The organism is Corallococcus sp. AS-1-6, assembly GCF_020037015.1.
In the GTDB taxonomy this organism is placed as follows: Bacteria; Myxococcota; Myxococcia; order Myxococcales; family Myxococcaceae; genus Corallococcus.
The window spans coordinates 114,777-171,808 of record NZ_JAIQDE010000018.1 but is presented as its reverse complement, the minus strand read 5'-3'; the positions used below and the strand labels follow the sequence as shown (position 1 = coordinate 171,808).

Annotated in this window: 47 protein-coding genes (2 of these 47 cut by a window edge); 15 read left to right on the top strand and 32 right to left on the bottom strand. The window is 71.1% G+C overall.

Features of this window, described 5'->3' with window-relative positions; translation table 11 throughout:
• The 18 genes from K8612_RS24205 to sppA all read right to left on the bottom strand — a co-directional run.
• Positions 1–282: the beginning of a class I SAM-dependent RNA methyltransferase gene (locus K8612_RS24205; RefSeq protein WP_223764027.1), read on the bottom strand. The gene continues 1,014 nt to the left of window position 1, outside the view; 282 of the gene's 1,296 nt are visible here — the first part of the coding sequence; its start codon is at positions 280–282; its stop codon lies beyond the left edge, outside the window.
• A gap of 39 nt (positions 283–321) precedes the next feature.
• On the bottom strand, positions 322–714 hold the full coding sequence (locus K8612_RS24200; RefSeq protein ID WP_120621468.1) for a TIGR02266 family protein: 393 nt from the start codon (positions 712–714) through the stop codon (positions 322–324).
• 87 nt (positions 715–801) lie between these two features.
• Positions 802–1,464 carry a CoA transferase subunit B gene (locus K8612_RS24195; RefSeq protein ID WP_223764026.1) on the bottom strand — a complete coding sequence of 221 codons (663 nt, stop codon included), beginning with the start codon at positions 1,462–1,464 and terminating at the stop codon, positions 802–804.
• A gap of 3 nt (positions 1,465–1,467) precedes the next feature.
• The gene (locus K8612_RS24190) at positions 1,468–2,169 is read right to left on the bottom strand and encodes a CoA transferase subunit A (RefSeq protein ID WP_120552348.1); all 702 of its coding nucleotides are present in this window, start codon (positions 2,167–2,169) and stop codon (positions 1,468–1,470) included.
• 16 nt (positions 2,170–2,185) lie between these two features.
• A complete protein-coding gene (locus K8612_RS24185) occupies positions 2,186–3,367 on the bottom strand; it encodes a thiolase family protein (RefSeq protein WP_223743097.1) in 1,182 nt (393 codons plus the stop codon).
• A 148-nt stretch (positions 3,368–3,515) separates the two neighbouring features.
• Entirely contained in the window at positions 3,516–5,222 is a 1,707-nt protein-coding gene (locus tag K8612_RS24180) for a 30S ribosomal protein S1 (protein ID WP_014397002.1), read from the bottom strand.
• A gap of 271 nt (positions 5,223–5,493) precedes the next feature.
• Complete coding sequence (locus K8612_RS24175; RefSeq protein ID WP_223743096.1) at positions 5,494–6,639, bottom strand: acyl-CoA dehydrogenase family protein; 1,146 nt, start codon at positions 6,637–6,639, stop codon at positions 5,494–5,496.
• Between the two features lie 16 nt (positions 6,640–6,655).
• Positions 6,656–7,120, bottom strand: a complete 465-nt coding sequence (locus K8612_RS24170; protein ID WP_223743095.1) for an AgmX/PglI C-terminal domain-containing protein — start codon at positions 7,118–7,120, stop codon at positions 6,656–6,658.
• A gap of 10 nt (positions 7,121–7,130) precedes the next feature.
• On the bottom strand, positions 7,131–8,273 hold the full coding sequence (locus K8612_RS24165; RefSeq protein ID WP_223743094.1) for an acyl-CoA dehydrogenase: 1,143 nt from the start codon (positions 8,271–8,273) through the stop codon (positions 7,131–7,133).
• Positions 8,274–8,308: 35 nt separating this feature from the next.
• Positions 8,309–8,923, bottom strand: a complete 615-nt coding sequence (locus tag K8612_RS24160; protein ID WP_223764025.1) for a hypothetical protein — start codon at positions 8,921–8,923, stop codon at positions 8,309–8,311.
• A gap of 1 nt (position 8,924) precedes the next feature.
• Positions 8,925–9,701 carry an enoyl-CoA hydratase-related protein gene (locus K8612_RS24155; RefSeq protein ID WP_223743092.1) on the bottom strand — a complete coding sequence of 259 codons (777 nt, stop codon included), beginning with the start codon at positions 9,699–9,701 and terminating at the stop codon, positions 8,925–8,927.
• A 24-nt stretch (positions 9,702–9,725) separates the two neighbouring features.
• Positions 9,726–10,574, bottom strand: coding sequence for a 3-hydroxyacyl-CoA dehydrogenase family protein (locus tag K8612_RS24150; protein ID WP_223743091.1), 849 nt, complete (start codon positions 10,572–10,574; stop codon positions 9,726–9,728).
• A 59-nt stretch (positions 10,575–10,633) separates the two neighbouring features.
• Positions 10,634–11,065 (bottom strand): hypothetical protein, encoded by a 432-nt coding sequence (locus K8612_RS24145; RefSeq protein ID WP_223764024.1) that lies wholly within the window; start codon positions 11,063–11,065, stop codon positions 10,634–10,636.
• A 4-nt stretch (positions 11,066–11,069) separates the two neighbouring features.
• Complete coding sequence (locus K8612_RS24140; RefSeq protein ID WP_223764023.1) at positions 11,070–11,582, bottom strand: hypothetical protein; 513 nt, start codon at positions 11,580–11,582, stop codon at positions 11,070–11,072.
• A 24-nt stretch (positions 11,583–11,606) separates the two neighbouring features.
• A complete protein-coding gene (gene apbC, locus K8612_RS24135; RefSeq protein WP_223743088.1) occupies positions 11,607–12,689 on the bottom strand; it encodes an iron-sulfur cluster carrier protein ApbC in 1,083 nt (360 codons plus the stop codon).
• A 154-nt stretch (positions 12,690–12,843) separates the two neighbouring features.
• Positions 12,844–13,446, bottom strand: coding sequence for a hypothetical protein (locus tag K8612_RS24130; RefSeq protein ID WP_223764022.1), 603 nt, complete (start codon positions 13,444–13,446; stop codon positions 12,844–12,846).
• Positions 13,447–13,529: 83 nt separating this feature from the next.
• Positions 13,530–14,276, bottom strand: coding sequence for a zf-TFIIB domain-containing protein (locus K8612_RS24125; RefSeq protein WP_223764021.1), 747 nt, complete (start codon positions 14,274–14,276; stop codon positions 13,530–13,532).
• 46 nt (positions 14,277–14,322) lie between these two features.
• Positions 14,323–16,014 carry a signal peptide peptidase SppA gene (gene sppA / locus K8612_RS24120; RefSeq protein WP_223764020.1) on the bottom strand — a complete coding sequence of 564 codons (1,692 nt, stop codon included), beginning with the start codon at positions 16,012–16,014 and terminating at the stop codon, positions 14,323–14,325.
• A 79-nt stretch (positions 16,015–16,093) separates the two neighbouring features.
• On the opposite strand from sppA, the gene K8612_RS24115 reads away from it, so the two are divergent.
• The gene (locus tag K8612_RS24115; protein ID WP_223764019.1) at positions 16,094–16,447 is read left to right on the top strand and encodes a hypothetical protein; all 354 of its coding nucleotides are present in this window, start codon (positions 16,094–16,096) and stop codon (positions 16,445–16,447) included.
• Between the two features lie 20 nt (positions 16,448–16,467).
• Here the strand turns inward: K8612_RS24115 and K8612_RS24110 are convergent, their stop codons facing one another.
• Both K8612_RS24110 and K8612_RS24105 read right to left on the bottom strand, forming a co-directional pair.
• A complete protein-coding gene (locus K8612_RS24110) occupies positions 16,468–17,544 on the bottom strand; it encodes an RNA 3'-terminal phosphate cyclase (protein WP_223743083.1) in 1,077 nt (358 codons plus the stop codon).
• A 102-nt stretch (positions 17,545–17,646) separates the two neighbouring features.
• Positions 17,647–19,581, bottom strand: coding sequence for a CocE/NonD family hydrolase (locus K8612_RS24105; protein ID WP_223764018.1), 1,935 nt, complete (start codon positions 19,579–19,581; stop codon positions 17,647–17,649).
• Positions 19,582–19,879: 298 nt separating this feature from the next.
• Here K8612_RS24105 and K8612_RS24100 point away from each other — a divergent pair, with 298 nt between their 5' ends.
• Positions 19,880–21,463: an ADYC domain-containing protein gene (locus K8612_RS24100; protein WP_223764017.1), complete on the top strand. Its 1,584-nt coding sequence runs from the start codon at positions 19,880–19,882 to the stop codon at positions 21,461–21,463.
• On the opposite strand, the gene K8612_RS24095 is transcribed toward K8612_RS24100, so the two are convergent.
• Complete coding sequence (locus tag K8612_RS24095; RefSeq protein ID WP_223764016.1) at positions 21,464–24,103, bottom strand: bifunctional serine/threonine-protein kinase/formylglycine-generating enzyme family protein; 2,640 nt, start codon at positions 24,101–24,103, stop codon at positions 21,464–21,466. It abuts the gene before it with no gap.
• Complete coding sequence (locus K8612_RS24090; protein ID WP_223764015.1) at positions 24,100–25,896, bottom strand: sigma 54-interacting transcriptional regulator; 1,797 nt, start codon at positions 25,894–25,896, stop codon at positions 24,100–24,102. The genes K8612_RS24095 and K8612_RS24090 overlap by 4 nt, the downstream gene beginning before the upstream one ends.
• Positions 25,897–26,008: 112 nt before the next feature.
• Between K8612_RS24090 and K8612_RS24085 the strand changes: the two genes are divergently transcribed.
• Complete coding sequence (locus K8612_RS24085; RefSeq protein ID WP_014396984.1) at positions 26,009–26,503, top strand: peroxiredoxin; 495 nt, start codon at positions 26,009–26,011, stop codon at positions 26,501–26,503.
• 113 nt (positions 26,504–26,616) lie between these two features.
• Positions 26,617–28,056 carry a hypothetical protein gene (locus tag K8612_RS24080; protein ID WP_223764014.1) on the top strand — a complete coding sequence of 480 codons (1,440 nt, stop codon included), beginning with the start codon at positions 26,617–26,619 and terminating at the stop codon, positions 28,054–28,056.
• Between the two features lie 26 nt (positions 28,057–28,082).
• Here the strand turns inward: K8612_RS24080 and K8612_RS24075 are convergent, their stop codons facing one another.
• Positions 28,083–28,427 carry a hypothetical protein gene (locus K8612_RS24075; protein ID WP_223764013.1) on the bottom strand — a complete coding sequence of 115 codons (345 nt, stop codon included), beginning with the start codon at positions 28,425–28,427 and terminating at the stop codon, positions 28,083–28,085.
• A gap of 187 nt (positions 28,428–28,614) precedes the next feature.
• Positions 28,615–30,915, bottom strand: a complete 2,301-nt coding sequence (locus K8612_RS24070) for a S8 family serine peptidase (RefSeq protein ID WP_223764012.1) — start codon at positions 30,913–30,915, stop codon at positions 28,615–28,617.
• 235 nt (positions 30,916–31,150) lie between these two features.
• Here K8612_RS24070 and K8612_RS24065 point away from each other — a divergent pair, with 235 nt between their 5' ends.
• From K8612_RS24065 to K8612_RS24050, 4 genes are all read left to right on the top strand, one after another.
• Positions 31,151–32,536 (top strand): hypothetical protein, encoded by a 1,386-nt coding sequence (locus tag K8612_RS24065; RefSeq protein WP_223764011.1) that lies wholly within the window; start codon positions 31,151–31,153, stop codon positions 32,534–32,536.
• Between the two features lie 69 nt (positions 32,537–32,605).
• Entirely contained in the window at positions 32,606–33,418 is an 813-nt protein-coding gene (locus tag K8612_RS24060; protein WP_223764010.1) for an STM4013/SEN3800 family hydrolase, read from the top strand.
• Positions 33,415–34,728: an STM4012 family radical SAM protein gene (locus tag K8612_RS24055; RefSeq protein WP_223764009.1), complete on the top strand. Its 1,314-nt coding sequence runs from the start codon at positions 33,415–33,417 to the stop codon at positions 34,726–34,728. The genes K8612_RS24060 and K8612_RS24055 overlap by 4 nt, the downstream gene beginning before the upstream one ends.
• A complete protein-coding gene (locus K8612_RS24050; protein WP_223764008.1) occupies positions 34,725–35,624 on the top strand; it encodes an STM4011 family radical SAM protein in 900 nt (299 codons plus the stop codon). The genes K8612_RS24055 and K8612_RS24050 overlap by 4 nt, the downstream gene beginning before the upstream one ends.
• Here K8612_RS24050 and K8612_RS24045 read toward each other — a convergent pair.
• From K8612_RS24045 to K8612_RS24035, 3 genes are all read right to left on the bottom strand, one after another.
• Positions 35,591–36,715, bottom strand: a complete 1,125-nt coding sequence (locus tag K8612_RS24045) for an STM4014 family protein (protein ID WP_223764007.1) — start codon at positions 36,713–36,715, stop codon at positions 35,591–35,593. The two genes, K8612_RS24050 and K8612_RS24045, sit on opposite strands and share 34 nt — an antisense overlap.
• Before the next feature lie 9 nt (positions 36,716–36,724).
• Positions 36,725–38,071, bottom strand: a complete 1,347-nt coding sequence (locus tag K8612_RS24040) for a WGR domain-containing protein (RefSeq protein WP_223764006.1) — start codon at positions 38,069–38,071, stop codon at positions 36,725–36,727.
• A gap of 62 nt (positions 38,072–38,133) precedes the next feature.
• Positions 38,134–39,450: an OmpA family protein gene (locus tag K8612_RS24035; protein WP_223764005.1), complete on the bottom strand. Its 1,317-nt coding sequence runs from the start codon at positions 39,448–39,450 to the stop codon at positions 38,134–38,136.
• Between the two features lie 179 nt (positions 39,451–39,629).
• Here K8612_RS24035 and K8612_RS24030 point away from each other — a divergent pair, with 179 nt between their 5' ends.
• The 3 genes from K8612_RS24030 to K8612_RS24020 all read left to right on the top strand — a co-directional run bounded on the left by K8612_RS24030 (position 39,630) and on the right by K8612_RS24020 (position 41,692).
• Positions 39,630–40,379: a biotin/lipoyl-containing protein gene (locus K8612_RS24030; RefSeq protein ID WP_223764004.1), complete on the top strand. Its 750-nt coding sequence runs from the start codon at positions 39,630–39,632 to the stop codon at positions 40,377–40,379.
• Positions 40,380–40,476: 97 nt separating this feature from the next.
• The gene (locus tag K8612_RS24025; protein WP_223764003.1) at positions 40,477–41,091 is read left to right on the top strand and encodes a hypothetical protein; all 615 of its coding nucleotides are present in this window, start codon (positions 40,477–40,479) and stop codon (positions 41,089–41,091) included.
• A gap of 34 nt (positions 41,092–41,125) precedes the next feature.
• A complete protein-coding gene (locus K8612_RS24020; protein WP_223764002.1) occupies positions 41,126–41,692 on the top strand; it encodes a hypothetical protein in 567 nt (188 codons plus the stop codon).
• Here the strand turns inward: K8612_RS24020 and K8612_RS24015 are convergent.
• Positions 41,680–43,242, bottom strand: coding sequence for a ribonuclease H-like domain-containing protein (locus K8612_RS24015; protein ID WP_223764001.1), 1,563 nt, complete (start codon positions 43,240–43,242; stop codon positions 41,680–41,682). The genes K8612_RS24020 and K8612_RS24015 overlap by 13 nt on opposite strands.
• Positions 43,243–43,258: 16 nt before the next feature.
• On the bottom strand, positions 43,259–45,679 hold the full coding sequence (locus tag K8612_RS24010) for a DEAD/DEAH box helicase (RefSeq protein ID WP_223764000.1): 2,421 nt from the start codon (positions 45,677–45,679) through the stop codon (positions 43,259–43,261).
• Positions 45,680–45,863: 184 nt separating this feature from the next.
• Here K8612_RS24010 and K8612_RS24005 point away from each other — a divergent pair, with 184 nt between their 5' ends.
• A complete protein-coding gene (locus K8612_RS24005; RefSeq protein WP_223763999.1) occupies positions 45,864–47,111 on the top strand; it encodes an SLC13 family permease in 1,248 nt (415 codons plus the stop codon).
• Here K8612_RS24005 and K8612_RS24000 read toward each other — a convergent pair.
• Positions 47,108–47,947 carry a hypothetical protein gene (locus tag K8612_RS24000; RefSeq protein ID WP_223743066.1) on the bottom strand — a complete coding sequence of 280 codons (840 nt, stop codon included), beginning with the start codon at positions 47,945–47,947 and terminating at the stop codon, positions 47,108–47,110. The two genes, K8612_RS24005 and K8612_RS24000, sit on opposite strands and share 4 nt — an antisense overlap.
• 91 nt (positions 47,948–48,038) lie before the next feature.
• On the opposite strand from K8612_RS24000, the gene K8612_RS23995 reads away from it, so the two are divergent.
• The 3 genes from K8612_RS23995 to K8612_RS23985 are packed head-to-tail and all read left to right on the top strand — an operon-like array spanning position 48,039 to position 52,844.
• Positions 48,039–48,791 carry a general secretion pathway protein GspE gene (locus K8612_RS23995; protein ID WP_223763998.1) on the top strand — a complete coding sequence of 251 codons (753 nt, stop codon included), beginning with the start codon at positions 48,039–48,041 and terminating at the stop codon, positions 48,789–48,791.
• A 7-nt stretch (positions 48,792–48,798) separates the two neighbouring features.
• A complete protein-coding gene (locus K8612_RS23990) occupies positions 48,799–50,724 on the top strand; it encodes a hypothetical protein (protein ID WP_223763997.1) in 1,926 nt (641 codons plus the stop codon).
• The gene (locus K8612_RS23985) at positions 50,721–52,844 is read left to right on the top strand and encodes a hypothetical protein (RefSeq protein ID WP_223763996.1); all 2,124 of its coding nucleotides are present in this window, start codon (positions 50,721–50,723) and stop codon (positions 52,842–52,844) included. Before K8612_RS23990 ends, K8612_RS23985 begins: the two co-directional genes overlap by 4 nt.
• 6 nt (positions 52,845–52,850) lie before the next feature.
• Here the strand turns inward: K8612_RS23985 and K8612_RS23980 are convergent, their stop codons facing one another.
• Positions 52,851–53,363, bottom strand: coding sequence for a hypothetical protein (locus K8612_RS23980; RefSeq protein ID WP_223763995.1), 513 nt, complete (start codon positions 53,361–53,363; stop codon positions 52,851–52,853).
• On the bottom strand, positions 53,360–57,032 hold the 3' portion of the coding sequence (locus K8612_RS23975; RefSeq protein ID WP_223763994.1) for a type VI secretion IcmF C-terminal domain-containing protein. 146 nt of this gene lie beyond the right edge of the window; 3,673 of the gene's 3,819 nt are visible here — the last part of the coding sequence; the start codon falls outside the window, past its right edge — the gene reads right to left on this strand; the stop codon is at positions 53,360–53,362. Before K8612_RS23975 ends, K8612_RS23980 begins: the two co-directional genes overlap by 4 nt.

Sequence of the window (57,032 nt, the reverse complement as noted above, 5' to 3'; positions counted from 1 at the left end):
CGCGGACCGCTGCGCCGGGACGGACAGCTCCAGCCAGTCGCAGCCGCCGCACGCGTCGGACAGGACGCAGCGCGACGGCACGCGCTCCGCTCCGTCCGTCAGCACCTGGCCCAGCAGGCCGCGCAGGACCTTGCCCTGGGCCTCCAGGCGGACGCGCACGGTGTCGCCGGGGAAGGCGCCGGGCACGAAGACGGTGCGGCCCTCCCACTGGGCCACGCCTTCGCCCAACTGGCCCAGCCGCTCAATCGTCAGTTCAATGGGGGATTCGGGCAGCGTCGTCATCGCAGGCGCACTCGCGGGGGCCGCCTGGGCGGGGCCGCCCTACTTCCGGGTCGCGCTGCCACGCTCGTCCGCCGGCAGGGCTTCCCGCAGGCGCTCCACGAACGCTTCGATGCGCGACCGCTTCTCGTCGTCAACGTCCAGGAACTCCACCGCCATCCCCGGGACCTCGGACCCCGGCGTCCCCTGGGGAGTCGTGCGGGTCACCTTCCCGGACAGGTCCACCGGGAAGCTGGCCCCCGGCAGCGACACCAACAGGCGCACCACCGTGCCCACGGGCAGCGGCTGCGGCGTGTTGATGTAGAGCCCGCCGCGCGACAGGTTCACCGCCCAGTCCGTCACGAAGCCCGCCACCGTGCGGTACGCCACGGGCAGCTCATGGTCGATGCGGTGCGCGCGAGGCGCGGGGACGGGCTTCTCCGAAGTGTCGGACATGCGGTGCTCCGTTCTCCGGGAGACGGTGGCTTCCGTCTCGTCTCCAGAACTGGAGGGAGAGACGGAAGCGCACCCTAGCACCCAACGTCAGGCCTGGAACTTCATCTCGCGCAGGTCGGGCGCGATCTTCAGCTTCGGCTCGGTGAGCTGCTGCACCCGTTCCACCGTCAGTCCGGGTGCCAGCTCGCGCAGGACCAGGCCCTCCGGCGTCACGTCGATGAAGGCGTGGTCCGTGACGATGTGGTGCACGCACTTGAGGCCGGTCAGCGGCAGCGAGCACTTCTTCAAGATCTTGGGCTGCCCGTCCTTGTTGGCGTGCTCCATGGCCACGTAGATGCGCTTCGCACCCACGGCCAGGTCCATGGCGCCGCCCATGCCCTTCACCATCTTGCCGGGGATCATCCAGTTGGCCAGGTCACCCGCTTCGCTGACCTCCATGGCGCCCAGCACGGCCAGGTCGATGTGGCCGCCGCGGATCATCCCGAAGGACAGCGCGGAGTCGAAGAAGGCGGAGCCCTTCACCACCGTCACCGTCTCCTTGCCCGCGTTGATGAGGTCCGGGTCCTCGCTCCCCTCCTCCGGGTACGGCCCGATGCCGAGCAGGCCGTTCTCCGACTGGAGCACCACCTCCACCCCGTGCGGGATAAAGTTGGGCACGAGCGTGGGGATGCCGATGCCCAGGTTCACGTAGAAGCCGTCCTTCAGCTCCTGGGCGATGCGCTGCGCGATCTGTTCACGAGTCAGGGGCATGGCTCAGGACGCCTTCTTGCGGACGGTCCGCCGCTCGATCCACTTCTGGAGGTTCTGCGCCTGCACGATGCGGTGCACGAAGATGCTCGGGATGTGCACCTGATCCGGGTCGATCTCCCCCGGCTGCACGATGTGCTCCGCCTGCACGATGGTGACCTTGGCGGCCATGCACATCATGGGCGTGAAGTTCCGCGCCGTCTTGTGGAACACCAGGTTGCCCCAGGTGTCCGCCTTCCAGGCGTGGACGATGGCGAAGTCCGCCTTCAGCGGCGTCTCCAGGACGTGGAGGCGCCCGTCGATCATCCGCGTCTCCTTGCCCTCCGCCACCTGGGTGCCCGCGCCCGTCGGCGTGAAGAACCCGCCGATGCCGCAGCCCCCGGCGCGGATGCGCTCCGCGAGCGTGCCCTGGGGGTTCAGCTCCACCTCCAGCTCCCCGGAGAGGAACTGCCGCTCGAACTCCTTGTTCTCCCCCACGTAGCTGGCGACCATCTTCTTCACCTGCTTGTTCTGCAGGAGGATGCCCAGCCCCAGCTCCGTGGTGCCGCAGTTGTTGGAGATGATGGTGAGGCCCTTCACGTTCTTCTTGTGCAGGGCCGTGATGAGGTTCTCGGGGTTGCCGCACAGCCCGAACCCACCACTCATGAGGGTGATGTTGTCCGGGATGTCGGCGACCGCCTCATCCGCGCTCGCGTAGACCTTGTTCATGCGGGCGGTGTCCTCTTCAGCGCTCGACCATCAGCGCGATGCCTTCGCCGCCGCCGATGCAGAGCGACGCCACGCCGCGCTTCTTGTCCTGGTCCTTCATCGTCTGGAGCAGCGTGACGAGCACGCGGGCGCCGGACGCGCCAATGGGGTGGCCCAGCACCACCGCGCCGCCGCGCACGTTCACCTTGGACGGGTCCAGGCCGAGGATCTTGTTGTTGGCGATGGACACCACGGAGAAGGCCTCGTTGATCTCCCAGAGGTCCACGTCCTTGGCCGTCACGTTCTGCTTCTTGAGCAGCGTGTTGATGGCGTCCGCCGGCGCGATGGTGAACTCCACCGGCTTGCGGGCGGCCTGCGCGTAGCCCTTCACGCGGCCCAGGATGGTGCGGCCTTCGGCCTTCGCCTTCTCCTCGCTCATCAGCACCAGCGCCGCGGCGCCGTCGTTGATGGAGGACGCGTTGGCGGCCGTCACGGTGCCGTCCTTCTTGAACACCGGCTTCAGGCCCGGGATCTTGTCCGGCTTGGCGTTCTTGGGGCCCTCGTCCTCGGAGACGGTGGTGAACTCATCCGGCTTCTTGCCCGGAATCTGGACGGGGACGATCTCCGCGGCGAACAGGCCCTCCTTCTGGGCCTGGATGGCGCGGCGCGTGGACTCCAGCGCGAACTCGTCCTGCTGCGCGCGGCTGATGCCCTGCGTGGTGGCGCACTCCTCGGCGCAGATGCCCATGTGGACGTTGCCGTACACGTCCCAGAGGCCGTCGTTGATCATCGCGTCCTTGAACTCCACGTTCCCCATGCGGGCGCCGCCGCGCATGGTGTGGCTGAGGTAGGGCGCGTTGGACATGGACTCCATGCCGCCCGCGACGATGACGTCCGCGTCACCCAGGGCGATGGACTGCGCCGCCGCGATGACCGTCTTCAGGCCGGAGCCACAGACCTTGTTCAGCGTGACGGCCGGGACGGAGTCCGGGAGGCCGGCGAACAGGGCCGCCTGACGCGCGGGGGCCTGGCCCACGCCCGCCTGGAGGACGCAGCCCATGATGACCTCCTGCACGGCCTCCGGCTTCACGCCCGCGCGCTCCAGCGCCGCCTTGATGGCGATGGCGCCCAACTGCGGAGCGGTGAGCTTGGACAGCGCTCCCTGGAAGGAGCCGATGGGGGTACGGGCCGCGCCCACGATGACGACTTCACGAGCCATGGAATTGCCTCCTGGAGAGGGAACCGTCTGTAAAAGAGAAAAGCGCCGGAAAGGCACTTATCACGGGCGCTTTCCGCTGAATCAAATGGAAACGGCCGGGCTCCCCCTGGGGAACCCGGCCGCTATTCACGTCAGGACGTTGGGCTGATTACTTCTTCAGCTTGGAGGCCATGACGTCGCCCAGGCGGGCCTTGGAACCCTCGGCCTGCTTGCGCAGGTACTCGCGGTAGTCCTCGCCCTCGCCGATGAGCGCCTTGATGGACAGCGCCACCTTGCGGTCCGGGGTGTTGATGTCGATGAGCTTGACCTCGACCTCCTGGCCCTCCTGCACCACGTCGCGGGGGTTCTCCACACGCTCTTCCTTCAGCTCGGAGACGTGGACGAGGCCCTCGATGCCCGGCTCGATCTCCACGAACGCGCCGAAGTCGGTGACCTTGGTGACCTTGCCCTTCACGCGGCTGCCCACCGGCAGGCGCTCGGACAGCGTCTCCCAGGGGTCCGGCTGGAGCTGCTTGATGCCCAGGCTGAAGCGCTCGTTCTCGACGTCGATGTTGAGGACCACCGCCTCGACCTCGTCGCCCTTCTTGAACATCTCGCCCGGGTGCTTGATGCGCTGGGTCCAGGAGATGTCGGACACGTGCACCAGGCCGTCCACGCCCTCCTCGACGCCGACGAACACGCCGAAGTCGGTGACGTTGCGGATCTGGCCCTTGATGACGGAGCCGATCGGGTACTTGTCCTCGAGCAGCGTCCAGGGGTTCTGCTCGATCTGCTTCATGCCCAGCGCGATGCGCTTGGCCTTCGGATCGATGTCGAGGACGACGGCCTCCACCGTCTGGCCGACCTCCAGGATCTTGGACGGGTGCTTGAGGCGCTTGGTCCAGGACATCTCGGACACGTGCACCAGGCCCTCCACGCCCTGCTCGATCTCGATGAACGCGCCGTAGTCCGTGATGGACACGACCTTGCCGGCGACGCGGGTGCCGACGGGGTACTTCTCGTCGGCGCGGTGCCACGGGTCCTCCTGGATCTGCTTGAGGCCCAGGCTGACGCGCTCCTGCGCGGGGTCGAACTTGAGGACGACGACGCGCACTTCGTCACCGACGTTGAACATCTCGCTGGGGTGACCGATGCGGCCCCAGGACATGTCGGTGATGTGGAGCAGACCGTCGATGCCGCCGAGGTCGATGAAGGCGCCGTAGTCCGTGAGGTTCTTGACCACGCCCTTGAGGACCGCACCCTCCTTGAGGTTCTTGAGGGTCTCCTTCTTCATCTCCTCGCGCTGCTTCTCCAGCAGCACGCGGCGAGAGAGGACGATGTTGCCGCGCTTCTTGTTGAACTTGATGACCTTGAACTCGAATTCCTTCGAGATGTACTGGTCAAGGTTGCGCACAGGGCGGATGTCGACCTGGGAGCCAGGGAGGAACGCCTTCACGCCGATGTCGACGGAGAGGCCGCCCTTCACGCGTCCGACGATGGTGCCCTTGACGATCTCATCACGCTCGCACGCGGCGGAGATCTCGTCCCAGATGCGCATCTTGTCGGCCTTCTCCTTGGAGAGGACGACCATGCCGGTGTCGTTCTCGCGGCTCTCCAGGAGGACCTCGACGGGGTCACCGGACTTGACGGTGACTTCCCCGCGGGGATTGGTGAACTCGGAGATCGGGACCTGGCCCTCGGACTTGTAGCCGATGTCCACGATCGCGAAATCCTTCGTCACCTGCACGACCGTGCCCTTGACGATCTCGCCTTCCTTCAGGATTCCGTCGCCGCCACGCTCCTTGAGCGAGGCCTCGAACATCGCCGCGAAGTCTTCGTCACCGCCGTCGATCTGCTGGTTCACGTTCTGCTGCATGAAGTGGAAGTCCTTGGAACGGTACAACTGCCCCCTGTTTGAATGGGTGCGCGGCCGCCTGCGGGGAGCGACGGGAAACCGCGGGTGTCCCCTGGATGGGAACGCAAGGCTGGTTGGAAGCCGCGCACCCTAGACACCGGAGTTTCCGGGAGTCAAGTGGGGCGCCGCGCCAGGTGGTGATCCGTGTTCTATGAACGCCCGGCCGGGTCCGCATCTGTCCTACCCGGCCGGTGCCCCCTGCCCGCTCGCCCCGTGTGGGACAAGCGGAGCGCTACCCCTCGCGCCGGAATGTTTCCCGGGCGATGACCATCCGCTGCACCTCGCTGGTGCCCTCGTAGATGGTCTGCACGCGCGCGTCCCGGAAGTAACGCTCGACCGGGAACTCGTCGATGTAACCGTAGCCGCCGTGAAGCTGCACGGCCTTGTCCGCGACCTTGTTGCTCATCTCGCTGGCGAAGAGCTTCGCCATGGAGGCCTCGCGGGTGAACGGCTGGCCGGCCTCCTTGAGGGCGGCGGCGCGCAGGGTGAGCAGCTCGGCGGCGTCAAGCTGGGTGCGCATGTCCGCCATCATGAAGCGCGGGGCCTGCAGGTCCGCCACGGCCTGACCGAAGGCCTTGCGGTCCTTCGTGTAGGAGACGGTCGCCTCCAGCGCGGCGCGGCCGGTGCCGCACGCCTGCGCCGCGATGCCGATGCGCCCGCCGTCCAGCGCCATCATGGCCAGGCGGAACCCGTCGCCCTCCTTGCCCAGGAGGTTCGCCGCGGGCACTTCGCAGTCCTCGAAGGTGAGCCCCACGGTGTTGGACGCGCGCAGGCCCATCTTGTCCTCGTGCTTGCCCACGTGGAGGCCCCTGGCGCCGCCCTCCACGATGAAGCAGGACAGGCCCTTGTTGCCCGCCTGGCCCGTGCGGGCCCACACGACGATGACGCCCGCGTAGGCGCCGGAGGTGATCCACTGCTTGCTGCCGTTGAGCACGTACGTGTCGCCGCGCTTCACGGCGGTGGTGCGCATGGCGCCCGGGTCGGAGCCCGCGTGCGGCTCGCTCAGGGCGAACGCGCCGACGATGGCCTCACCGGAGGTGATGCGCGTGACGTACTTCTCCCGCTGCGCGTCGGTGCCCACCGCGTGGATGAGCTCCGCGCACATGTTGGTGACGGCCATGGCCACGGACACGGAGGCGTCCGCGGCGGCCATCTCCATCATGGCCAGCGCGTAGGACACCACGCCGGCCTCCGCGCCGCCGTACTTCCCCGGCAGGTTCACGCCCAGCAGGCCGACTTCCGCCAGGGCCTTGAAGACTTCCGGGTCGAAGCGCTCCTCGCGGTCCGCGGCGCGGGCGTGCGGAGCCACGCGCTCGCGGGCGAACTTGCGAGCGGTGTCACGGATGAGCGTCTGGGTCTCGGTGAGGTCGAAGTTCACGGGCGCGGGTGTCCTGCTACTCGATGGCCTTGAGGTTGAACGGGTACTCGATGGGGTGGTCGCGGCCGTCCGGGGGCTTGGGGAAGTCCATGGACGACAGCACCGCCACCACGCAGTCGTTGAGGCCCGCGTCCTTCAGCGTGCTGCCGTGCTTGTCGATCTTCGCGCTGCGCACGGTGCCTTCGGCGGTGATGGTGAAGGTGGTGCGCAGGAGGCCCTCCACCTTCTTGTCCTTCTCCACCATGTGGTCCTCGTAGCACTCCTGGATGCGAGGCATGTGGTGGGCCATCACCTGGCGGATGGAGTCCGGGGTGAAGGGCAGCCGGCTCACGTCCAGCCCGTCGTCCTTCTTGGGCGCGGGCGTCGCCGGAGCCGTCGCCGGAGCGGGCGTGGCCTTCTTCTTCGACGAGCCCTGGGCGAGCGCCAGCGGAGAGGCCAGGCCCAGGGACAGGAACAGCACGGGGAGGAGCGCGCGCTTCATGACCGGGTGACTACTCCTTCAGCAGGTTGGCGGAGATGACGATGCGCTGGATCTCGCTCGTCCCCTCGTAGATTTCGGTGATGCGCGCGTCGCGCACGTGGCGCTCGGCGTCCATCTCCTTGCTGTAGCCCATGCCGCCGTGGATCTGCAGGGCCTTGTTGGCCACGCGGCTGGCCATCTCGCTGGCGTAGAGCTTGGCCATGGCGCTCTCCGGGCTGTGGCGCACGCCCTTGTCCTTCATCAGCGCCGCGCGCCACACGAGCAGGCGGGCCGCGTCGATCTCCATGGCCATGTCGGCGATCATGAACTGGATGGCCTGGTGGTCGCGGATGGGCTTGCCGAACGTCTTGCGCTCACCGGAGTAGCGGACGGCCTCCTCGAAGGCGGCGCGCGCGATGCCCAGCGCCTGGGACGCGATGCCGATGCGGCCGCCGTCCAGGGTGGACATGGCGACCTTGAAGCCCTCGCCCTCCTTGCCCAGGCGGTACTTCTCCGGGACGCGCATGTCCTCGAAGAACATGGAGCAGGACCAGGCGGCGCTGATGCCCATCTTCTTGTCGGGCTCCGCGCGGGTGAATCCCGGCGTGTCGGTGGGCACGAGGAACGCGGTGATGCCCTTGTTGCCCGCTTCCTTGTTCGTCATCGTGATGAGGACGATGGCGTCGGCCTTGGGGCCGTTGGTGATCCAGTTCTTGGAGCCGTTGATGATGTACTCGTCGCCGCGCTTCACGGCGATGGTCTTCTGGGCGGCGGCGTCGCTGCCGGCCTCCGGCTCCGTCAGGCCGAAGCAGCCGATCTTCTGGCCGCTGGCGAAGGGCTTGAGGAACTGCTCCTTCTGCTCGGGGGTGCCGAACTTGGACACCGGGTCGCAGTAGAGCGAGTTGTTCACGCTCATGATCACGCCGGTGGAGGCGCAGCCGCGCGAAATCTCCTCCATGGCGATGGCGTAGCAGACGTTGTCCAGGCCCGCGCCGCCCCACTCCTCCGGCACCGCGATGCCCAGCAGGGACAGCTCCGCCAGCTTCTTCACCGCGTCCGTGGGCCACGCGTGCTGTTCGTCCCACTTGCGGGCGTTGGGGATGAGTTCCTTGGCGGCGAACTCGCGGCACAGCCGCTGGATCTCGCGCTGGATGTCGGTCAGCTCGAAGTTCATGGTGGACCTCCCATAGTACGGGGTCCGCCCGGGGGCTACTCCGAAGACGCCCCTCCCACCCCGGGAGCAGGAATCCGGGTCCCAAAGAACATCGCCAGCGGCACCGTCACGTCGAAGGACACGTCCGTGCGAGCCCCCGCGTCCGTCCAGGCCCTGCGCACCACCACCGACACCGTCCAGGGTTGGGTGTCCCGGTGCCGCTCAATCAAGTCGTAGGTGAGCCCCACCCCGGCCACCCCGCCCTTCCCGTCCCCGCCCCACACGCCCGCCCCCTCGGCCAGCACGCCGAAGCGGGACGCGTCCGGGAAGGCGTACACGCGCCCTCCGGCGAGCAGGCGGAAGGTGGCCGGCCTCAGCCGGAGCTGGGGCTCCACGAAGGGCGACAGGATGAGCGTGGGCCCCGGAACGTCCAGGGGCGGCGTGGCCCACGGGTGGATGGGCCAGGAGAGCACCCAGCGGGCGCCGTCGCCCCACTCCCGGCGCAGGTCCGGGATGGCGGGCTCCAGGAAGCACAGCGTGTAGAGACACAGCGTGCGCTTCCAGGACACCAGGGCCGGGGCGCGGGGCTCCTGTCCGGAGACCTCCTCCGCCCGGGCCGGCGGCGCGGCCAGGAAGCACAGCAGGCTCCCGGCCGCGACCGCGTGCTTCACGTCACTTGCCCTGGAAGTTGGCCGGACGCTTGCCCAGGAACGCGGCCATGCCCTCGCGCTGATCCTCCGAACCGAAGAGGACGGCGAAGCCCTGGCGCTCCAGCTCGTTGGCGGCGCGCAGGTCCTGGTCCGCGCCGTACTCCACCACGCGCTTGGCCTGGGCCACCGCGAGCGGGCCGTTCTTGAGGATCTTCGCGGCCACCGCCTTGACGTGCTCCATCAGCTTGTCCGCGGGCAGCACGTCCAGCACCAGGCCGATCTCCTTGGCCTTGGCGGCGTCCAGGCGGTCCGCGGTGAAGAGCAGCTCCTTGGCGCGGGCGCGGCCCAGCAGGCGCGTGAGGCGCTGGGTGCCGCCGAAGCCGGGGATGACGCCCAGGGTGACCTCGGGCACGCCCAGCTTGGCCTTCTCCGACGCGTAGATGAGGTCGCAGCCCAGGGCCAGCTCCAGGCCGCCGCCCAGCGCGAAGCCGTTCACGGCCGCGATGGTGGGGATGGGCAGGTTCTCCAGGTGCTCGAAGACGCGGTGGCCCAGGGCGGAGAACTCCCGCGCCTGCGCGGCGCTGATGGTGGCCATCTCCGCGATGTCCGCGCCCGCCACGAAGGCCTTGTCGCCGCCGCCGGTGACGATGAGCGCGCGCGTGTCGGCCGTCAGCGAGTTCAGCGCGTGCTCCATCTCGTGGAACGTGGCGCTGTTGAGCGCGTTGAGCGCCTTGGGCCGGTCCACGGTGAGGATGGCGAGCGCGCCGTCCTTCTCGAACTTGATGTTCTGGTAGTCCATGTGCGTGTGGGCTCCTGGAGGGGGCTAGTACTTGTAGAAGCCGCGGCCGGACTTCTTGCCGTACCAGCCGGCGTCCACGTACTGGCGCAGCAGCGGGCACGGGCGGTACTTGGAGTCCCCCAGGCCCTTGTGCAGCACCTCGGCGATGTAGAGCACCGTGTCCAGGCCGATGAAGTCCGCGAGCTGCAGCGGGCCCATGGGCTGGTTGGTGCCCAGCTTCATCGCGGTGTCGATGTCCTCCGCGCTGCCCAGGCCCTCCATCAGGGCGAAGCAGGCCTCGTTCAGCATGGGGATGAGGATGCGGTTGACGATGAAGCCCGGGTAGTCCTTGGAGACCACCGTCGTCTTGCCCATGCGCTCGGCCATCGCGCGGATGGTGGCGTACGTCTCATCGCTGGTGGCCGCGCCGCGGATGAGCTCCACCAACTGCATCACCGGCACCGGGTTCATGAAGTGCATCCCGATGACGGACTCGGGGCGCTTGGTGGCCGCGGCGATGCGGGTGATGGGGATGGAGGACGTGTTGGTGGCGAGGATGCCGCCGGGGCGGACCACCTCGTCCAGCTCCAGGAAGATGCGGCGCTTGAGGTCCTCGTTCTCCGTGACGGCCTCGATGGCGACGTCCACGTCCTTCGCCTCGCGCGCGCTGGTGAAGGTGGCCAGGTTCGCTTCGGCGGCCTGCTGCTTCGCCGCGTCCAGCTTGCCCTTCTCCACCAGCTTCTTGAGGCCCGCCTTGATGCGGTCCGCGCCCTTGGCGAGCCCGTCCTTGTTGACGTCCACCAGCGACACGCGCAGGCCCGCCTGGAGCGCCACCTGCGCGATGCCCGCGCCCATCTGCCCTGCACCGACGACGACGATGTGTTCCGTTGCCATGGCGTCTTCTCTCCTGTGCCGGCGGCCATAACGCACGCCTCCAGGAGGGTCAACGCCGGTCAGCGGCTGGCGGCGGGCAGTCTCAACGGGACGACGATCGCCTTCGCCTCGCCCACCATCAGCCGGCCGCGAATGACGTCGCGTTTCTCACGCCCCTCCACCTGGAGGAACAGCAGCGTGCGGAAGGTGCCCTCCGGGAGGTCCACCTTGAAGGTCACCTCCATGGGCGGGCCGTCCGCGAAGAAGCGCTCCTCGCGCTTCACGATGTGCTCCTCGGAGTCCAGCACCTGGAGGTCCAAGGCGCGCACGTCGCCCCAGCCGTCGCCCTCCAGCCGGTAGATGAGCTGGCGCTCCGGGACGTCCGTCACCCTCCACAGCCACAGGCCCAGCGCGACGATGGCGATGAGCGCCAGCCGCTTGGGCAGGGGGTGCGTGCGCCAGGTGCGGCGCGGGGTTTCCGGGGCCGGAGGGGCCGGTGCCTCTTCCGCCACGTCCCTACTCCCGCTTCGAGCGCTTGGAGGCCGGCCGGCGCGCGTTCACGTCCGTGATGACCACGCGCGCGGTGGGCGCCTCCGCGGCCTTCCTGTGGGCCTTGGGCGGGTGCGGCTCCGGCGCGGGCGCCTCTTCCGACTTCTCCGACGGCACCAGGCGGATCTGCGCCTTGACCTCCACCGTCATGCCGGAGAGCAGCTTGAGGAACTCGTCGCGCAGCTTCTCCGACTGCATGAAGCGGCGCAGCTCCTCCGTGACGACGCGGCTGATGTCGTCCTTGGTCTTCTCCGCCTGGGAGAGGAGGAAGCCCAGCGCCTCCTTGGGCAGCTTGAGCTGGCCGGCGAGGGCCCGGATGCCCTCCTCGCCCATGAAGACCGCGCCCATGCCGGCCACCGCCATGCGCCGCACGAAGTCCGGCACGAAGCCGCCCGAGCGGCTCTCGCGGCCGGGCTGCTGCTCCGAGTCGTCATCGAACAGCGGATCGTGCGGAAGGTCGTCGTTGCCGGCCGGGGCCATGCGGTCTCCTCTTCAGGTTGAGCCCTACCGGGCCTGCATCACCGGCAGGGGCACGCTCTTCATGGACTGCGCGGACACGCGGCCCGCGACCGCGCGCGCGACGTCCTGGAAGGCCTTCGCCTCCGGGCTGTCCTTGTGCCCCACCACCACCGGCACGCCGGAGTCTCCCGCTTCGCGCACCTTGAGGTCGAGCGGGATCTCCCCCAGGAATGGGATGCCGAACATCTCCGCCGCCTTGTGGCCGCCGCCGTGGTTGAAGATGGGCGTGCTCTTGTTGCAGTGCGGGCAGATGAACTGGCTCATGTTCTCCACGATGCCCAGCACGGGGATGTGCACCTTGTCGAACATCTGCTTGGCGCGCACCACGTCCGCCAGGGCCACGTCCTGCGGCGTCGTGACCAGCACCGCGCCCGCGGCCCGCACGGACTGGGACAGCGTCAGCGCCACGTCGCCCGTGCCCGGGGGCAGGTCCAGGATGAGGTAGTCCAGCTCACCCCAGTTCACGTCGCGCACCAACTGCATGAGGGCGCCGTGGAGCATGGGGCCGCGCCAGATGAGCGCCTGATCCGCCTCCACCAGGAAGCCGATGGACATGATCTTCAGGCCGTGGGCGACCAGCGGATCCAGCGTCTTGCCGTTGGGGCTCACCGGGCGCTTGTCCGCGGTGCCCGTCATCAGCGGCACGGAGGGGCCGTAGAAGTCCGCGTCCAGCAGGCCCACCTTGGCGCCGTGCTGCGCGAGCGACGTGGCCAGGTTCACCGCCACCGTGCTCTTGCCCACGCCGCCCTTGCCGGCGCCCACGAGCAGGATGTTCTTCACGCCCGGCAGCAGCGCCCCGCCGGAGCCCCCGGCGACGCCGCGCACCTGGGCGCCCCACTCGATGTCGAAGGACTTCAGGCCCGGCACGGCCTTGAGCGCCGCCTCCGCGTCCGCCTGGATCTTCCCCTTCATGGGACACGCGGGCGTGGTCAGCTCGATCTTCAACTTCACCGTGTCGCCGGTGACGCGCACGTCCTTCACCATCCCGGCCTTCACCAGGTCGACGTGCAGTTCGGGATCGATCACCTTCGACATGGCCGCCATCACATCGGCCTGGGACACGCTCATCGGGACACCTGAAACCTTTTGAAAACGGGCGTTTGCACGCTCGAAGGGGGGCGGAGATTGCCAGCACTCCGGGGGCTGTCAACGTCGTTTAACGCACATCTCCGGAGGCCGCCCGGCCTTCCGCCGGCCCTGGATCGCGCCCGGCTTCTGGCCCTCATTCGATGGCGGCCACCCGGTACTCCCCGTCTTCCAGCACCAGCCGCACGGCGCGCTCGCCGCCCAGGGGGAACAGGGCCTCGCCCGCCGCCACGCGCACGTGGGTGTTGAGCGCCAGCCGGGCGCGGCGCAGGCGCTCCTTCGCCAGGGGCTCGCGCTCGAAGTCCTCCTTCAGGCGCTCCGGGGTGTAGCGGGCCCTCAGCGGCGAGGCGAGCAGGCCCCACGCGCCCTTCCAGTCCCGGGAGTCCACCTCGTCCAGGAACTTCTTCAGGGCCGCGCGGGGCACGTCCGCGGGGCGGGACTCCACCACGCGCCAGTCCTCCCCCTGGCGGGCCAGCGTGACGGACGGGGCCCGGGCCTCCAGCGCGGCGGTGCCCGCGCGGACGGCGGCGGCGCGCTCCTTCCGGGCGGCCTCGTCGGAGTACTCGTCCAGGTAGGCCCCCTCGCCCTCCGGGGCGCCGGTCGTCAGGCGGTAGGCGTCCGACAGGCGGTTCTCCTCCAGCGCCTTCGCGTACGCCTCCGCCACCGAGGCAGGTTCACGGGACGCGGTGGCACAGGCGGTGCCGAGCAGCAGGAGGCTCAAGGGGGCGAGGCGGGTCATCACTGGCGCGGCAGGGTAGACGCCGGCTCCGGGGCCGGCAATGCCCGGACGTCCGCCCCGTCGGTGCTCCGGCGGACGAACGGTCAGCGGCGCAGTTGCCGGAAGAGCCAGACGACGATGTCCACCAGGTCGACGCCGTCCGACGCGTCCTCCAGGTTCGGGTAGTTGGACGGATCCCGGTCCTTGGGGAGGCTGTTGCCGGACACGGCGCCCTTGGGGCGGTGCTCGCGGCAGTAGAGGTCGCCGTTGAACGCGAACGCCTGGGGCACGGAGACCTGGATGCCGCATTGGACGCAGGCCAGCGGGGAGCGCACGCCCAGCCCGCCCGTGGGCGAGTCCGACGGCGGCAGCGGGGCCGTGGCGCCCGGGCCCCTCCACGGATCCGCGCCCCCGTCCGTCGCCGGGGCGACCTCCCAGCCCCTGGACGCGGGCTGCGCCTTGGGGTGCGTCACGACGGCGTTCTCCAGGGCCTCGAACTTGCCCGCGTCCAGCCAGGTGCCGCCGCAGTGCGTGCACAGGTCCACGTTGCACACGCGCGCGTTGACCAGCGCCAGCCGCGCGCCGCAGCCGGGACAGCCCAGGGGCGCGCTGTCGCAGGTGGCGCAGACGGCCATGGCGCGCGGGATGAGGTGCCCGCCCGTGCGGCAGCGCGACGCGGCCTGCCTCGCCGCGGTCAGCAGCGGCTTGAACGAGGGCCGGTCCGGAAAGCGCTCCAGCTCCCCCCGGTCGAAGTACAGGCCGTGGCAGCGCGGGCAGACGTCCACCTCCACGTCGGAGGCCTGGACGACGTTCAGGGGCTGGCTGGGGCAGACCGGGCAGGAGCGGGCCATGCCGCGCATGCTAAGGGGCGGATTCCCTCCGTGAAAGGGCGCGCGCTCACCCGTCGAGCCGGCGCAAGGCCCTGGCACCCTGGAGGCTCCAGGCCGCGGTGCAGAAGGCGTACGTGGCCGGGTGCGCCGCGCCCATCAGCAGCTTGAGCAGCGACAGCCTCGCGCGAGCGTCTCCGTAGCGCACCAGCTCGAAGTCGTCCGACGGGACGCGCGCCTCGTCCAGCGCGTGGCGGCAGACCTCCTCGAAGCCGCCGATGCGGTCCACCAGCCCCGCCTCCTTCGCGCGCAGCCCGGAGTAGACGCGCCCCTCCGCGCGCTGGTGGATCTCCTCCTTCGTCCGGCCGCGCGCCTGGGCCACCAGCTCCAGGAAGGACTGGTAGCTCTCCTCCACCTCGCGCTCCAGCGCGGCGCGCTCCTGCGGCGTGAAGCCCCGCGACGAGGAGAAGAAGGCCGCGTTCTCCCCCCGCGCCAGCGTGGTGCGGTGGATGCCCAGCTTCTCCAGCAGCTCGCCGTACTCGAACTTGCCCACGAACACGCCAATGGAGCCCACGACGGCGTGCGGCGCGGACCAGATCTCCTTCGCGCCGATGGCCGCCATGTAGCCGCCGCTCGCGCAGATCTGATCCACGTACGCGATGACCGGCTTCTGCTTCGCCACGCGCTTCACGGCCTCCAATATCTGCTCGGACGCGAGCGCGGATCCGCCGGGGCTCCCCACCGCCAGCACCACGGCCTTGGCGCGCGGATCCCTGCCCGCCTTGCGCAGCGCCTTCACCACCGAGTCCGCCGCCGCGAACCGGCCCGCGCCGCCGCTGCCCGGGATGATGATGCCCGCGACGTCCACCACCGCCAGCCGGGGCTTGCGGCGCAGCCGGCGCCACCTCACCGGCGGGAACGCGAGCGTCGCCAGGTACGCGTCATAGGTGGGCACCGGGGGCTCCTCGTCCTTCTTCGCCTCCAGGCCCAGGTGCGCGCCCAGGTCCGCCTCGTGGACCAGCCCGTCCACCAGCCCCGCCTCCAGCGCCCGCTTCGCGCTGTAGGGCCCCGCGTCGATGAGCGCCCGCGCCTCCTCCTGCGTCTTGCCCCGGTCGCGGGAGATGGCGTCCACCAGCACGCCGTAGCGCTCGTCCAGGAAGGACTCCAGCGTCTGGCGCTGGATGTCGGACACCTTGCCGTCCGTGAAGAGCTCCGGCGCCGTCTTGTAGTCGCCGCGCCGCGCGAAGTGCGCGTGGATGCCCACCCGGCCGAAGGCCTCGCCCAGCACCGTGGCCTCGGCGGCGTAGCCCACCAGCTCCACCCGGCCCATGGGAGCGAGCAGCACCTCGTCCGCCGCGCCCAGCACGGGGTAGGCGTCCGTGTCCACCATCACCGCCCAGGACACCACCCGCTTGCCGGCGGCCTGGAAGTCCGAGAGCAGGGCGCGCAGGGCCTCGCGCTTCGCGTCCGGAATGGACAGGCCCTCCAGCTCCAGGAGGATGCCCTCCACCTTCGGATCCGCGGCCAACACCTTGAGTGCGCGGCCCAGCGCTTCCAGTGAGGTCACCGTGGCGGGCTCCGGCCTGGCGCCGCCGAAACGGAGACGTTGCACGGGGCGCGGGCGGTACGGGAGCTCGCCCGAGAGCCGGAAGCGGATCCACGTGGGTCGTTTGCGCGCCGCCATCAGACGAAAGGGCAGGCCCAGGAGCAGCCGCAGCCCCAGGAGGAGGTTCGCCACGAGGAGGAAGGGAAGGCGGAGCATGCCGCGCGCGTAACGCCCCGCGCCGGGCGAAGCAACCCCTGTTCACCCGCGCCAGGAGGCTCTGTTAGGCTCAAGGCCCATGCCCTCCCCCTCCCTCCCCCGGCTTGTCCTCGTCCTCGCCCTTGTCTGGGGCGGCGCTGTCCTGGCGCAGCCCCAGCGCCGTCAGCCCCAGGAGTTCCAGAACCGCAAGGAGTTGACCCAGGAAGAGAAGGAGGCCGCCAAGGCGCGCGCCATGGGCAACAACCTCAACGGTTACGGCAAGGACGTGCAGATCAAGGAGACGCCCATCCCGTGGATGGCCATCGGCCTCGTGGGCATCGTCTTCCTCGTCGCCGCGCCCTTCGCCATCCGCGCCTACCGGGGCACCGTGCGCGAGATGTCGGACGCCAACACCTTCGGCGCCCGCGGCGGAGCCACCGAGGACGAGGCCTAGACAGCCCCGCCATCCCCCCCTCACGCCGGGCGGACCTCCACGCTCCCGCCCGGCTCCACCTGGAGGTGCACCGGCAGGAAGCGCCGCAGCACCTCCGCCTGGACCGTCAGCGCGTCGGTGATGCGCGCGGCGGTGAAGCGCGTGGTGCCCGGCGTCACCGCCCCCAGCCTCCCCGACGCCAGGAGCGCCGCCGGCAGGAGCAGTTGCTCCGCCAGGTGCTCGTCGATCGCGCCGCCCGTCTGCATGAAGCGGGTCAGCGCCTCCGCCGCCTCGCGCCCCACGCCTTCCGCGTCCAGGCCCCGCTCGCCCAGGGACGTGAAGGCCGCGACGGTGTGCTCGAACTGCGCCAGCACGAAGGTCGCGGAGCCCTGCGAGCGCGTCACCGCCAGCGGGCGGTTGTCCGCCTCCGCCAGGATGCCCCGCTCGCGCAGCGCGGCCACCGCGGCGCGGGACTGACGCTCCGCCACCGCGAAGGGCAGCCCGCCCACGAAGGACATCACCCGCACCTCCCGCAGCACGCCGCGCGCGGGCAGGTCCACGCGCACGGGAGGTTCGGCCGGGGCGCCCACCTCCGCGGTGAACTCGCCCGCGCCCTCCGGGAGGAAGCCCGCGTGGGTGAGCGACAGTTGCACGGGCAGCCCGTACGCGCGCGCCACCGGCAGCCACGCGCCGACGAGCGCGTGGAAGCTGGGGCCGCCCCGCAGGTGCGTGGCGCCCCGCAGCGTGAGGCGCCCTCCGCCCGCGAGCGCCAGCGGGTACACCAGGCACTGGAAGAGCCGGGGCGTGCTGCCGGACGCGCCGGCCTCCAGCAGGTAGTCCCCCGCGCGCACCGGGCCCGGGGTGAAGCGCAGCTCCGTGGAGCCCACGGAGGCGCCCTCGCTGGTGCCTCCGCTCAGCGCCTCCGCGCCGCGCACGTAGGCCAGGTGGTGGGGGCGCAGGCCCGGCGGGTCGCGGTGCTCGCGCAGCCCGCTGAGCTGGAAGGGACGGCCGGTGATGAGCGACAGGGACAACGCGGAGCGGAGGACGTGGCCGCCCCCCTCCCCCAACTCTCCATCGAGCAGCACCCTCCCGGCGTCGGGCCGGTCGTGACCGGTCATGTCCCTCCCGTCATGGCGTGTCGTGGCGCGCGGCCCCGCGAAGGGCCGCACGCGAGGTGGCGGTGCGCAGCCTAGCAGACCGCGCGCGAGCGGACCGGGGTTCTACTCGTCCAGCGCGGGCAGGACGTTCACCTTCAACGCGCTGGGCTGGGCGGCCGTGTGGTGCAGCCGGTGCATCGCGCGCACGAAGTCCGTGGGCTTCGCTTCGTAGATGCTGGGCACGAAGGTCTGCGGGTTGCGGTCGATGAAGGGGAACCAGCTCGACTGCACCTGCACCATCAGGCGGTGGCCGCGCTGGAAGGTGTGGAACACGTCGTTGATGACGAAGCGCACCTTCGTCACCTCGTTGGGCGTGAAGGGCTTGGGCTGGGAGTAGCTGTCGCGGAAGCGGCCTCGGAACGGCTCCCCGCGCACCAGCGTCTGCTGCGCGCCCCGGTTGCGCTCGCCGGACTGCTCCTGCTCCTTCGTCCAGCCGGGCACCTTCCCGGGGTTCACGTCCACCAGCTTCACCACCCAGTCCGCGTCGGTGCCCGTCGTGGAGACCCACAGCTCCGCCTCCAGCGGGCCCGCGAGCGTGAGGTCCTGGGTCAGCGGCTCCGTCTGGTACGTGAGCACGTCCGGCCGGCGCGAGGCGAAGCGCTGATCCTCCGTCATGTACGTCTTGGACCAGCCGGGGCTCAGGTCCTGCGTGTACGGCACGGGCTTCGCCGGGTCGCTCACGTATTCGTCGAACGACGGCGCCGGCGCCTTGGGGGCCTGGAACGTCAGCGCGCCCTGGGGCTGGAAGTACAGGCGCGCCTCCTTCGTGCCCCTGGGCGGCCAGGCGTCCAGCTTGCGCCAGCGGTTGGCGCCGCCCTCGAAGACGAGCGCCTCCGGCACGGCCGCGTCCGGGCCGCCCTTCAGGTGCTGCTTGAAGAACGCGAGCACCAGGTCCTGGTACTCGGCGGCGGTGGGGAAGCCGAAGTCCGCGTCCCCCAGCGACGTGCCCTCCGAGCGCATCCAGCCGCCGTGGGGCCAGGGGCCCATCACCAGCGTGTTGGCGATGCCGGGGTTCTGCTTCTCGATGGCGGCGTACGTGCGCAGCGGCCCGTAGAGGTCCTCCGTGTCGTACCAGCCGCCCACCACCATCACCGCCGCCTTGATGTTCCTCAGGTGCGGCAGCAGGTTCCGCGCCTGCCAGAAGGCGTCGTAGTTGGGGTGCGCGACCAGGTCGTTCCAGAAGGCGATGTCGCCCTGGAAGTGCTTCGCGTTCGCGTTGGACAGCGGGCCCAGGTCCAGGAAGAACTGGTAGGCGTCCGGGGTGCCGAAGTCGAAGGACTTCCAGTCGGTGTCGTCGGTGGGCGCGGGGCGGGGCTTGCCGAAGATGGAGAAGAAGCTGAACGCGAGCTGCAGGTTGAGGGCGCCATGCCGGTGCATGTCGTCCCAGAACCAGTCCGCGATGGGCGCCTGCGGCGACACCGCCTTGAGCGCGGGGTGCGAATCGATGGCGCCCGCGGACGTGTAGAAGCCCGGATAGGACACGCCCCACATGCCCACCTTGCCGTTGTTGTGGGGCACGCGCTTCACCAGCCAGTCGAGCGTGTCGTACGTGTCGCTGCTCTCGTCCACCTCCTTGCCGCGCTTGGTGTCGCGGTGGGGGCGCACGTTGACGAACTCGCCCTCGGACATGTACCGGCCGCGCACGTCCTGGAAGGCGAAGATGAAGCCCTCCTTCTCGAAGGCGGGCAGGGACAGGGTCTTCGGATAGCGGCCGGCTCCGTAAGGCCCCACGGAGTATGGCGTGCGCGTCAGCAGCACGGGGTAGCGCTTCTGGGGGCTCGCGTCGTTGGGCACGTAGAACGTCGTGAAGAGCTTCACGCCGTCGCGCATGGGGATGCGCACCTCGTACTTCGTGAAGTGCGACCGGACGTACGCGGCGCGTTCATCCTCCGGGCTCGCGGGCGGCCTGGGCGGCGCGGCGGGGGCCTGCGCGAGCGCGGGGCCGGACAGGGAGAACAGCGCGAGCGCGGCCAGGAGGCCGCGGGGGTGGAAGGACATGCTCCCCTCCTCTTTGCGGGAAAAACGCGGGGGAAATTCGGAAGGAAATGCATCTTGGGCGATGCCGCCGGGGCACGAAAGCTGGATCGCCCGCCGCATCGCGCCGCGCTCGGAGCGTGCAAGGGTTGCACACGCTCCTCGCATGCGCGGCACGGCAAGCCTTGCATGCACGGCAGGGTTTGCACGCTCCGCACAAAGCAGACCTCCGCTGTCAATTTCGCGCGCGTCCCCCGTTCCTTGGGCATCGGGGACGCGTTGGTGCGCCCCACGGATTCGAAGGCCCTGGGGAGACGAACACATGAAGGCGAGCAGCGGAACGGTGACGCGGTGGTGCCTGGTGATGGGGGTGATGACGGCCCTGGGCGCGGCGGCGGATCCGCCGCCGGTGAACAGCGCGCAGGGCGCGCGGCTGCACGGCTCGGAGCGCTTCGAGACGGTGAACATCCCGCTGGGCTCCTTCGAGCCCGCCTCGTCGCCCGCGGGGTTCACGTGCACGAAGACCGCGTTGATGGTGGGTGGGCGGCTGGTGGGCTACCAGTCCTGCCCGGGCGCCAATCCGCCGGCGTGGTTCCTGGAGGGCACGGAGCTGGTGGGCTCGGCCTTCCGCGCGCCCTTCGAGGGGCGCTCCGTGAAGCTCACCATCGAGGAGGCCCGCTGTCACGCGAGCATCTCCGGGCCCACCTACGCGTGCACGACGCAGAACCTGGCGGACGGCAAGGCGTTCTGGGAGTACCGCGTGACGGCGACGCCGGAGGACACCCTGTCCCAGCCGCTGTGCCCCACGGGCAGCGGCTTCGCGCTCGCGGCGCCCCACGCCTGGTCCGCGGGCGGCGAGCTGCTCCCGAACTCCGAGTACTTCACCTTCGCCTGCGCGGCGAAGAACGAGGGCACCGCGACCCAGCCGTTCTTCGTGGGCGGCGGCGTCATCGCCAAGTGCATCGACTGGGGCTATCCGCCCTGGGCCACGACGTTCCCGCTGGACGTGGCGATGGACTACCACCAGCTCTGCACGCGCATGGCCACGGCGGACTACTGCGGCGAGGGTCGCAGCAACACGCTGGACGGGACGCCGCTGAAGTTCATGGGGCCCAAGGACGCCATCCTGCTGAACGCGGGGGGCCTGCCGGCCACGCTGGAGGGCTACTCCCTGGAGGCGGTGTGGAAGGTGGATGACTGCGGCGGCGTGCGGCCGCTGTGCCTGGGCAAGAAGCGCTGGGACACGCTGCCCCTGGAGGCCACGTGCGTGAACCGCAAGCTCCTGCTGGCCCCGCGCGCGGCGCGGCCGTGCGATTCGCTGAACCTGTCGTCCCAGGCGGACGCGACGCTGCTCGTCTCCTATTCGCTCTTCATCGACCGCTCGTTGGTGACGTTCAAGGACGCCAACGACCAGCTCCTGACGACCACCGCGGTGACGGTGGATCCGCAGACCGTCGAAGGCGGCAGGAACGTGACGGGGATCCACCTGGACCTGGACGGCAACGGGGTGGCGGACGTGACGCCGTTCACCGCGCTGCGCAAGGAGGGGCCCATCCTCTCCCCCAAGCTGCCCGCCAACATCCGCGCGCGCATGAGCAAGTTCATCAAGCCGCTGTACCGGTGCGCGGACGGCAACGGGCGCTACCTGCTCACGGACAAGTCGACGTGTGACGGCGCCCCCGGCTTCTTCCTCAAGGTCATCAACGGGGACCAGGCCATCGAGGGCTTCGTGTACAGCGCCGTGGACATGACTGGCGCGGGCCAGCGCCGGCCGCTGACGCTGTGGCGGTCCCTGGTGACGGAGGGCGTCTACGCGACGTCCACGCAGGCCCCACCCGGGTTCACGTTCGTCCGGGAGCTGGGCTACCTGCCGGCGGTGGGGCAGTTGCCGGGGCGCGACCTGTAGTCAGGGCACGGACGCGCACACGCGCATCCCGATGAAGGGGAAGCGTGTGCGCGGCTCGCCGTCGCCGTGGTTGAGGGCCCGGGCGGTGAGCGCGTCCTGGTAGAACGACCCGCCGCCGTACGCGGGCGTGCCGTTCGTGTCCGTCACCAGCCACTCCCAGACGTTGCCGGCCAGGTCCGCCACGCCGAAGGGGCTGTCCGACGCGGGGTGCGAGCCCACCGCGTCGGGTCCGAAGGCGCGCGGCTTGCGGCCGTAGGTGGCGTCGAAGTTGGCGTCGTCCGGCGCGAGCACCGGGCCGTGCGGGTAGTCGCGGCCGTCCGCGCCCCGGGCGGCGCGTTCCCATTCGCGCTCGGTGCACAGGCGCGCGCGGGGCAGGCGGCCGGTGACATCCAGCCAGGCGGTGTACGCGCGGGCGTCCTCCCAGGAGATGCCGGACACGGGGAAGCGGCGCCAGTCCTGCTCGGCGCGCACGGTGCGGTCCTGGTAGCGCAGCGGCTCCCCTTCCCTCGCCTGATACGTGACGCCTTCGTGCTCCAGGTGGAAGGTCCAGGTGCCGTCCGCGGCGGGGCGCAGCTCGATGGTGCCGAAGTAGTTGGTGCCTCGGGGCCTGCGCGCGGCGCGCTCGGACGCGGGCAGCTCGCGCAGCCAGCCGAGCCAGTCCGCGTATGTGACTTCGTGGCGCGCGATGAGGAAGGCGCCGGTGGTGAGCGGGTGCATCGGGCGCGTGCGGATGACCGTGCGGCGGATGGTCTCCGGATCGCCGCTGCCGTAGAGGAAGCGGCCCGGGGGCACGTAGACGTAGCCGTCCGGGACGTGTTCGGGGATGGGGACCCGGGCCCGGAAGGTCTCTCCGCGCGTGAGCAGCACCGGGTAGCGCACGGGCGGGCGGCCCGGGAGCGTGAAGGTCAGCCGGTGCGAGCCGGGCTCCAGCGTGAGGCCAGGGGCCGTGGGCGTCGTGGCGAGGGTCCTGGGCTCGGACGCGCGCGGCGGGCCGTCGGGTTGGGGCTCGAGGGCCTCGACCTGGACGGTGGCGCCCGGGGGCTCGCTGTCCAGCTCCAGGCGGGCGGGAGCGGTCAGCTTCCGGCGCGTGGTGGCGCCGGGGTCCAGGGCTTCCAGGTGCTGCGTCAGGGCCTTCCGCGCGGTGAAGTCGCGGTCGCGCTCCGCGATGAGGATGCGCTGGAGGAGGACCTCGGCGACGTGTTGGTCCAGGGCGGGGTTCTTGCCCGGGCCCACGCGTGTCCGCGCGGCTTCGAGGAGGCCGCTGGCGTCCTGGTAGCGGCGGGCCTGCTTCGCGCCCAGGTCCAGGGCCTGGGCCCAGAGGGGCTCTGCTTCGGCGGAGCGGTCGGTGTCGAACGCGGTGAAGGCCTGTGTGCGGAGGGCTTCGATGCGGGCGTCCAGGGCGTGCGCTTCGTCGACGAGGGACGCGGCGGAGCGCATGGCCTGCTCCGCGTCGATGCGCCGGGACCGTTCGCCCCACCAGCCGCCGCCCAGGAGGAGGGCTCCCGCGAGCCCCGGGAGCGCGAGCACGCGCGTGACGCGGAGCCACCGTGGACGCGGCGGCGGTGCGGGGACTGGGGTGGCGCCGCGCGAGGTGAGGGACTCCAGCGCTTCGCGCAGCGCGTCCGCGGACTCGAAGCGGGCGAACGGATCATGCGCGAGGCAGCGCGCGAGGACGGCGGCGAAGGTGGCGTCGACGCCGGGGACGGCGGCGTCCAGCGGCTCGAAGGTCCGGTGCCGCGCTGGCGCCTCCGCGAGCGGTCCCGGCGTGGGGCCTCCGCACAGCTCGTAGAGGAGCACGCCCAGGGAGAAGAGATCGCTGCGGACCGTGGCCGGTTCACCTCGCCAGACCTCGGGCGCCATGTAGAGCGGCGTCCCGATGCGGCCCGTGGACACCAGGTCCGCGGGACCGAGGAGCCGCTCTGGCGGAAGCGGAGTGGACGTCGCGGTCCGCTGCGCGATGCCCGCGTCCGAGATGTCCAGGGGGCGCGGGGAGGCGCCGCCGGAGCCGCCGGTCCTCGGGGGAGACCCCGGCACGTCGACGGTCGCCGTGCTTCGCGGATCCACCGGGCCCGGCACGTCCACCGTCGCCTCCCCCGCGACGGGCGTGGCACGCGGTGCCTGGAGCACGGGCCCGACGGGCGCCATCGCCACGTCGAGCAGCTTCGCCACGCCGAAGTCGAGCAGCTTCACCTGCCCGTCCTCGGTCAGCAGCGCGTTCGCGGGCTTGAGGTCCCGGTGCAGGACACCCTGCCGGTGCGCCGCCGCCAGCCCCTTCGCCAGCCCGATGCCAATCTCCCGCACGCGCGTCCACGGCACCGGCCGGGCCAGCCGGTCCAGGCTGTCACCTCGCAGGAACTCGGAGACGAGATACGGCCGGTCCTTCACCTCGCCCACGCGGTGGATGCCCACCACGTTCGGGTGTTGGACCCGGGCAATCGCCCGCGCCTCCGTGCGGAAGCGCTCGCGCTGCACCTCATCCGGCGCGACGCCCGCGATGAACTTCACCGCCACCAGCCGGTCCAGCACCGTGTCGTGCGCCAGGTACACCTCGCCCATCGCGCCGCGCCCCAGCGGCCGCACCAGGCGGTACTCCCCGAACGTCGCGGGCGGCTGCCACGCTGGAAGCGGCTCGCTCCTCATCCACCCGCCGGGCCGCGGTCCCGCGAGGGCACGATGCGGTGCTGCTTCAGCTTGAACGCGAACGTGCGCAGCGGCATCCCGATGAGCTGCGCCGCCCGCGTCTGCACCCCACCCGTCGCCTCCAGCGCCTCCATCATCCGCTGCCGCTCCAGCGTCCGCAGCTCCTCCGCCAGGTTCTGGAACGTCTTCGGCGGCTGCGTCCTGGCTTCCGCCCGCTCGGGTTCCGGCTCCGGCTCCACCGCCGCGCGCAGGGACTCCGGCAGGTGTGACGGCTCCACCACCGGCCCGGGCGACGTGGCCACCGCGTACTCCACCGTGTTCTTCAGCTCGCGCACGTTGCCCGGCCACGCGTGCGCGCCCAGCACCTCCATGGTCGCCGCGGACAGGTGCGGCGGCGGACGGCCGGCCCTCGCGCACGCGTCCTCCAGGAAGGCCCGCGCCAGCAGCGGCAGCTCCCGGGGCCGGTCCCGCAGCGGGGGCAGCACCACCACCGCCGCGGACAGGCGGAAGAACAGGTCCTGCCGGAAGCGCCCCGCCTTCACCTCATCCGCGAGCACCCGGTGCGTGGCCGCCACCACGCGCAGGTCCACCGGCCGCTCGCGCGAATCCCCCAGTCGGGTGATCACCTGCTGATCCAACGCGCGCAGCAGCTTGGCCTGGATGGGCAGCGACAGCTCCGCCACCTCGTCCAGGAACAGCGTCCCGCCGCTCGCGCGCTCCAGCAGGCCCGCCCGCGCCCGGTCCGCGCCGGAGAACGCGCCCCGCTCGTGGCCGAACAGCTCCGCCTCCACCAGGCTCTCCGGCAGCGCCGCGCAGTTGAGCGGAACGAACGGCTGCTCCGAGCGCGGCGACCAGTGATGCACCGCCCACGCCGCGTTCTCCTTCCCCACCCCCGTCTCGCCGTGGATGAGCACCGGCAGGGGGCTCGCCGCCAGCCGGCGCAGCAACTCGAACAGCCGCGTCAGCGCCGCGTCCGCCACCACCACCGACCGCTCGCCCAGCGCCAGCCGGTACATGGACGGTCCGCTGACCCGCGTCCCGCCCGGCTCCGCCGACAGCGCCGCCGCCTTCGCCGCGCCCAGGAGCGCGTCCCCCTGCATCCCGTCCCCCGGCGCGGACGCCAGCCCTCCACGCACCCGTCCGGCCAGCGGCGAGAGCACCGACACCAGGTGCGCCGCCGCCGCCTCCGCCTCCTCGCCGGCCAGGTCCGGGAGCAGCACCATCAGCGTGCCCCCCACCTGCCCCACGGCATCCATCAACCGCAGCGCGCCGTGGAGCGCCCGCACCAGCTCCACCTGCGGCACCCGCGCGGACTCCACCTCCAGCGCCAGCACGCTCACCGCCAGCCCGGAGCCGCGCACCCGGTCCAGCTCCTCGGAGAGCCGGGCCCGCAGCCCCTCGGCCTCCAGCGCCCGCCGCTCCGGCAGGGGCCGCTCGCCCTGGTGGAACACCAGCGTCACGTTGCCCAGCGTCACCACGTCGCCGCCGTCCAGGGGCCGGGTGCCCTGCACCCGCTCGCCGTTGACCCGCACGCCGTTGTGGCTGCCCAGGTCCGCGATGAAGGCCTCACCCTCCGCCACGCCCACCCGCGCGTGCTGGCGGCTCACCGACGCGTCCTCCACCACGACGTCCGCCCCCGCCGCGCGGCCAATCACCACCGACCCCTCCCGGGGCAGCGGCACCACCGTGGAGGTGTTCCCCTGCACGAGCAGCAGGTACAGCCGATCCGCCGGGGCGGCGCGGCCGGGCCCCCTGCGGGAGTCCTCGGTGTCCATCAGGTCGCGTGACGGCATTCCCTGAAAGAATGCCCAGGCCCTTGAATTCCGGGCAACCGGGTAGACCCGATTGATTTGCGGGTCAGGCCACGCGCGGTCCATGCTCCCCTCCGGGAGGATTGGGACTTTCATGGCCAAGATGCTGAAAGAAGGGGACGCGGTTCCGGATGTCACCCTGCAGGGGCCGGGCGGCGCGCCGGTGCGCCTGCGCGACCTGTTGGGTGACAAGGCGATGGTCATCTACTTCTACCCGAGGGATGACTCCCCGGGATGTACCGTCCAGGCCTGCAGCCTGCGGGATCAGTATCAGGACTTCACGGACGCGGGCGCGGACGTGGTGGGCATCAGCAGCGACTCCGCGGAGTCCCACGAGAAGTTCGTCGCCAAGTACCGCCTCCCCTTCCGGCTCCTCAGCGACCCGGATGGCGCGGCGCGCAAGGCCTTCGGGGTGGGCACCAACTTCCTGGGGCTGTTGCCCGGGCGGGTGACGTTCGTCGCGGACAAGGGCGGCACCATCCGCTACGCGTTCGACTCGCAGATCCAGGTGAAGAAGCACGCCGAGCACGCGCTGGACGTCGTCCGCTCGCTCACGGGCCAGGGAGCCGCGCCCACCCGTCCTGCCTGACAGACGTGTCTACCGGGCGTTTCCCGGTAGACTGATTCCCGCCGTCCCGGCCGTGGGAGCCGGGACGCCGCGCCCCCGTCGCGAGCAACATCGGGTGGGCCGGAGGTCATGTCATGCGGTTTCACTGGTTGCTGGGACTGTCGTTGTGCGTCGGCGGCTGCGCGAGCCTGACGAAGGACCTCCATGACGACCTGCCGGCGGACGAGGAGGTCCCGACCGAGGAGACGGTGTACCTGGTCCCGCTGGACGAGGCGCTCTTCACCATGCGGCGCGTCTTCGAGGAGCAGCGCTACGACGTCTTCGAGCGCGAGGATCACCACGAGCTCTACACGTCCGCGCACGAGCCCGGGATGAACCTGCCCGGCAACCGCACCTACGAGCGCTACTTCGTGAAGGGCGCGGCGCTGGGGCCGCGCCAGTCGGTCATCCGCGTCTTCCGCCTGCGCTACCGCGAGCAGGACACGAACATCGAGGTGAAGCCCAAGTGGCTCAACGAGCGCATCCAGGACGAGGAGAAGTACCTCTCCCGGAAGACGTTCGAGCGCTTCACGTTCGACGGCGTGCCGGACATGGAGGGCTTCAAGATGGTGCGCGGCACGCGCGACCTGCCGCTGGAGCGCAAGCTGCTGGCGAAGCTGGAGATGGTGCCGTCGCTGGAGCTGGTGGGGGGCAGGACGAACGCGCCCGTGCGCGCCGTGCAGGTGGAGGGCTGGGATGACGACACGGCCCAGCCGCCGCCGGTGAGGTGCGGCGAGCCGCTGCAGGGGGTGGAGCCGCTGCTCACGGCCGGGAACACGGTGCTGGTGGGGGATCCGCTGGGCACGCGGGAGCTGCCGGAGGCAGCCACGCGGATGCTGTGCGACGCGGTGGAGAAGAAGCTGTCGGTGGCGCTGGCGCTGTCCATGCCGTCGGAGGATCAGGGCGCGCTGGACGAGTACCTTGCCAGCGAGGGCCACGGCCCGGACCTGGAGCGGCTGCTGGTGGTCAGCTCGTTCTGGCGCCGCGTGTATCAGGACGGCCGCAGCAGCGGCGCGTTGCTGCGCCTCATCGAGCAGGCCCGGAGGCTGCGCGCGCAGGGCAACGCGGTGACGGTGCTGGCGTTCGACTCGAACAACGCCTCCGGCAACGCGCGCGAGGCGGAGATGGCGAAGAACCTCATCGCGTACCGCCAGGCGAATCCGGACACGTGGCTATTGGCGCTCGCGGGTGACGTGCACGTGCGCACGAAGCCGGTGAGCTGGAACAAGGACTTCGAGCCGCTGGGCTGGCGGCTGACGAAGGCGCTGCCCGGGTCGCCGGTGAAGGCGCTGGAGGTGGGCTTCGCGCGAGGCTCGCAGTTCTCCTGCCGGTTCAACGTCTGGGAGCAGGTGGACTGCAACGTCTTCGCGCTCAGCCCCTCCCCGGAGCTGCGCCAGGAGCCGGGCACGCCGCGCAAGGTGGCGATGTTCGACGCGCCCAGCGAAGGGGGCTTCCACGGCCGGCTCTGGGTAGGGGCGCTCAACGCCTCACCGCCGGTCATCCAGCGCGCCGCGAAGCCCGTGGTCCAGCAGTAGGCCCCGTGAAGCTCGCCGGGCAATGCTCACCTGCTCTGGGTGGATAATCCCTCGAAGACTTCCCATCCGCCTGGGGGCGTCGGAATGCCCAGCACGTCCAGGCACTCGCGGGCCTTGATGTTCCAGGCGGACTCAACGAGGTTGCCGGATGGCGCAGCGGCCAGCGATTCAGCGAGCTGCTTCACCCTGGGAGCCGCGGTCCTGAAGAGATCCGCATCCGGGCTGCCCCACGCCTTCGCGCAGTAGTCCGAGAGCGCCTCCATGCGTGACTGGAGTACCGCTCGCAGCTCTTCCGCTGGTGCCTGGGTGCACCACCGCTCGTAGAGACGAGGCGCGGCCAGCACGGTCAGGAGGTTGAGCGCCTCGACCACCTGGGTTGCTTCTTGAGCCCACGAATCCTCAGCCACAGATGGGTCCCAAGCGAGCGTTGAAAGGTGCCGTGTTGAAGACCCCTTCGCTCCAGCAGGCAGTAGGAGCGAGGAGTGTTCCTGTCGCTGCCGACGGGCACAAGCCCCGCAGCGCGGGCCCCGGACACACCGGAGCCCGCGCCTGGTGCGCCTACGGCAGCTTCGCCGCGAGGCTCACGCCGCTCACCACCAGGGCGTAGTCCGCGTCCACCGCCGCCGTCTCCGTGTGGGCGTCCTGGACCACCTCGTCCGCCAGGACCTCCACCGTCCACGTGCCCGCGGCGGGGTTCGCGAGGAAGACGTTCTCCACGGTGTCCACCTTGTTGGACACGCCTCCGGACGTGGACACGTTGCCCGCCGTCAGGCCGTTGTTGCCCCAGTACACCGTGCCGTTGGGCGCCGTCACGCGCAGGGACAGGTCGTTGACGCGCGCCCGGGCCGCGCCCACCGTGCCCATCGGGTCCGTGTAGGCCAGCGTGACGTTGAGCTCCGGCTCACCGCTGGTCACCGTGAAGGTGTACGTCCTGCTCCCGAGCGGCGCGAGGACGTCCGTCTCGTCGACGATGAACGTCTTCGGCGCGCGGTCGTACAGGCGCTTCAGGTCCGACGTGCCCCAGCCCTGCTTGTTGCGGTCGATGTCCGCGTTCGCGCCGCCCGCCAGCCAGTTGTACTTGGACGCGCCGTTGATCATCAGCGCCTTGGCCGTGGCCATCTTCGGGCGGCTGGTGAAGACGTCCGCCTTCTTGCCGTGCCCGGCCCACACGCCCTCGTGCCACATCTGGTGCAGCAGGCCGAAGTGGCCCGCCGTCTGCGGCGTGGCGGAGCTGGTCCCGCTGAACTCCGTGTAGGCGCTGTCCGAGGAGCCGTACGCCCCCCGCACGTTGTCGTAGTAGAAGGCCAGGTCCGGCTTGATGCGGCCGTCCGCCGCCGGGCCGATGCTCGCCCCCGACGACCAGCGGTCATCCGTGCGCGTCTGCGTGTTGTAGTGCCGGATGCCGCCCACGGAGACGATGTTCTTCGCCCACGCCTGCGGCCGGGAGTTGCGCGTGCCGGAGTTGCTCTGCGACTGCGTGCTCAGGATGGGTGCCTTGAACAGGTAGTCGTCCACCTCCGCGGAGATGGTCGTGTACGCCGTCGTCAGCGTGCTGCCCACGCTGGAGGTCTGGAACACCGCGCGGTAGGGGCCGCTCGGGTTGAGCAGCTCCTGGTTCATCGCGAGGCGGGACTTGGTGCCGCCGAACTGCGTGGCCTCCGAGTACAGGAAGAAGATGCCCTGCCCGCCCGGCAACAGGCCCTTGGCCAGCGGATCCACGCCCTGGGCGAAGTTGTGGCTGTAGCAAGCCGTCCCGTGCAGCGAACCGGAGGACGTGCCCGTGCTGTGGATGATGGGCGCGGTGGGCCACTCGCGGTGGGTGGTGCGCAGCTCGGTGTCGAAGATCTCCCCGCGCACGCCCTGCCCGTTCCAGCCCTTCAGCCCCTCCACGTAGTTGGCGCCGCCCGTCTCGCGCACGATGTCCATGTCCACCTCGCCGGGGCCACCCCAGCGGTCGATGAACTGCACCTCGTTGGCGCGCGCGACCGAGGCCAACTGCTCCTGGGTGAGCGTGGCCTCCACGCGCAGGCCGCCCGGCTCCACCAGGTCCACCCTGCCCCCCAGCCGCTCCACCAGCGCCGTCACGCGGGCCTGACGGGCCGCGCCGCCCTCACCCAGCATGATGGAGTAGCGCTGGGGAGCCAGAGCCGCCGCCCGTCCGAGCAGCGCATCCCGCAGCACCGGCTCCACGCGCCACTCCGGGTGGTAGTCCCCCACCCAGCGCACGGCCGGGAGCTGGGCCACGCGCGCGCGCACCTCCGACGGCATCTCCACCAGGTACGTGTGGTCCGACAGGAAGCGCAGCACCTTGCCGCCCGCGTTCTCGATCGTCTCCCGGTACTCCGGCAGCGGCGTGGCGTGGAACTGCACCAGCGACAGGGTGTTGTCCCGGTCCGCCACCAGCGCGTTGCCCAGGAGCGGCGCGGCGCGGGCCAGCGGGTCGAACGACGCCTCCGCCAGCCGGATGAGGTACTCCTCCTGCTGAACACGGCCCAGGAGCTCCGAGCCGCCGCGCGTGTACGCGGAGAAGGCGCGCTCCGTGCCGTCCGCCTGCCGCTCCCGCCAGACGTGCAACTGCACGCCCGTGTCCCGCACCACGTCCAGCGTGCGCAGGCCGCTGACCGGCCGCGCCGTCTGGTGGAACACCCACCCCGACGGCGTCGCCAGCGTGGTGCCCCCCGCCTTGAGCGCCGTCGCCACCGCCGCGCCCGGAGACGCCGCGGCCCGCGTGGCCGTTGAAGGGGTGCGCTCCGCCGCGAGCGCTCCAGCCGGAACCGCCAGGGTGCAGCCCAGCACCAGCGCCGTCACCGGCCGCCAGCCACCACGAGACGTCGAGAACCGCTTCCGCATGTTCTGCATGCCGTGCACTCCCTTCAAAGTGAGAAAAACCTGTAATACGTATTAAGGCCGTATTTCAAGTCCCTGCCACTCAGTTGCAATAGGGCGTGCTTTTTTCGCCGGGAGTGCGTCCTTCCGGTAGGTGCAGGTGGTTCTGGATGGGCGGAAGTGGCCGGATTCTCTCAAGACCCAGGAGTGCAAGAGCCACACACTGAGCGGAAACAAAGCGACCGAAAGACCGATAACCTCATTACCCATGACTTCCATCAATCCGAACCGTCCCACTCCGACCTTCCAGCCGACGCAGTCGACGGTCCCCGCCTCCCGCCCCGCGAGCGCGCCGCCACGGACGCAGCCGGCGGAAGCGCCCGCGTCGCAGGCCGCGGCGGAGCGCAACCGGGACTCGTTCTCGCCCGCCGCCGCGCTGCGCCCGTCGGGCCGCGCCCGGGTGACGACGCAGGGGGACAACTTCGTCCTGGAGGCCCAGGGCCAGGTGGGCAACCGCGGCTCGACGCCCCGGGGCGGCGTGCCGACGCGGCTGGGGCCGGTGAGCGCGGGCGGTTCGTTCGGGCTGCAGGGCAGCCTGCGCGTGGAGGTGCCTCGCGAGGCCGCCACGGACGCCATCCGCAACGGCCAGTTGCCCAACCCCGCCGCTCCGGAGACGTGGCCGGTGGGCACCCGCGCCCGGGCGGAGGTCCAGGGCCAGGCGGGCTTCAACGTGGGCCTGCGCGCGGGCCCGGGCAGGCTGGGCGAGCGGCTGGGGCTGAGCACGTCGTACGACCGCACCCAGACGCAGCGCTACGAGCTGCAGCGCACGTCGGAAGACACCGTGCGCGCCACGGTGACCAGCGACGGCCGCCAGCGGGACGCCACCAACATCCGCGGCCTGGAGGGCCGGCAGGATCAGCGCCTGGGGCACTCGCAGTCCGCGGACTTCAACATCCGCACGCCGGAGGGCCGCGCGGCCTATGACGACTTCATGCGCACCGGCCAACTGCCCCGGGAGAACGGCCCGGGCGTGAGCAACGTGCAGCGCACGGACACGCTGGATCAGACCCGCGACGGGCGCGTGCTGGGCCAGAGCGTGGCCACCTCCGAGCGCCAGACGCGGCTCTCGGCGGACGGCGCTGGTGATCAGACCGTGCGCCAGACGGACCGCAACGTGGCGGGCAGCACGCAGACGACGGAGATGCAGGTGGGCGCGGACGGCAACGGCCGGGCGCGCACGGCCATCAACGACTCCGTGGTGGCGACCACGACCACGCGTCCCGGCCAGCCCCCGGAGACGAGCTACGAGCTGACCTTCACGGATCCGAACGCGGCGGCCATCGCGCGCGGCGCCTTCTCCGGCGACGACGCGGCGGCGTCCGGCAGCGGCCCGTTCTCCGTGCGCCTCAACGAGCAGCAGGCGCGCGCGCTGGTGGAGCGCACCCTGGGCCAGGGCCTGCAGGGCGGCCAGCAGGCCCTGGACCGCGCCTTCCGCACGCTGTCCACGGGCGGGCAGCAGACCTTCGCCACGACGCTCTACAACTCGACCGTGGACACCCGGACCCCCAACGCCGCGCGCCGGCCGCTCGAGTCCATGCCGGCGGAAGCCCCCGCCCAGCCGCGCCCCCCGGCCGAGACCCCGCCGATGTCGTAGTCCCGCCGTCCCCAGGCGGGGTATGGGACCTCCCATCGATGAGGTCCCCTCCCCGCCCCGTTTGTCCGCATGCATGACGTGAACGCGCTGGTCGGCACGCACGACCTGCTCCTCCTCACGCTGGACACGCTCCGCTACGACGTGGCCCGGGAGGAGCTGGAGGCAGGCCGCACCCCCACCCTGGCCGCGCTGCTGCCCGGCGGCCGGTGGGAGGAGCGGCACACCCCGGCGAGCTTCACCTACGCCTCGCACCAGGCCTTCTTCGCGGGCTTCCTCCCCACCCCCGTCACCCCGGGCCGGCACGCTCGCCCGTTCGCCCTGCGCTTCGAGGGCAGCGAGACCACGGGCCCCGGCACCTGCGTGCTGGACGCGCCGGACCTCGTCACGGGGCTGGCCGGGCGCGGCTATCACACGGTGTGCATTGGCGGGACGGGCTTCTTCAACCAGCGGAACCCCCTGGGCCGCGTCCTCCCGGGCCTCTTCTCCGAGGCGCACTGGGCCCCCGAGCTGGGCGTCACCGAGCCGCGATCCACGGAAAATCAGGTATCACTCGCGGTGAAGATTCTCGGGTCGTTGCCCCGGGAACAGCGGGTGTTCCTGTTCATCAACGTCTCCGCGCTGCACCAGCCCAACCGGCACTACGTGCCCGGGGCGACGGAGGACTCCAAGGCGACGCACGCGGCGGCCCTGGCGTACGTGGACCGCCAGTTGCCGCCCCTGTTCCAGGCGCTGCGCCGGCGCGGCCCGGCGTTCTGCATCGTGTGCTCGGACCACGGGACGGCGTACGGCGAGGACGGCTACTCGGGACACCGGCTGGGGCACCCGGTGGTGTGGACGGTGCCCTATGGCGAGTTCGTGCTGCCGGTAGACTCCGCGCCATGACGCGCCTGGAGTCGATGCTCGAAGGGACGCCGTACGTGGCGTACCTCTACGGCTACCCGCACAAGACGGCCTACCGCCCGCTCACGCCCGCGCTGCCGCTGGAGGACGTCTGGGCGAAGGAGCGGCGCGACGCGCTGTTCCTCTACCTGCACGTCCCGTTCTGCGAGATGCGCTGCGGGTTCTGCAACCTCTTCACCGCCGCGGGCCCGAAGGAGGACGTCGTCGCAGCGTGGCTCGCCGCGCTGAAGCGCGAGGCCCGCCGGGTGAAGGAGGCGCTGGGACAGGCCACGTTCGCGCGGGCCGCGATGGGCGGTGGCACCCCCACCCTGCTGGACGTCGCGGGGCTGGAGACGGTGTTCGACCTGGCGGCGGAGCTGGGCGTGGACGCTCGCGACGTGCCCATGTCCGTGGAGGTGTCGCCGGAGACGGTGGACGCGGACAAGGTGGCGCTCTTGAAGGCCCGGGGCGTGGACCGGGTGAGCATGGGCGTGCAGAGCTTCCTGGAGTCCGAGGTCGCCGCGGTGAAGCGGCCCCAGAAGACGGCGCGGGTGGAGGCCACGCTGGAGCTGCTGCGCGGCGCGGGCTTCCCCACGCTCAACCTGGACCTCATCTACGGCATCGAGGGACAGACGGTGGAGACGTTCCTCCACTCGCTGGAGGCGGCGCTGCGGTACGCGCCCGAGGAGCTGTACCTCTACCCGCTCTACGTGCGGCCCCTCACCTTCCTGGGCAAGAAGTCGCGCGCGTGGGACGACCTGCGGCTGTCGCTCTACCGGACCGGCCGGGACTTCCTCCTGTCGCGCGGCTACACGCAGGTGTCCATGCGGATGTTCCGCGCGGCGCATGCCCCCGCGGCTCGCGGCGCGGTGTACCGCTGCCAGGAGGACGGCATGGTGGGCCTGGGCGTGGGGGCGCGCTCGTACACGGGCGCGGTGCACTACTCGACCGAGTACGCGGTGGCCTCGCGCGAGGTGCGCGGCATCATCCAGGCGTACAGCGAGCGGGACACGGCGTCCTTCGGGGAGGTGCGCTACGGCTTCGTGCTGGACGCGGCCGAGCAGCGCCACCGGCACCTGGTGCTGTCGCTGCTGGCGGAGGGCGTGGACCCGGGCGCGTACCGCCAGCGCTTCGGCACGGAGGCGAAGGCGGACTTCCCGATGCTCGCGGAGCTGGAGGCGCACGGGTTGGCGCGCGACGTGGACGGCGTGTTCCAGCTCACGGCCGCGGGCGTGGAGCGCTCCGACTTGATTGGCCCGTGGCTGGACTCCGAGGCCGTGCGCGCGCGCATGGCGGAGTACGCCTGGCGATGAAGCTCACCGTGCTCTACCGGGGCCCGCTCTCCGGCTGCAACTACGGCTGCGAGTACTGCCCCTTCGGCAAGTGGAAGCAGAGCGAGGAGGAGCTGACGAAGGACCGCGCGGACCTGGCGCGGTTCCTCCAGTGGGTGGAGTCGCGCACGCGGGACACCGTGTCCGTGTTCTTCACGCCGTGGGGCGAGGCGCTCATCTGGCCCTGGTACCAGCAGGCCCTCGCGAGGCTGACGCACCTGCCCCACGTGGAGCGCGCGGCGGTGCAGACGAACCTGTCCTGCCGGCTGGACTGGCTCCCGGACTGCCGCACGGAGAAGCTGGGCATCTGGGCCACGTACCATCCGGAGTGGATGAAGCGCTCTCGCTTCCTCGCGCAGTGCCAGCGGTTGTCGGAGCACGGCGTGCGGCACAGCGCGGGCATGGTGGGCTTCCGGCGCTTCGCGGACGAGGCGGAGGCCCTGCGCCGCGAGCTCCCCGAGGACACGTACCTGTGGATCAACGCGGTGAAGGACGGCCTGGAGGCGTACACGCCCGAGGACGTGGAGCGCTTCACCCGCATCGACCCGCTCTTCCCGGTGAACAACACGCGCCATCCCAGCCGGGGCCGGGCCTGCCGTGGCGGCGAGTCCGTGCTGTCCGTGGACGGTGACGGCACCGCGTACCGGTGCCACTTCATCAAGGAGCCGCTGGGCAACCTCTACGCGCCGGACTTCGACGCGGCGTTGAAGCCGCGCCCGTGCTCGAAGGACACGTGCGGGTGTCACATCGGCTACGTGCACCTGGAGTACCTGGAGCTGGATCGCGTCTTCGGCTCCGGGCTGCTGGAGCGCGTGCCGGCGACGCGGCTGTGGACGGGCGGCGCTCAGCGCAGCGCTTCGCGGATCTCCCAGTCGTAGACGGACAGGCCGTCGCGCGTGAGGCCGGGGAGCAGGTCCCCGAAGGCGTTCGCCTCCAGCACGCGGTGGCCGTGGAAGAAGTCCTCGAACATCAGGTCGATGCCCACGTGGAGGCAGTCGTGCGCGCGGGCCACGGCGCGGCAGCTCTCCAGCGCGGCCTCCAGCTCGCCGGGCGGCACCGCAGCATGAAAGGCATCCAGGTCTCCCCGGTAGCCGCCCAGGTGCAGGTTGGTGATGGGCAGGCGGCTCTGGCGCACCACGGTGAAGACGGGCTCGCCGCTGATGGTGACGACGCGGCAGTCGAACATGTCCCCGCCCAGCCGCGCCTTCGGCCGGGACTCCTCCACCTGTGAGCCTTCGCGCAGGAGGAAGGCCAGCACCGCGTCCACCTCCCGCGCGTCCGTCACGCGGCGCACCTTGAGGGAGTTGAACCAGCCGGTGGCGCTCCGGTGCAGGCTGGTGAGCAGCGACCCTGGCCCCCTGCCCGGCCGGTACACGGCGAGGCACGACGCGGACGAGCCGCAGGACAGCTTCACGAACGCCTCGCGGAAGTCCGCCTCGCGCAGGGCGTGGCGCAGGGCTTCAGGTGTCGTGCCCGGGGCCACGTCCAGGAACGGCGGCACGGGGATGCCCAGGCCCGCGTACCGGCGCGAAGTGGTCCGCTTGTCGAACAGGTCCGCGATGGCGCCGGGCGAGGACAGCACGCGCCAGCGGGGGCGCTGCGCGAACCGGGCGGACAGGTCCTCCAGCACGCGCAGGAAGCCCAGGTGGTGCTGCCGGGGGCACAGCACGCGGCCGTGTTCCTCCGGCAGGGCATCCAACTGCTCGGGCGTCACGGTGTCGCAGCCGGCGGCGATTGCATCCGCGAAGCCGCGCTGGAGGAACAGGCGCTCCACCGCCGCGTCCTCCCCCGCCGCGTCGATGCGGACCAGGCGCTCCGTGTCGGGCAGCTCCAGGAGGACGTCCGGCGTCCGGGCCACCGTCTCCCACGCCACCACGTGCGCGGGAGGAAGCCCGGCGCGGACCAGGGCCTCCTGGAAGAGCGTGACGCGCCGGTTCCCGGGGTTGCCGATGATCAGGAACGGCGGCATGGAGACGGGCTACTCGCCCACGGCGGCGTAGCGCGACTCTTCGTCGTAGGGCGTGCGCTGGTTGCCGCTCGCCACGGACTTCGCGACGGTGGCCACGGTCTTCTGGCCCGCCTTCGTGAGGAAGTTCTGGGTGACGTCCAGCGTCTTGAGGTGCGCGAACGCCTTGGCGTTCTGGGCCAGCGTGTCCGCGCCCGCGTCGGACATCGTGCCCATGGACAGATCCAGCGCTTCGATTTGAGCGAGGATCTTCGACCTGGGCAGCGCCGCGCACAGCTCGTCCGTGAACTCCGCGTTGCGCAGCCCCAGCTTGCGCAGCGCCGGCACGCCCTCCGCGTCGAGCAGCGGCTGGAGGTCCTTCACGCCGCCGCTCGCGCCGTAGTTCTCCTGGCCGAACCAGATCTCCAGCGACTCCAGCTTCGGCCACTTCGCCTTCACGATCTCCTTCACCGCGCCCTGGTGGAGGCCACCGGTCTCCACGGTGAACGAGCGCAGCTCCGGCAGGTCGATCTTCCCGAACCCGATCTCACCGCCGCGCACGCGCAGCTCCTGGAGCTGGGGGTAGGCCTTATAGAGCGCCTTGAGGTCGCCCACCTGCGTCCAGGAGATCTCCGTCTCGTCCGGGAACTCGAAGTCGCCGATGAACAGCGAGCGCAGCGGCGGGGCGGGCTTCGCCTTCGCGAGCACCGCCAGCGCCTCGTCGTAGTCGTTCTCGCCATCGAAGCTGGCCATGCCGAGCGTCAGCCGGCTCAGGAACCGCGCGGACGGGTGGGCCAGCAACTCGGCGAGCAGGTCCGGGATGTCCGCCGTGGAGTCGTAGTCCACCTGGCCCAGGCGGGCTTCGCGGATGAAGCCCAGGTGCCACTCCAGCTTGAGGGTCTCGTCGGAGACGGCCTCCGCCAGCGACTCGCCCAGCAGCTCGTTGGCGTGGGCCTCGATGAGCGTCGCCACCTTCTTGCGCGTGGCCGCGGGCGCCTCCAGCGCGGAGTGCTGGAGGAGGATCAGCTCGGCGCGCGGGTCTCCCTCGCCCTTGAGCCATTCGGCGTACGCGAGGTAGCCCTTCACGTCGTCGGGCTTCGCGAGGATGGCGGCCTCCAGGTCCGGGTTGACGGCGGACTCGGCGGTGGCCTCCCCGCCGTCGTCACCCTCCCCGGCCTCGACGCGCGTGTAGCCCTTGCCTTCCTTTTCGCGGATCTGCGAGTCGTAGGCCTTCTTCGCCTCCGCCTTGGAGTCGAACTCCTCGACCTTCTCCTGGCCGTCGGTGCCGATGCGGCCCCAGCGCTTGGTCAGCGTGGTGCCCTCCAGGGTGATCTCCCAGAACTTGCTGGAGCTGCCTTCCGTGAACTCGAAGCGAGGCATCGCGTGTCCCTTTGGCGAAGAACGCCCGGGACGCTAGAGGAGCCCTCCGGCAACCTCAAGGCTCAGGGGCGCAGCAGCACCAGCTCCACGCGCCGGTTGAGCTCGCGGCCACGGGGAATCAGGTTGGGGGCCTTGGGGTTGCGGTCCCCCAGGCCCACGGCCTCCACGCGGGACGGGGCCACGCCGGCGCGGATCAGCATGTCCGCCACGGCGCGGGCGCGGGCGTCGGAGAGGCTCTGGCGCGCGGGCTCGGGGACCTCGCGCGAGTCGGTGTGGCCCTCGACGCGCAGGCGCGCCTTCGGGTCGCGCACGAGCAGGTCCACCGCCAGGTCCAGGCCCGCGAGCGAGGCCTTGGCGGGCACGGGCTTCTTCTCGTCGAAGCTGAGGGGCTGGGGCAGCTCGATGCGGCCCTCCTGCACCTTGGCGGCCTTGGCGGCCTTGGGCGCGGGCACCAGCGCGAAGGCGAGCGACGTGTCCGCCCCGGCGGCCAGCTCCACCTGGCGCGTCTGCGCGAGGAAGCCCTCGGCGATGAGGTCCACGGTGTACGCGCCCGCGGACAGGGCCACGTCCTGCGGCTTCTTGCCGGGCACGGTGAGCTTCAGGGGCTCGCCCGCGCCGCGCACGAAGGCGACGGCGGAGGTGGGCTTCTTCGACGTCACCTGGAGGCGCAGGCGGCTGGGGGCCACCAGGGGGCGCTCCACGGGCGGCGTCACGGAGACCACGGTCGTCGTGGGCTTCACGCCCGCGTCCGGCGGCGGCGTGGGCTGCGCGACCTTCACCGGGGCGCCGGCGTCCACGGGCGCGGGCTTCACGAGCGGCGGCGCGGTGACGACGGCGGGCTCGTCCTTCAGCGGCTGGATCATCTCCGCGGTGACGGCGTGGGAGAGCTTGAGCTTGAGGCGCGGATCCGGCGCGTTGGGCACGACGCTGGGGGACGCCTTCACCACGACGCGCAGGCCGCGCTGGGTCTGGAAGCCGACGGAGGCGGTGATCTTCCAGAGGAAGCCGTTGGTCTCGCTGAACAGGCTCCAGGAGCCGTTGGTGTACGTGACGCGCGAGACGAGGGTGTGCTCGCCGGGTTCGACCTTCAGGTTCGCGAGCCGGTGGACGCCGGGCGCGTTGAGCTCCTCCAGCGACGGGACGGCGAGCGGCTCGCCATCCAGGAGGAAGTCGGTCTCCACGAGCCGGTAGCCGTCCTCCGGCTTGAAGCCCGCGAAGAGCACCTGCACTTCGGAGGGCGACTCGGGGACCATGTCGCGCAGTTGGCGTTCCAGCTCCGCGCGCACCTGTTCCTCGCGGGTGGTTTCAGCCGCGAACGCGCCCGGGGCGAGGAGTCCTGCGAGGACCAGGGACCCGAATTTGAGGAAGGTGGAATCCACGAGACGCCACGCAGCATGGCACAAGGCGCCCCGGGACGATGCAGGGATACAGCCCTGTAGGGCGAGCAGGCGTGCGGGTCCGTCAAGTTTCGGGGATCCGGTTGAGGGCCTGGCGGTGAATCCCGCGTTCCAACCAGTCCTGGCGTGGCGAGGCCGGGATGGATCATCCTGTTCCGAGCATGGATCCACGGCCCGAGTCCCCTCCCACGGCTGTCCCCTCCACTCCCAAGGCGGCCTCCCGTTTCTCACGGCGGGCGTGGACCTGGAGCGCGGTGGGGGCGGTGGTGACGCTGGGGATGCTCGCGGGGATGGTGCGGGTGGAGCGCACGGCGCGAGGCCCGGTGCTGCTCCATCTGGGCGAGTGGGTGGACGTCCCTGCCCCGGCCGCGGGGCGAGTGATGTCGGTGGACGTGGGGCTGACCGAGCCGGTCAAGGCCGGGCAGGTGGTGGCGCGGCTGGAGACGGCGTCCGGGGAGGCGCAGGTGGTAGCGCCGCTGGAGGCGAAGGTCGGCCGCGTGGCGGTGAGGAAGGGGGCCCAGGTGGAGGCGGGGCAGCCGGTGGTGGCGTTGATGAACCGGGACGTGATGCCGTCGCTCTACGCGCTGTTCCCGGAGGACTTCCGGTCGGAGCTGGCGCCGGGGATGACGTTGGAGTTCCAGATGCCGGGCATGCCCCACCCGCTGGACGCGGTCATCGAGCAGGTGGAAGGCCCGGAGGCGTCGCTCCAGTTCGCGAAGGCGCAGGGGCGAGACGGGGCGTACCCGAAGGGCGCGGTGCTGGTCCGCTCGCACGTGCCGGACCGGACCTACGAGCGCGACGGCAAGACGCGCGTCTACCAGGACGGCGAGTGGGGCCGGGGGCAGGTGAAGCTGGGAACGCAGCGGCTGCTCGTGTCGTGGTTCCCGGGCCTGCGTGATGCGCTGCCGTGAGGCGGGCCTTGTCGGGCTCCTCCCAGCCTTGGTGCTGGGCTGTGGAGGCTCGCGTCCCATCCCTGGGGTCGTTCAGGGCTCCAGCGGGGATCCGCTTGTGAGCATCCCGGGGCCCATGCCCGGCTTCGGCCCATTCGATTCGTTCTCGGATGCCCTGCAGGCCGCGTGTCCTCTCATCCTGGGCAAGCCGCAAGCCACCGCGGGCAGGCCGGCCGGGCAGAACTTCCAACTGCGTTGGCGCCTCTCACGCGAGTACTGCGCCTGGCTGTATTACACGCCTGACCGGAAGTACGAGATGAGCATGCTCGCGGCGGGAGCGTTGCATGATGATCCCCAGAAGCGCACTTGCAGCCTCCCGTCGAGCGTGGACGACGTGCGCTATGCCCCGAACAGCCTGGGCTACGTCTTCGTCCTCCACAACCACCCCTACGACAACGTGTTGTCGGACCGCGACATCCGGTTCATCGTCGACATGGCGATCGAACATGGTGTGACGGTGAAGACGTACGCGGGGGAGGTTCCACTCTCCATCGTCGCCTTCTTCTCCCTCTCCGATAGCCTGGAGCACCCTCCGTGTGACGGGTTCTTCCAATACATCCCCGCGACCGGCGAGTTGTTGCGGTGGCTGCGGGGCGACGACGGCTGGGGACGACAGATCATCGGCCGGGTGGAGTGGCTCGACAGCACGCGCTATCGCATCGTACGCGAGTAAGGACATGGGTCTTCGCCATGGAGGAGCGCGGAAGATGAAGCGACGCGCGTCGTTGTTTCTGCTGGGAGTCGCCGCCGCCGGGTGTGCGCGTGGGTTCGTGGCCGGCGCTGCTCCGGTAGAGGATGACCGTTCGATTTCATTCCCGCAGTTCTTCGAACAGGCGCCGATCCAGGTCGGCACATCCGGGCAGCCCGTCGTGCTGGATGGAGCCGTGCTCCGCGCCCTGACCCTGGCGGCGGATGACGCTCTGCCTCCGGACCGGTCTGACCTGCGGTGCATCGAACGGCGCACCGCTCATGTCTTCAGGGTCATCCAGCGTGACGACATCGTCTTCGTTCGCATCGATGTGGACCCGTTGGCATGCGGCGGAAACCAGCCGGGGCTCGACTCAGGGGTCCGGTATGCCATCAGCCGTGATGGCCGAATTCTCCGCCGTGTCCTGGATGGAATGGAGCCGTACCTGCCCTCAGGGGATGGCGGTGTCCTGGAGAAAGCCGCGCCGGGTGTCTCACCCACCTTCGACCCGGCGCATCCGCGTCCCCTGCCCTTCCTGGACGGAGCGTTGGATGCTGGCGCTGCCCCTGACGCTCAGACGCCCTGACGCGACAGCCGCCGCTCCAGGCGCTCCAGGCGGAGCCGGTGTTCGTCGGGCAGCTCCACGGGGGCGGCGAGCCTGGCGTGGTACAGGGCCCGGGGCAGGTCCTTGAGGGAGTGCTCGTAGAGCTTCGTCAGGGACAGGTGCAGGACCGCGCCCTGCCCGGGCTTCGCGAACGTCAGCGCCCGCTGCAGGTGCGCCACCGCCGCCTCGCAGTCCCCCGAGCGGCGGCACAGGCGCGAGGCCAACACCAGCGCTTCGATTCCCACCGGGCCTCCGCTCTCCGCCGCGGCCTTCGCGAAGGTCAGCGCCCGCGCCGCGTCCCCTGCCCTCTCCGCCACCTGCGCGAAGCCCAGCAGATCCCGGGGGTCCTGCCGCTCCGTGCCTTCCGACTGGAAGCGGCGCACCAGGTCGCCCATCAGCGCCGCCAGCAGCAGCAGGTCCTTCTGGTTGTGCTCCAGCACCGGCACCAGCTCCGAGCCGTCCGTGCCTCGCAGGAAGCGGAAGTACAGCTCCGGGATCAGCGAGCCGTCCACGTCCCCCACCCGGTGATGCCCCAGCACCTTCGACTCCAGGTGCACCAGCCTCGCGCCCTCGCCCCGGTGCTTGAAGACGCGCCGCGCGCAGTGCAGCAGGTCCAGGTGCGGCAGCTCCTTGGGCACCGGCACCCGGTTGAGCACGAAGCGCGTGCGCAAGAGCGGCCAGTCGAAGCTCTTGCCGTTGTACGTCACGAGGCAGGACGACGACGCCATGCGCTCGGCCAGCAGGCGCAGCAGGGGCGCCTCTTCTCCCATGCGCCGCAGGAAGAGCTGCTGCACGCGCATCGAGCGGCCTTCGAACCAGCCCAGGCCCACCAGGAACGGCACCGTGCCCGTGCCGCCCGCGAGCCCCGTCGTCTCCGTGTCCAGCATCAGCATCCGCGTGAAGTCCACCGACTCCAGCTCCGGATGCAGCGCCAGCCCCGCCACCAGCCGCGCGTCCACGTCGAGCGCCGCCGCCACCGGCGCCATGCCGTGACGGTGGTCTGGCGCATACACCTGCTCGGCCACGTGCACCGTGCCGTGCGGCGTCGACCGCGCCTCCACCGGTAATGCGCGCGGCTCGGGGACCGGCGCCACCGCCTTCCGAGCGGACGCCGTGCCCTGACGCTCCGCCCAGAACGACAGCATCTGGCGCAGGGTTTCAACCCGCGGATCCGCGGGGCCGTCCACAGCGCCGCCGCGCTTCGCCGCGAACCGACGGCGCGCCTCTTCGCGCAGGTCCACGAGGCCGTCCGCGTGCCGGGCCTCCTGGGAGGAATCGTCCTGCGGAGGAGGCTCATCGAGGGCAGGCTCCCCCTCCCCGTCCATCGACATGCGCTTGCGCAGCGCCTGGACCAGCACCTCCGCGAGGGTGGTCGTCCCCGCCTCTTCCACCGGCGGAATCCGAGCCACCTCCGGCGCATCCACCGCGGGTGTCTCCACCGCCGGAGCCACCGCCACGGTGTTCACGGGCGCCCGGGCCTGACTGCCGGGGCCCGCGCTGGTGAGTCGGGACAGCTTGCGCTTCAGGTCCATGCCGCGCCCGTGCTCCTCACTGCACCCCGGCGACGCCGAGCGCCGCCAGCAGGTCCAACGCCAGCCGCTTGCGAGGTTGCGACCCCGACGGCGCGCTCCCCGGCTGCCCACCCGCCGCCGGCCCGATGCACGCCGGACACCCGTCCTCGCATGGGCACGACTCCAGCAACTTGCGCCCTCGCAGGAGCAGCTCCTCGCGCTGATCGTACAGCCGCGCCGCCAGCCCCACGCCGCCGGGCACGTTGTCGTAGAGGAACAGCGTGGGATCGAAGCCCACGCCCCCCTCCTTGCGCGGAGGACCGTCCGGCTCGTCCTTGCTGCCCAGCGTGCGGCCCAGGTCTCGCGGGTCGCTCATCAACCCCACGCACGCCACCGTGCGCAGCGCGGACCCCAGCCCTCGCAGCGCGTCGATGACCGCGGGCCGGGGCGCGTCCATGCTCCGCACCACCGCCTCCGGCACCGTCAGCCACAGCGCCGACGTGTGCATCTGCATCTCCGGCAGCCGCACGTCGCCGTAGCCCACGTTCTCGTGCGTGTGGAACTTGATCTTCTTGTAGCCGACCACCTTCTCGATGACGGACACCTCGCCCAGCCCCGCGTGCAGCGAGGGCCCCAGCGGCGCGCCCTGGTCCTCCTGGATGACGCTCACGCGCACGTTCGTCATCGCGTCCGTGAAGTAGTCCGGCGCCACCTTGCGCACGAACGCCTTGTGGTTCTCCAGGTCCAGCAGCTCCACCTGGTACTGCTCGGAGTCGTGCTGGTAGATGGCCTGCTCGTGCAACTGCGTGTGCGCCGAGCGGAAGTCCATCTCCGCCAGCGTCTTGTCCGTGCCGCGCTCGATGACCACCACGTTGTCCCAGCCCACGCTGCGCAGGGACACGTGGTGCGCCGGATACGCGTCCGACGACCAGTGGAACATCCGCCGCCCGCCCTCCGGCGCCTGCGACGGGTGCACCACCTGGTGCTGCGTGAGGAAGTCCAGCGCCTCCGTGGTGTTCTCCACCGGCACGTCGCCGAACGCGTCCCCTTCCTCGAAGGGCAGCTCGAACGCCGCGCACTTCAGGTGCTGGACCAATATCTCCACGTTGTCCGGATCAATCCGCGCGTGCTCCACCGGCGCGCCCGTGAGCGCGCGCGGATCCGCCGCGAAGTACTGATCCAACGGCGAACTGGACGTCACCAGCAGCGCCAGGCTCCCCATGCCGCGCCGGCCCGCGCGCCCGAAGCGCTGCGCCAGCGCCGCCACGGAGCCCGGGTAGCCTGCGCACACGACGGCATCCAGCGACCCGATGTCGATGCCCAGCTCCAGCGCGTTGGTGGCCACCACGCAGCGCACCTCGCCCGCGCGCATCGCGGCCTCCGTCGCGCGCCGGGTGCCCGGCAGGTAGCCGCCCCGGTAGCCCTGGATGAGCGACGGGTCCAGCTTCTCCTCCACGAACCGGTCGCGCAGGTACTTGAGCATCACCTCCACGTTGTTGCGCGACTGGCCGAACAGCAGCGTGGACACCCCCGCGCGCACCAGGTCCGAGGTGAGCCGCACCGCGCTCTTCAAGTAGCTCGCGCGGATGCCCAGCTCCGCGTTCACCACCGGCGGGTTGTAGACCAACACCCGGCGCTCGCCGGACGGCGCCCCGCTCTCCGACACGAGCGCCACCTCGCGCCCCAGCATCCGCTCCGCGTGCGCCTTCGGGTTGCCGATGGTCGCCGACGCCAGGATGAACGTGGGCGACGCGCCATGGAACCGCGCCACCCGCTGCAGCCGCCGCAGCACGTTGGCCAGGTGCGAACCGAAGACGCCCCGGTACGTGTGCAGCTCGTCAATCACCACGTAGCGCAGGTTCGCGAACAGCCGCGCCCAGTTCGCGTGGTGCGGCAGGATGCCCGTGTGCAGCATGTCCGGGTTGGTGAGCACCACGCCCGCGCGCTCCCGGGCCGCCCGCCGCGCGTCCCCCGGCGTGTCCCCGTCGAAGGTGATGGCGCCGTGGCCCAGGCCCGCCTCGCGCATGAAGGCGCGCAGGGACTCCTCCTGGTCGCGCGACAGGGCCTTGGTGGGGAACAGGTAGAGCGCCCGCGCTTCCGGCTCGCGCGCGAAGCGATCCAACAGCGGCAGGTTGTAGCAGAGGCTCTTTCCGGACGCGGTCGGCGTGGCGATGACCAGGCTCTCCCCGTCGCGGGCCCGCTCGAAGGCTTCGGCCTGGTGGCAGAAGAGCTGCTCCACGCCCCGGCGCTTGAGCGCGTCCCGGACCTGCGGGGACAGCCCCTCCGGCAGCGGCGCGAACACGCCGGAGCGGGCCGGTGTCACGGCGTCGTGGACGATGTTCGGCCACACCTGCCGGTCCGTGCGCCACCCCTGGAGGACGGCGTCCAGCCCGCGAGCCCCCGACCACGGCGTGCGGCGCGGGCCGGAGAAGGCCTCGGTTTCCTTCTCGGGCTTCATAGGGCCGGCCACTGTACAGACGTGTACCCGGAAGGACAACGCGCGTCAGGACCTCCCGCGTCGGTCCTTGGGGGGCCCATCACCCACATTCGCCCCCGGCAGTAGCCGGCCCGATTCCCTGCTGGACAGGCGGCTTCGGGGGACCTCGACGGGCCCGAGGCGCGGACCCTAGTGTCCCGCGCCCGTGGCGCTCGCGATCTTCCTGTTCACGTACATCTTCATCGCCGGGGCGAGGCTGCCCTTCATCAAGCTGGACCGCCCCGGAGGTGCCCTGCTGGGCGCCACGCTGATGGTCGTGGCCGGGGTCGTCACGCCCGCCGAGGTGTTCGGCCACAGCGCGGACCGCGATCAGCAGGCCATCGACATGGACACGCTCGTCCTCCTGCTGGGGATGATGCTGCTGGCCGTGTACCTGGCGCAGGCGAACTTCTTCCGCGCCGCCGGGGCCAAGGCCCTCAAGGTCGCGCACACGCCGCGGCTGCTCCTGGTGGCCGTGACGTTCGTGAGCGCGTTCCTGTCCGCGTTCCTCGTCAACGACACCGTGTGTCTGTTCCTCACGCCGCTGGTGCTGGTGGTGGTGGCGGACGCGCGCCTGCCGCCCGCGCCGTACCTGCTGGCGGTGTGCATGGGCAGCAACAGCGGCTCCGTGGCCACCTTCACCGGCAACCCGCAGAACATGCTCATCCAGGGCGCGTCCGGCCTGGGCTACGCGCGGTTCGCCGCGTACATGGCCCTGCCCGCGGTGCTCTCCACCGCCGTCGTCGCCGTGGCGCTGCTCTACATGTTCCGCAAGGCGCTGCCGTCCGCGCGCTTCGACACGCACCCGCCCCCGCTGGAGGTGGACCGCCGGCTGCTCGCGCTGGGGCTGGGCGGCCTGCTGGGCGTGGTGGTGGCGTTCTTCGCCGGCCTGCCCATGAGCTGGAGCGCGCTCGCGGGCGGCGTGCTGGTGATGTCCCTGTCCGGGCACGAGCCGCGCGAGGCCCTGGAGCGGGTGGACTGGGTGCTGCTGCTCTTCTTCGCCAGCCTCTTCGTCGTCGTGCACGGGGTGAACAAGGCGGGCTGGGCGGAGGAGATCCGCCACGTGTTCTCCCCGCTGATGGCCGGGCCGCCCTGGCGCGAGACGCTGGGCTTCGCCGTCCTCACGCTGGTGGCGTCCAACCTCTTCAGCAACGTGCCCTTCGTGATGCTCGCGCGGGCGTGGGTGCCGGCCATGCAGGAGCCGGAGCTGGCGTGGCACGTGCTCGCGCTGGGCTCCACGCTCGCGGGCAACCTCACGCTGGTGGGCAGCGTGGCCAACCTCATCGTCTTCGAGGCCGCGCGCGGCAAGGTCCGCATGGGCTTCGTGGACTACCTGCGCGTGGGGGTGCCCGTGACGCTGATCAGCTTCGCCGTGGGGCTGGGCGTGCTGCTGGCCGAGCACGCCCTCTTCTAGGCGTCCGGATCCGGCAGCTCGCCCGGGGGGAGCTGCTGCTCGGGCGGCGTGGGCGCCGGGGCGCGCTCGGGCGCCGGGGTGACGGCGGAGGGCACGGTGTCCGGCGCGGTGCTGCCCGAGGGGGCCGCGCCCTTGCGGTTCTTGGGCGTCAGGTCCTTCACGAACATGTCCGCCACCTTGTCCAGCAGGTCCGTCATGGCCAGGCGGAACAGCTCCGGCTCCTTGCCGACCTTGAACGGATCCAGGTGCGGCGCGCCCTGCTCCACCGCGTCCAGGTCGAACGGCCGGCGCCACAGCTCCGAGCGCCCGTCCAGCCGGAACATGCGCCCGTACCCCTTGAGGTAGGCCCCGGCGTGCCCGTCATCGCTGCGCATGCCGTAGTCCTGGATGACGAACTCCACGATGGTGTCCGCGCCCAGCGGGGCCATCAAGTCGTAGTCCGGCGCGTTGGCGGGCACCTCCTCCACCAGGAAGCTCTCCAGCGCGGAGGCCACCCGGGCGGGGTCCACCGCGTCCGTCCAGGGGGCCTCCTCCGGCAGGCGGGACAGGGTGGTGACGCGCAGGCGCTCGGAGAGCTCGAAGCGCGTCACCGCCTGCTGCAGCTTCACGGTGAGCCGGCGGTCCGCCTCCTTGGGCTCCAGCTTCTTGAGCTTGTCGGAGTACGCGCTGTCCTCCTGGAACACCTTGCTCTTGGGGCCCGCGCCGTCCTCGATGCGGGAGATGAAGGCGGGCCGCTGGACCCGGTCCAGGTCCGCGCCGGACAGGCGCTGGGACGCGCACCCGGCGGTGAAGGCGACGAGGACTGCGGCGAAAAGGAGGCTTCGGCTTCGCACCATGGGCCCCAGGCTATCCCATCCCCGTCCCCCTGGCCTGTTTGTGACCCACCGGAGGCCTGGGGAGTGTCCAGCGCTGATATGCTGCCCGGCCGTGACTCCTCCCCCTTCTGTTCCCCCCGGCCCGGGCCCCAACCGCAAGCGGCGGCTGGGCGAGATCCTGATGGACGCCGGCCTGCTCACCGAAACCCAGTTGCGCACCGCGCTCGCCGAGCAGCGCAAGTGGGGCGGCCGGCTGGGCCTCACCCTGGTGCAGATGGGCGTCGTGGACGAGAGCTCCATGGTGCACGCCCTGTCGCGGCAGTTGGCCATCCCCACCGTGAACCTGGACACGCACGTCCCCGTCCCGAACGCCCTCCAGGCGCTGCGCGTGGACATCGCCGAGCGCTACACCGTCTTCCCCATCGCGTACGAGCCCGGCACCAAGACGCTCACCGTGGCCACGTCTGATCCCACCAACGTGGAGTCGCTCCAGGAGCTGGCCTTCCACTCCGGCCAGAAGCTCCAGGTCGTGGTGGCGACGGCGTCCTCCATCGAGCGCGCCATCCGGCACCACTACCACGGGGAGATCACCTCCACGGCCGCCACGCCGCTCTCCTTCGGCATGGACGAAGCCACCTTCGAGCTGGCCCCGCCGCAGCAGGCCGAGGCCCCGCCGCGAACGCCTACGCCGCCGCCGGTGGTGCGCGACGCGGAGCTGGCGTCGAAGGTGGAGGCGCTCACGCAGCAGGTAGCGGACCTGGAGCGCATGGTGGCGCAGCAGGCGCGCGTGATGCGCGCGATGATGGACGCGCTGGAGGCCCGGGGCGCGCTGACCCGCGAGGAGGTCCAGGCGAAGGCCCGGTGAACACCGCATGGCGCTCCCCTTCTCCGAAAAGCTGAAGCTGGAGCTGACCGTCACCGCGGGCGAGCAGGCGTTCGCCATCCCGGGCGGCCAGGTGCGGGACTTCTCGCTGCGGATGACGCCCACCGGCTTCCGCTGCGAGCTGACGTTCTGGACCGCGCTGGAAAAGGCGGACGCGGCGCTGTTCACCGCGTTCAGCAAGCCGGACCTGGTGCGGGTGCGGCTGGCGCTGTCCGGCGTCTTCGACCCGCCCGCCGCGCCGCTGGTGGTGCAGGGCCTTGTCACGGAGAAGCGCGTCGGCGGCACCGCGCACGGCAACAAGGACAGCGTGGCGGTGGCCTTCCGCCAGTACACCGTCACCTTCGAGGACCCCGCGCGCGTGCTCTGGAAGCAGCACCGCCCGGTGGAGCTGCACACGGCGAAGAAGCTGTCGGACCTCCTGGACGCGCACAAGCCCGGCGGCCTGCTGCTCACCTACGACTGGGACGCGCTGGAGGAGAAGCACGCGATGGTGTGCCTGGGCATCGGCGACGACCACGTGGCCGCGAGCTTCTACGACTTCGTCCTCTGGTTCGTGGACACGCGCGGCGGTGTGCTCACCTACGACAGCCCCAAGGACACGTACACCTTCTCCGCGAAGAAGCCGGCCACGGGCACCGCCACCGGGCTCAGCCGCAAGCACGTGGCGCGCGTGGACGTGGAGATGCCGCCCGTCATCCGTCACGGCGCGCGGGTGCTCAACGGCTTTGGCGCCGGGGCGACCACGGTGGCGCTGGAGCAGCCCCAGGCGGTGGCGGGCATCCAGCACGACATGCTGGTGCGCACGCCCATCGCGGCGGAGGCCGAGCAGCGTCAGGCGCTGGAGAAGGGACGCCTGCGCGTGCGCAAGCGGCGGCTGCGGCTGGCGTTCCTGGACATGCCGCCCGTCGCGCTGCACCCGGGGGCGTTGATCAAGCTGGACGGAGGCCGGTGGAGCCCGGACCTCACGGGCCTGGGCGAGGACCACCGCGTCGCGGAGCTGGCCTTCGACGGCGTGGGGCTCCAGGCCGGGCCGCACGACGGGCAGCAGGAGACGTTGCAGGGCTACACGATCTCCCTGTCCGTGCTGCTGGAGCAGAAGTCGGATCCGGTGCCGGAGCTGCCCGCGTACCGCCCGCCCCGCTACCCCATCTACGTCGAGGGCAAGGTGCACAGCCCCGGCGGCGAGGCCTCGGACCGCATCTACCTCCAGGTGGATGATCAGAAGACGTCCGTGACGAACTACCGGGTGGCGATTCCGCTCTGGAACAAGACGGTGAGCGTGCCGGCGGAGCCCGGTGAGTTCCCGGGGACGTTCTACTTCCCGCCCTACAAGAACGAGCGCGTGCTGGTGGCGCTGCACTTCGAACACGCGGCGCTGCACCGCTTCCTGGACTGGGGCGAGGGCGTGCGCATGCCCCAGGACAGCCAGGGGGATCAGATCCTCTTCGGCAAGAACGGCGCGAACCAGACGGCGCTCACGCACGACTTCCAGGACAACAAGCCGGTGTGGAACCTGGGGCGGGTGAACGCCAGCGACACGGAGATCATCCGCCTGTCGGAGGGCCACCTCCTCATCCAGACGAAGGAGAACCCCGGCGGCGCCACCACCACGCCCACGTACGACGTGACGCCGCAGGTGGAGACGGCGAAGGGCGACCTCACCGCGGGCGTGGACGGCGCGGTGAGCGACGCGACGGCGGCGTACAAGGAGTCCACGGCGGAGGTGAACGCCAAGCTGAACGCGGCGACCGAGGAGACGGGCGCGGCCCTCGCCGCCGCGGAGGCCCAGGTGAAGGGCAAGGCCGCTGAATCCCGCGCCAAGCTCACCGGCGCGCTCAACGGCGTGGATGGCCAGACGGGGGCGCTCTCCGGCGCCGCCGCGGAAGCCAAGGCCGCGCTCGCGGGGTTGAAATGAAGGAGCTGCGCGCCACCGTGGCGAAGCACAAGGCGGCCGTGGAGGGCTTCGGCTCCGGCATCACGCCGCGGCTCGCCACCGCGAAGGGCGAGGTGGAGGCCCTGGCCCAGGGCGTCGTGGAGCAGGTCGCCGCGCTGCGCCCCTCCATCAGCGCGTCGCTGGGCGCGCTGCTCACGCAGGTGAACGCGGCGAACGTGACGCTGGCGGACCCCTCCCCCCGCTTCGACGCGCTGGCCACGGAGGTGCAGGGCCACCAGCAGTCCCTGACCGCCTCCAGCACCACGGCGCGCACGACGGCGGAGTCGCTGGGCCAGGAGGCGACGGCGAAGAGCCAGGGCCTGGAGGCGCAGGCGAAGTCGTCCGCGGAGGCGTCGCAGGGGCAGCTCACCGCGCTCCAGCAGCAGGTGGCCCAGAAGTGCGACGCGGACAAGCAGTCGTTCGACGCGAAGCTCGCGAAGCGCAAGGGCTCCAAGGAGGAGACGGAGGCCCGCCGCGCGCAGGGCTACGCGCTGATCGAGCAGACGCGCTCGCAGCTCACGCAGGACCTCACGGGCGTGGGGTCCACCCTCACGGCGGCGCTGTCGGCGGTGCTGGTGCGGCTGGCCGCCTCGCGCGACGCGGCGACGGGCCGGAGCGCCCAGCTCACCGCCACGCTGGAGGGCGCGGTGAAGAACCCCGTGAGCGCGCTGAAGGCGCTGCACCAGGAGATCGTCAACGCGGGCACGGCGGCGAAGGACACCCACCAGCAGCAGCAGTCCGCGCTGGAGGGCCAGCGCAAGACGCTGGTGGATCAGCTCATGGCCGCGGCGGCGGCGTCGGCCGCCATCGTGGATCCGCTGGACACCCAGGTGGCCCCCTCGCTGACGGCGGGCAAGACGCAGGCGGACGGGGCGCTGGACACGCTGGGCAAGACCCTCGCCGGCCAGGTGGCCAGCGTCACCGCGCAGCTCACGGCGGTGGAGAAGCTCATCGACCAGGTGCAGAAGCAGGTGGAGACCGCCATCACCACGGTGAGCGGCACCATCGACGGCGTGGTGCAGGGCGCGCTCACGGCGGTGGAGACCGTCAAGGCGCCGCTGAAGGCCACGCTGGAGGCGGCCTTCACCACGCTGGACTCGCTGGTCGCCACCGTCAGCGCCCTCAAGCAGCAGGTGATGGCGCTTTTCGAAGCGCTGCCGCAGTTGCTGGAGCAGCTCCAGACCCTCTTCCAGCAGATCGTCGGCTCGCTGGAGTCGCTGCTGGAGCGGGCCATGGGCCTCCTGGACGCCATCCCGGCCGCGGACCTGCCCAAGCCGCTGGTCAGCCCCGCGGTGCAGGGCATCAGCCAGGTGGTGGGGCAGATCACCACGCAACTGGGGACGATCTCCTCGCAGGTGGGCACGCAGCTCCAGACGGTGCAGCAGACCATCGTCTCGCAGGTGGAGACGGTGCAGACCCAGGCGCAGACGCAGATCGACGCGGCCACGACGCAGGCCGTGACGCAGATGGGCACGCTCACCCAGTCCGTCCTCCAGGGCATCGAGCAGGCCACCGCGCAGGTGGGGCAGATCGTCGCCGCGGCCGTCACGCAGATCGGCACCGTGAAGGACCAGGGCGTGCAGCAGATTGAAGCCATGAAGCAGCAGGTCGCCGCCCGGGTGACGCCGCTGGACACGCAGGTGCCCCAGCGCCTGGAGGCCCTGGACGCGCAGGTGGGCTCCGGCATCGACGCGGCGGTGCAGGCCATGCAGACCGCCCGCGACACGGCGGAGGGCCAGGTGACGTCCGCGAAGGGCCGGCTGGACTCGCACCTGGGCACGACGAGCTCATCCGTCACGGCCGGGCTGACGTCCCTGGAGACGGCCCGCGCCAGCGCGGAGACGTCGCTGACCTCCCAGGTGGACTCGGTGCTCGCGGCCTTCAAGCAGCGCGCGGAGGGCCTGAAGGCGGGCGCGCAGACGCAGGTGGACTCCGTCTCCACCCAGGCCACGGGGCAGAAGCCGCAGCTCCTCTCCCCGCTCGACGCGATTGGCGCCCAGCTCCAGGCGGGCGCCTTCGCGAAGCCGGTGACGGCGGCGAACGGCCGGGTGACGTCCGCGCTCAACGCGCTGGGGCCGAAGCTGGACGCGATCGCGTCCTGAGCGCTCCTACTTGGGAGACGCCAGGGACATGGGCGGCTCGGGCGCCTTGGGGGCGGCCGGGGCCTTGGGGGCCTCGGGCGCGGCGGGCGTGGACTCCTGCGCGGGCACGCCCTTGGGCAGGTCCGTGCGGATGCGGCTCTCCTGGAGCTCGATGTCCACCGTCTTGGGCACCGGCACGTCCAGCAGCGCCTGCCACGCGCCGTTGGGCGTGGTGAAGAGGAAGCTCACCGCCACCGCCTGCTCCGGCGGCAGGGGGATCTTCACCTGCTTCGTGCGGCTCGGGTAGATGACCACCGTCTGGAGCACGGACTCGTCCGGGCTGATGACCTTGGCCGCGACGTCCGCGTAGCCCTCCGTCATCGACGTCTTCGACACCGTGCGGATGAGCATGTACAGCGGCCGGCCCTGGTTGGTGCCCGCGGGCGCCTTGACGTTCACCGTCAGGCTGGGCGCCGCGCAGCTCCCCGCCACCACCGCCGTCACCAGGCCCGCGGCCAGCCTCACACCCCTGCCCTTCATGGCACCACCCCACGGAATGGCGCCCAAGGCTCGCCGCGCAACCCGAAGCTGATCTCCAGGACCTTCTCGTTCGCCGCCAGTCCACGGCCCGGCAGCACCCACACCACGTTGGACTGATCCGTCAGCGTCGCGGACTCCAGCAGGCGGAAGCAGTTCCACGACGACTCGGACATCTCCATGGAGCGGTAGCGCTTCCCGTCCTGCGACGGCGAGCGCAGCTCCACGCCGATGGACGACGGCTGCGGGCTCCACCAGCTCAGGGGGAACTCTCCCCACGCCGGCCGCTGGTTGAAGCCGAACGACGCCGCCCCGCCGCACTTCAGGTACGACAGCGTCACGAAGCTGTCCGGCGTGGGCGCCGTCGGCAGCGGCAGCGGGCGCACCTGCATGGGGATGGGCCGGGGCTTGCCCTCGTCGTCCCACAGCAGCTTCGACAGGCGGCCCAACTGGCCCAGCGCGGTGAGCATGCGCGGGGGCAGCAGCAGCCGCGACTTCAGCGGATAGCGCAGCGTCCAGTCCGTCCCGCGCTCCTCCACCACCGGCGCCAGCACCTGCGTGACGAAGCCCCAGAAGGCCCCGTCCTTGCGGCGCAGCACCTCCAGCTCCACCGGGTCCACTTCCAGCGACGCGCTGGGGTTGAACGGATAGCGCTTCACCAGCGGATCCAGCGTGCGGCGGGCCTGGTAGGTCCACTGCTCCGCGATGACGCGCTCCAGCTCCGCGCGGCCCCGGTTGCGCACGACGATGAAGGGCTGGCGGAACGGCTGGCGGAACTCGCCCACCAGGCCGTGCTGATCCAGCCACGCGTCCACCCGGCGCAGGTACGAGTCCTCCTCCTCCAGCAGCATGCTCAGCGCCACGCGCCCCACCGGCGACAGCATCTCCGCCAACTGCGAGCCCGCCGAGGACGCCGTCGCGCCGGGCGCCGCCGCGTCCTTGGGGGCGGCGGGCTTCGCGGCCGCGGGCTTCACGCCGGACAGCTCCTGCTGAAGCTGCGACACCAGCGTGGTGTAGGCCGCCAGCTCCACGAGCACGCCGCTCTTGTCCGGCGTCATCAACTGCACCACCGGCTTGAATGGCGCCACCGCCTCGCGCATGGGCGCGTAGTACTCGCTCTCCAGCGGGCCCACGCCGGCGCGGACCGCCACGTCGCGCAGCATCGCCTCCAGCGGCGAGGACGGCTGCAGCAGCACGGACAGGTCGCTGGCCAGCGAGCCTCGCGGCGTGGTGCGGAAGCGGTAGCCCCGGTACGTCGCGTAGAGGTCCTGGCCGTAGCGCCTGGCGAAGGTCTGCACCTTGCCCTGCACGAAGGTGGCGCGCTCCACGGCCTCCTCGCGGGACAGGCTGGACTTGGCGAGCCGCTCCGTGAACTCGTCCACCAGCGGGCTCAACTGCGCCTCGAAGGCGGCCTTGCCCAGCACCTTGCCCACCACCGGGGCCGTCCCGCTGGCGAACTCCGTGTCGTCGTCCCCCACCCCTTCGGTGGCGACCTCCGACGTCGTCTCCCCCGTGCGCGGGTTGAGCGCGTTGCCGTCGAACGGCGTGCGGCCCGTCTCCTTCAGCGAGCGCAGCACCTTGTCCAGGAGCTGCCGCGACACGTCCATGGGACGGAAATCGAAGTCGCGCCGGAGGACCTCCACCTGGTAGCGCGCGTCACCGTCGCTGGGGGCGAAGAGGCCGTCCGCGCGGGTGAGCAGCTCCGCGGGCGTCATGCGGGCGGCGGCGCGCAGCGCGGCGTCCGTCTCGTCCTCCATGCGCAGGAGGGCCTCCAGCGTCTGGCGGTTCTGGCGCAGCCAGTCCAGCGAGTCCAGCAGGCTGCCCACGCCCTTCAACTGGCTGGCGTCCGGCTCCGCGTCCGACGCGTTGATGAGGTCCATCACCTTGCGGGCGGAGTTGTACGGCGCGCTCTCCGCCAGCGAGGCGCGCAGGCGCTCCCGGTCGTCCGCGAGCGCGCGCCAGCGGGCCAGGTCCAGCTCCTTCGCGGCCAGCGTGTCCTGCAACTGCATGAAGTGGTCGCGCCACGGGCCCAGCAGGCCGTCCAGCGACAGCCAGACGTAGGGCCAGCGCGTCCAGGGGACGTTCTCGTCGAAGGGCCTGTCGCTGGCGATGACGTAGTTGGCGATCATCGGCTCCGCCAGCCCCATCGCCTCCAGCCAGTTGTGCTCCTGGTCGGTGCTGGCCAGGCTCAGCCCGAAGGCCTCCGCCGTCCACCCCAGTTGCTTCTTGTGCGCGCCGTGCACGCTGTTCAGCACGAACTTGCCCAGGTCCTCGTTGCGCGACGCGTACAGCACGCCCAGCGTGTAGAGCACCTGCTCCGGACGGCACAGCGTCTCCATGTGGCAACTGTCGTCCACGGCGGGCGCCGGGATCAGCGGCGTGGCGCGCGTGCCCCGGCTGGCGAAGGCGGGCGCGGGCTGGCAGCCGGGAATCTGGCTCGCGCAGCGCCGGCACTGGTCCTGGCACTTCTCCAGCATCGGCTTCAGGTAGGACATCCGGATGCTGCGCGCGAGCCGCGAGCGCAGCTCCTCCCACTCGTCGGTGAAGCTGTGCGCCAGGGGCGGCCAGTAGCGCGTGGCGCCCCAGAGGGCCTCCATCGCCCGCACCGCGTCGCTCGTCTGGGACTCCACCACGGAGCCGGACACGCTCTGGTTGCGCTCCTCCAGCCGCTGCACCGTCACCTGGAACGCGTCCAGCTTGTCCTGCGCGCGCAACAGCAGGCGGTAGAAGTGCGCGTACGCCAGCAGCACCGGCAGGCACCCCACCGCGAGGATGGCCGCGCACCGGCGCAGGTGCATCCAGCGGTAGTCCCGGACGAGCAGCTCCGCCGGCTGGTCCGCCTGCACCGCCAGCGCGCCCGTGGGCTGGGCGTCCGGCCCTCCCGAGGACAGGTACACGCGCTTGAGGTTCAGCGGGTACGCCAGCGAGCCGCCCTCCAGCAGCGTGGACACGAAGCGCCCCAGCGCCGCGAACGCCTCGCCGCCGCGCGAGTAGAAGGACGCCAGCCGCTCGAACGCGTCCGGCGCGAGCGAGGTGAGCCCCAGCGCCAGGTACTTCTCCATGGGCTGGAGCGCCTCTCCCAGCTCCCCTTCCCTGCCGGGCGGCGGAACCTCCAGCTCCAGCGGCACGCCGTTCTTGCGCAGGAGCTGCGCGAAGTCCGCGTAGCCGTCCAGCGTGTCCATGTGCGTGAGGACCAGCCGCGTCTCCACGGGCGCCTGGCACACCTCCGACAGGAGGTTGACCTTGCCGCGCAGGAGCTGGGTGACGCGCTTCACCTCGTCCGGAGACGTCTCCAGCAGCCAGTTCACCTTCAGGACGATGACGGCCCGGCCCACGTGCCGGCGCCCGAAGGTGGCCTTCCACAGCCGGCGCAGCGCGCGCCGCGCGTGGCGCGAGTCGTCCTCCAGCACGGGCGCGGCCAGCTCCTGCACCACGACCTCCGGCCCCAGGAACACCTTGAGGAGCGGGTCGTCCGTGTAGCTGGGCATGAACTGGCGCTGCTGCCGCTCCCAGTCCACCTCCGCCTCGATGAGGTCCGACTTGCCGCTGCCCGCCGGGCCCAGCACCACCAGCGTGGGGAAGTCCCGCACGGACGCGCGGAAGCGCCACGGCAGCTTCGCCAGGAACTGCCTGCGCACGGCCAGGAGCTGACCGGAGCCGAGCGGCTTCTGC

Excerpts from the sequence above, each read along its gene's own strand:
- K8612_RS24085 (WP_014396984.1), top strand. The coding sequence starts at position 26,009 with ATGGCCAAGATGCTGAAAGAAGGGGACGCGGTTCCGGATGTCACCCTG.
- K8612_RS24040 (WP_223764006.1), bottom strand. The coding sequence starts at position 38,071 with ATGCCTCGCTTCGAGTTCACGGAAGGCAGCTCCAGCAAGTTCTGGGAG.
- K8612_RS24050 (WP_223764008.1), top strand. The coding sequence starts at position 34,725 with ATGAAGCTCACCGTGCTCTACCGGGGCCCGCTCTCCGGCTGCAACTAC.
- K8612_RS23980 (WP_223763995.1), bottom strand. The coding sequence starts at position 53,363 with ATGAAGGGCAGGGGTGTGAGGCTGGCCGCGGGCCTGGTGACGGCGGTG.
- K8612_RS24190 (WP_120552348.1), bottom strand. The coding sequence starts at position 2,169 with ATGAACAAGGTCTACGCGAGCGCGGATGAGGCGGTCGCCGACATCCCG.
- K8612_RS24100 (WP_223764017.1), top strand. The coding sequence starts at position 19,880 with ATGAAGGCGAGCAGCGGAACGGTGACGCGGTGGTGCCTGGTGATGGGG.
- K8612_RS24195 (WP_223764026.1), bottom strand. The coding sequence starts at position 1,464 with ATGCCCCTGACTCGTGAACAGATCGCGCAGCGCATCGCCCAGGAGCTG.
- K8612_RS24070 (WP_223764012.1), bottom strand. The coding sequence starts at position 30,915 with ATGCAGAACATGCGGAAGCGGTTCTCGACGTCTCGTGGTGGCTGGCGG.
- K8612_RS24155 (WP_223743092.1), bottom strand. The coding sequence starts at position 9,701 with ATGGACTACCAGAACATCAAGTTCGAGAAGGACGGCGCGCTCGCCATC.
- K8612_RS24185 (WP_223743097.1), bottom strand. The coding sequence starts at position 3,367 with ATGGCTCGTGAAGTCGTCATCGTGGGCGCGGCCCGTACCCCCATCGGC.
- K8612_RS24020 (WP_223764002.1), top strand. The coding sequence starts at position 41,126 with ATGAAGCGACGCGCGTCGTTGTTTCTGCTGGGAGTCGCCGCCGCCGGG.
- K8612_RS24110 (WP_223743083.1), bottom strand. The coding sequence starts at position 17,544 with ATGACCGGTCACGACCGGCCCGACGCCGGGAGGGTGCTGCTCGATGGA.
- K8612_RS24130 (WP_223764022.1), bottom strand. The coding sequence starts at position 13,446 with ATGACCCGCCTCGCCCCCTTGAGCCTCCTGCTGCTCGGCACCGCCTGT.
- apbC (WP_223743088.1), bottom strand. The coding sequence starts at position 12,689 with ATGAGCGTGTCCCAGGCCGATGTGATGGCGGCCATGTCGAAGGTGATC.
- K8612_RS24060 (WP_223764010.1), top strand. The coding sequence starts at position 32,606 with ATGCATGACGTGAACGCGCTGGTCGGCACGCACGACCTGCTCCTCCTC.
- K8612_RS24000 (WP_223743066.1), bottom strand. The coding sequence starts at position 47,947 with ATGGTGCGAAGCCGAAGCCTCCTTTTCGCCGCAGTCCTCGTCGCCTTC.
- K8612_RS23985 (WP_223763996.1), top strand. The coding sequence starts at position 50,721 with ATGAAGGAGCTGCGCGCCACCGTGGCGAAGCACAAGGCGGCCGTGGAG.
- K8612_RS24095 (WP_223764016.1), bottom strand. The coding sequence starts at position 24,103 with ATGAGGAGCGAGCCGCTTCCAGCGTGGCAGCCGCCCGCGACGTTCGGG.
- K8612_RS24115 (WP_223764019.1), top strand. The coding sequence starts at position 16,094 with ATGCCCTCCCCCTCCCTCCCCCGGCTTGTCCTCGTCCTCGCCCTTGTC.
- K8612_RS24105 (WP_223764018.1), bottom strand. The coding sequence starts at position 19,581 with ATGTCCTTCCACCCCCGCGGCCTCCTGGCCGCGCTCGCGCTGTTCTCC.
- K8612_RS24015 (WP_223764001.1), bottom strand. The coding sequence starts at position 43,242 with ATGGACCTGAAGCGCAAGCTGTCCCGACTCACCAGCGCGGGCCCCGGC.
- K8612_RS24140 (WP_223764023.1), bottom strand. The coding sequence starts at position 11,582 with ATGGCCCCGGCCGGCAACGACGACCTTCCGCACGATCCGCTGTTCGAT.
- K8612_RS24150 (WP_223743091.1), bottom strand. The coding sequence starts at position 10,574 with ATGGCAACGGAACACATCGTCGTCGTCGGTGCAGGGCAGATGGGCGCG.
- K8612_RS24090 (WP_223764015.1), bottom strand. The coding sequence starts at position 25,896 with ATGCCGTCACGCGACCTGATGGACACCGAGGACTCCCGCAGGGGGCCC.
- K8612_RS24010 (WP_223764000.1), bottom strand. The coding sequence starts at position 45,679 with ATGAAGCCCGAGAAGGAAACCGAGGCCTTCTCCGGCCCGCGCCGCACG.
- K8612_RS24200 (WP_120621468.1), bottom strand. The coding sequence starts at position 714 with ATGTCCGACACTTCGGAGAAGCCCGTCCCCGCGCCTCGCGCGCACCGC.
- K8612_RS24125 (WP_223764021.1), bottom strand. The coding sequence starts at position 14,276 with ATGGCCCGCTCCTGCCCGGTCTGCCCCAGCCAGCCCCTGAACGTCGTC.
- K8612_RS24180 (WP_014397002.1), bottom strand. The coding sequence starts at position 5,222 with ATGCAGCAGAACGTGAACCAGCAGATCGACGGCGGTGACGAAGACTTC.
- K8612_RS24055 (WP_223764009.1), top strand. The coding sequence starts at position 33,415 with ATGACGCGCCTGGAGTCGATGCTCGAAGGGACGCCGTACGTGGCGTAC.
- K8612_RS24045 (WP_223764007.1), bottom strand. The coding sequence starts at position 36,715 with ATGCCGCCGTTCCTGATCATCGGCAACCCCGGGAACCGGCGCGTCACG.
- sppA (WP_223764020.1), bottom strand. The coding sequence starts at position 16,014 with ATGCTCCGCCTTCCCTTCCTCCTCGTGGCGAACCTCCTCCTGGGGCTG.
- K8612_RS24080 (WP_223764014.1), top strand. The coding sequence starts at position 26,617 with ATGCGGTTTCACTGGTTGCTGGGACTGTCGTTGTGCGTCGGCGGCTGC.
- K8612_RS24030 (WP_223764004.1), top strand. The coding sequence starts at position 39,630 with ATGGATCCACGGCCCGAGTCCCCTCCCACGGCTGTCCCCTCCACTCCC.
- K8612_RS24065 (WP_223764011.1), top strand. The coding sequence starts at position 31,151 with ATGACTTCCATCAATCCGAACCGTCCCACTCCGACCTTCCAGCCGACG.
- K8612_RS24170 (WP_223743095.1), bottom strand. The coding sequence starts at position 7,120 with ATGAAGCGCGCGCTCCTCCCCGTGCTGTTCCTGTCCCTGGGCCTGGCC.
- K8612_RS24165 (WP_223743094.1), bottom strand. The coding sequence starts at position 8,273 with ATGAACTTCGAGCTGACCGACATCCAGCGCGAGATCCAGCGGCTGTGC.
- K8612_RS23990 (WP_223763997.1), top strand. The coding sequence starts at position 48,799 with ATGGCGCTCCCCTTCTCCGAAAAGCTGAAGCTGGAGCTGACCGTCACC.